We start from the raw sequence: 54,144 nt of genomic DNA, 5'->3' as shown, positions 1-54,144 counted from the left end.
CGTGCTCGCTCATTGGGATGCTCCGTCGGTTCGACCGCGACCCTCGCGGCCTTCGTGGCGACGAAAGCCGGCGGGCGGGCCGGACCTGCATCCGCAGCGAAGCCCGCATCGAGGCGCGAGAGCTGCAGCAGCTTTTCGGACAGTTGCGCCAGGCGCCTCAAGGAGAACTCGACCTCCCTCAGACGCCGGCCGGCCGGCTGGTCGCCGAGTTCGATCGCCAATTGCTGCGTCTGAGCCAAGGCTCCAGCGATCGGCGTTCGTAATTCGTGGGCGCTGCTGGCCGCAAACGCCCGCTCCGCATCCAGTGCCGCGCTAAGGCGCGTGAGCAGGCTTGCCACCGCCTCTGCGATGGGCGCGAGTTCCGCAGGCTGTCCGTCCGACGTCAAAGGCGACAAGTTCCGGCTGCCGCGCTGCGAAATGTCGTGCGTCAACCGCTCGACGGGACGCATCCCCAGCCGGATCGCGATCCAGATGCCGCCCCCGACCAGCGGTATTAGCCCGGCGAGCGGCCACAGGATTGTAGCCAGCGCTGCCCTCAAAGCCGCGCGGCGGTGCTCCGTGCGCTCGACAAGGACGATCGAGAATCCGGATCGGGGGTCCGTCTTCGAAAACAGGCGCTTGCCGTCGACATCCGAGAAGCCGGCCGAGACGAGGACCGGCGGCGAGATGTCCGGGGCGTCGTCCGTCCGCAGAACCATGGCGCCATGCTGATCGATCAGGTAGTAGGTGAAGTAGGCTTCGTCCTCGTCGCGATCGGAACCCCGCACGCGATCCAAGCCATATTTGTCACCCTCGCCGATTTCATGAACCGCCAGCGGCAGCAGACGAAGCGCACCCTGGCGCAAGGATTGGTCGAAAGCCTCGTTGATCTGAGCATACATGACCGTGCCGGCGAGGCCCGCGGCTCCGATCCAAAGCACGGCCATGGTCGCCGAAAGACCGGCGGCGAGGCGCCAGGCTATCGAAGGACGCGCCAATCTCAGCTTCCCGCCTTGTAGCCGAGGCCCCGGACGGTGCTCACGAACTCCCTGCCGAGCTTCTTGCGCAGACGGCTGACATAGACTTCGACGGCGTTGCTGTCGATTTCCGCGCCGAATTCATAGAGTGAATCCTCGATCTCGCTCTTCGTGACGACGGCGCCACGATGGCGGACGAGCCGTTCCAGCACCGCCCATTCCCGCGCGGTGATCCCGGCATCCTCGCCCGCCACCGTGACCAGCCTCAGGGCCAGGTCGATCGAGACAGGGCCGATGTCGATGGCGGGGTTCGGATCGCCGGTGTAGCGGCGCGTCACGGCGGAAATCCGCGCGATCATTTCGCTGAGGTCGAACGGCTTGACCAGATAGTCGTCCGCCCCCGCGTTCAGCCCCTCGATACGGACGGCGATCTGGTCCTGTGCCGTTGCGATGATGACGGGCACCGGGTTTCGCGCGGCGCGCAATTCGCGCAACAAGGCCAGACCGTCACCGTCGGTCAGCCCGAGGTCGAGGAGGATCAGCTCATACCCGACGGTGGCCAGGGCCAATCGCGCGTCGTCGATCCGCTGCACCCAGTCGACGCCGTGGCCGTTTGACGCGATGTGATCGCGGATGGCCGTGCCCAGCACCTGGTCGTCTTCGATCAGTAATATGCGCAAGGTCTCTCCCAAGAAATTGCCTTGAGCAAATACCATCCTATGCTGACGTGAAGCTGAAGGACTATATCAGCTCTCTCCAAAATGGTGTGGGTTTAGCAACGTCTATTGGCGCCGCAACAATAGCTCGAATCTTGCCATGGACGTCGAAGCGATAGCGCAATTCTTCGGGACGGCGAGCATCTGTGCGATTGGCAGTCGATGTGTACGTGTCACAAGACACATCGGATGCTGAGGTTCATCGCGGATGAACACTGTGCGCGGCCAAAGCGCGGTTCCTTAATCAGGATCAAAGATTCCCAACAAGCGTACCACCTAAGGTCAAAAACTCGAAGTCTGAGCGCTCCCGGGAGCCAAGGCTGCATCAGACGAAAAATGCCTGGCAATTCCGCCATCCCTGGATCGCCCTGTCGTCCGGGAGGAGACAATAGAATGAGCCATCCGATTGCACGCTTGGCCGCTCGCGTCGGCGCGGTCCTCCTTCTTGCGATCGGCCTCGCCGGCTGCGGTATCAACGCTGTGCCAACCCAGGATGAGCAGGTGAAAGCTGCTTGGAGCGAGGTGCTGAACCAGTATCAACGACGCGCCGATCTCGTTCCCAACCTGGTAGAAACGGTGAGGGGCTATGCTAAACAGGAGCAGACGGTGTTGACGCAGGTCACCGAGGCTCGTGCGCGCGCCACCCAAGTGACCTTGCCGGCGGACATCCTCACCAACCCGGACGCCTTCCGTCAGTTCGAACAAAACCAAGCATCTCTTGGCGGGGCCTTGGGACGCCTTTTGGCTATCAGCGAGCAATACCCCGATCTCAAGTCGAACCAAAATTTCCTAGCGCTTCAATCGCAGCTCGAGGGCACGGAGAACCGCATCGCCGTCGCGCGGCGCGACTATATCGGCACGGTGCAAACCTACAACACGACCTTGCGCACCATTCCCAGCCGATGGATCGCAGCTATCCTTTATCCGAACGCCAAGGTGAGAGAAACCTTTACGATCGATGAAAAGGCGCAAGAAGTGCCGCAAGTCAAACTATGATCCGCCCCCGCATGCATCCGCAGGTCGCATGGCAAGCACTTCTCGCAGGGCTGGTCTATGTATTGCTTGCCACCGCGCTCTACGCAGCGCCGGTTTTTCCACCCCTCACCGGTCGCGTCGTGGATGACGCAGGTATCCTTTCAGCTGAAACGCAGCAAAAGCTGACACAAATGCTGGCTCAGCATGAGGCGCAGACCGGGAACCAGATTGTCATTGCAACGATCAAATCACTTCAAGGCTATTCCATCGACGACTTTGGCTATCAGTTGGGCCGCGCCTGGGGGATCGGACAAAAGGGTCAGAACAACGGTGCATTGCTGTTGGTAGCGCCGAACGAACGCAATGTGCGGGTTGAAGTCGGCTACGGCCTGGAGGGTCGGCTCACCGATGCACAGAGCAGGCTGATCATCGAGAATCTCATCCTGCCCGAATTTCGGAAGGGCGATTTCAACACCGGCGTTCTTGTCGGGGCAACGACGCTTCTGCGTGTTCTGGGCGGCGATGCGTCTGCCCTGCCCCAGCAAACCGAGCAACGAAAGAGCCAAGACGAAGACGGTAGTGGAGGCGGAAGCGTCATCGCCATTATCGTCATCATGTTCATCTTCGGCCGTTTCTTCTGGCCTCTGCTGTTCCTTGGCGGATTCCGCGGACGGCACGGGGGGCCCGGGCGTGGCGGCTTCTCGCGCGGCGGGTTTTCCGGCGGCGGAGGCTCGTTTGGTGGCGGGGGAGCATCAGGACGCTGGTGATGAAGATGAAATGCATGTCCGACGACGACAGCCGACGCCTACACGAGCTTATGACGACCGTTGAACGGCGCACTGGCGCACACTTCGCGTTGGTGGTCACTCCGCTCAGCGATCGGTATTTGCTTTTTCCGCTGATATGGGCGGCTGCAGCCGCCCTTGCAGTCGGAGGCCTATTGGCGATCTTCTGGCCGCTATTGCCACTCCCCATCGGCTTTCTGATCCAGGCGGGGACGTTCGCGAGCTCGGCTCTGATCTTTGATTGGTTGCCTCTACGTTTGTTGCTCGTGCCTGGCCGGATCAAGCGCGAGCACTGTGTCGGCTTGGCCCGTCGTGAGTTTGCGGCACGGATCCTGGCCGACCACGAACATCGTCCCGGCATGCTGCTCTTCGTGTCCTTGGGCGAACGCCATGTTGAGATTTTGGCCGACAACGCCCTCCACACATGCGTCGGCGAAGCCGCCTGGAACAGGGCCATTGCCACCTTCATGACAGCGCCGAAGCCCGGCAATTCGATTGCGGATGGCCTCATCGGCAGTATAGAAGCCTGCGCCGCCACACTGGAAATGCACTATCCACGGGCGTAGATGGCGAGCCGCGAATGTTGAGTGAAATGCATGATCAAGCTCTGGAAGCACGCACGAACAGACATTGCTCGTAGCTTCATGTCGAGGCCCGCCGGTTTGAATGAGACCGACTTGGATCGCTAGATCAAAGATCCGACATCTTGGACCATGATTGCGCCTGTCACGGCCGGATACCGGCCCTATAGCGGGCGAGCAGAAGCGCGATGGCACAGGAGGCCAACCGCGCGGCCGTCGTGCCTGCACGGCTGGTCAGGATGATCGGGACACGCGCGCCCAGCACGATGCCGGCGACTTCGGCCTCGGCAAGATATTCAAGCTGCTTCGCCAGCATGTTTCCGGCCTCGAGGTCAGGCACAAGGAGGATGTCTGCTTGGCCCGCGACGGGAGTGATGATGCCCTTCGTCGTTGCCGCATCGATGGAAACGGCATTGTCGAACGCGAGCGGGCCGTCGAGGAGCGCGCCGGTGATCTGGCCGCGGTCCGCCATCTTGCAGAGAGCTGCGGCGTCGAGTGTCGATGGAATCTTCGACGACACCGTCTCGACGGCCGACAGGACGGCTACCTTCGGCGTCGCGAGTCCCAGGGCATGAGCCAAGTCGATCGCGTTCTGCACGATGTCGCGCTTGTCGTCGAGATTGGGATTGATATTGATCGCCGCGTCGGTGATGAAGAGCGGGCGTGGATAGCGTGGCGCGTCGATCGCGAACACATGGCTGACCCGCCGCGCGGTCCGCAGTCCATGATCGCGATCCACTACGGCGCCCATGAGTTCATCGGTGTGCAGCGCCCCCTTCATCAAGGCCCCGACCTTGCCGGCACGCGCCATCGCGACCGCCTGTGCCGCCGCAGCATCGCTGTGCTCCGTTGGGACGATTTCAAAGGGGGACAGATCGAGCGCAGCTTGCTGAGCAGCGGCCCGAATCTTTGCCTCAGGTCCGACCAGGATGGGGACGATCAGCTTCTGTTGAGCAGCCTCGATCGCGCCGAGTAGTGATGTCGTATCGACGGGATGCACCACAGCCGTGCGAATTGGCTCAAGACCTTGGACCAATTTCATGAGATGGCGATGCCAACGCCCTTTCTCGACGAACTCTACCTCTGGCAGAATCGTGCGCTGGCGAGAGATTTTCTCCGTTGGCGCGATCACATCTGCAATTCCACTGATGACGATCTCACCGAGCTGATTGACCGCCTTGCAGTCGAGAAGGACGCGATGCCCGTCTTCAATCTTTTCGGCGACCCGCACGGTCACCGTGATGGTGTCGCCGAGACCAACTGGGCGATGGAAACGAAGAGTCTGGCCAAAATAGACGGTGCCTGGGCCTGGCAGCTCGGTGCCGAGAATGGTCGAGATAAGGGCACCGCCCCACATGCCGTGTGCTACGATCTTGTGAAACAGATCGCTCTTGGCGAACGCTTCATCGACATGAGTGGGATTGACGTCCCCCGACATGACGGCAAAGAGCTCGACGTCCTTTCGGACGAGCGTATGGACGATGCTGGCGGTGTCACCGATCCGAATCTCGTCGAACGTCCGGTTTTCGATCGTGCCCGTTTGGTTCATTCCGGCCTCTGAGGTTCTCTACCCGTATTGGAACCAAGCCGAACGGTCCGGGACCTCTGCGCCCTAGCAGCCATGTCGGTGGTGCTGGGGATGGTTGTCGTCGCGCTGGTTATCGATCGCTTGGCCCGAAGCAGCCATCCCGGTCAGATACTTTTCGGGATCGGCCTCGAACGCCTCACGGTTTTCGCGGGACTCGAAATAGTAGGCGCGCTCCCGATAGACCGAAGATATCGACGAACTGCCGCTGACAGACTGCCGGCTTACGGGATCAAGAACCGACCGCGGACCGGCTCCAGCGTCGGATGGTGGGCCGTCTTGCCCGCTTCCGTGGCTGTGGCTTGCCGATCGGCCCATTCCGCGGCCGCCCATGCGGGTCATGAAGAAGAATGCGCCAATTGCAAGTGCGATCCAGATCCAGTTCTGGGAGATCCAATCCATGTCTGCCTCCTGTCGACTGAGGCACTGAGGAAAGCTGAAATCGCAGTGAGAGCTTTGCCGCAGGTTAAAGATCGCCACTTGCGCCGTGCGAAGCGCCGAAGGAAATCGCAGCGCGCGCCGTGAGGGATTGCAAGCCCGCGGTCTTGCGTTTGTCTTGGCGCTCCCGATCAGTGATGTAGTCTTGCATCATAGTGAGCCTGTTCGTATGGCCGGCGTCGACCCGTCCAGCGCCATCGGGCCCCGCAATCGGCCATATGCGCTGGCCCTGTACTATTGTGGAGTTGATATTCTTCCGAGTGGAAATGCATCCGTTCCATTTGAACGACTCGCTGCGGTTTCACCTCTCTGACCGGCGTAGTCACAAATGGCAGCGCCTCGTTCATCGACATGACCGACGCGCTCGATCGATCACTTCACAGTCGCTATTACTGATGCCGTTCTTCGAATTCCACCTTGATGTCCTGCGCCCGGTCCCGCAGGCGAATTGTCAGGCTGATCCGAAACGGTTCATTGCCCTGCATTTCAAAGTAGTTGCCGTAGCTTTCGGTGCCCGCGATCTCCATCGGATTGAGGTTCTTCTGGCTCCCAGCAAGTCCGATTTCGGAGACGCGGGCCGAGACGTCGGCGCCGGTGAGACGGCGTCCACTCCTGACGTCGAAGAGTGCAACAACGATATGGAATTGCCCGCGGGCCATCGGCTGCCCGCCATGCATGGAATTCTCCGTGTGGCCTTGCGGATGACCGCGGACTAATTCCGCCGGCAGGATTCCCATATAGATCTGGACCTCGCCGACGACTCTGCTGTCGCCGCTAGGGGCCGCCATTGCTGTGTGGACCAATCCGGAAAGCAGGATCAGACCCAGCGCCACCCCGACTCTCATTGCTCGCATGGTCATTTGCTCTCCCACCGCTGGCCAACGACCTAAGATGGTGCACGACGTGCCGGCGAGAGTTCGGTCCGTTCCGATCCCGCCAGGACATCAGCCCATCGCGGCGAAAAGGCTGATATCCGAGACGGATTCGTAGCGACGACCGGCAACAGAAAGCTTGATCTGCGTTAAAGAACGTGGGCGGTCGCGGCCGTAACGTTAAATCCTGTCTGGTTTTGGCAGAGACGTCTCAAGAGGACGTTTCAACCGTTGAAAGATCTGGCTAGACGATGACCAACAGGCGTGAGACGAATGCTCAGCATTCGGGCAGTGATCCGGAAGGAGAGGACGCCGCAAAACCAGCGGACGCGGCTGTACGACGAGCGCTTGTCGAGGCACGCGAGGAGTTTCTGGTCTTTTTGCATCATCGGGTGGGCAGCCGGGACGAGGCTGAAGAGTTGTTGCAGCAGTTCTCGCTCCGGGCGATCGAGCGCGCCTGGCAATTGCGGGACGTCCGCACGGTCCGCGGTTGGCTCGGGCGCATACTGGCGACGACACTCGTCGATCACCAGCGACGCGCCATCAGGCGGCGTCGCCGGGAGGTCGACATGGAGCAGTCGGACGTCGAGAACCTGGCGATCGAGCCGGATCGAGAAACCGATGAGGCCGTCTGCAGCTGCCTCCATAAATTGCTGCCGACGCTCAAGCCCGAATATGCCGATGTCGTCTGGCGCTCCGACATTCTTGGCGAGCCGCGGGATCGGATCGCCGCGAGCCTCGGCACCACGCTCAACAACATCGCGGTCCGGCTTCACCGCGGGCGCCAGGCGCTCCGCAAGAGGCTCGAGGAAATGTGCCTGACATGTCCGGTCCACGGCTTCCTCGATTGCCGGTGCGATGAGGCCGAGCGCATTCGCCGGCGAGCTCGGGGCCTCGCTGACGAGACCGAGACGCCGCCTGAGAACGGATAACACAATGAATGCAGATGACCTCACCAAGCGCGTGGCGATCATCACCGGCGGAACGCGAGGGATCGGCGCCGCGATTGCGCGTCGCTTCAAGAATGCGGGATACGCGGTTGCGGCCGTCTACCACGGAAACGCGACAGCGGCCGACGCGTTCTCGGGCGATACCGGTATCCCAGTCTACAAATGGGATGTTGCCGATTTTGACGCCTGCCAGGATGGCGTGGCCAGCGTGGCGAACGACCTCGGCGGACCGGTTGAGATCCTCGTCAACGATGCGGGCATCACCCGCGATGCCATGCTGCACAAGATGACATCTGCCCAGTGGGGCGAGGTCATCGCGACCGACCTCACCTCCTGCTTCAACATGTGCCGAGCAGTCATCGGCGCCATGCGTGATCACGGCTTCGGCCGGATCGTCAATATTTCCTCGATCAACGGTCAGAAGGGGCAGCTTGGTCAGACCAACTATGCAGCCGCGAAGGCTGGCATCCTTGGTTTCACCAAAGCGCTCGCGCTCGAGACGGCGTCGAGGGGCATCACCGTGAACGCGGTCGCGCCCGGCTACATCACGACGGACATGGTCGGTGCCATGTCTGAAGATGTTCTCGCAAGGATCGAGGGGCAAATCCCTGTCGGGCGGCTGGGCAATGCCGACGAGGTCGCACGCATCGTCCAGTTCCTGGTGAGCGAGGATGCGACGTTCATCACCGGCTCAACGGTCACCGCCAATGGCGGCCAGTACATGGCATAGGGCCACCCCCCGGGAAATCGAAAGGACATCCACATGGCACAGTCGAACGTCGTGCTCTGCACCCCGGTGCGGACAGCCATCGGCACGTATGGCGGAACGCTGAAAGACATAGGCGCCCCCGAGCTCGGGGCCGCCGTGATCAAGGAAATATTGATCCGCGCGAAGATCGCAGACGGTGCGATCGGCGCCGTGGTGATGGGGCAGGTCGTCCAGGCCGGCGCCAAGATGAACCCGGCGCGGCAGGCGGCGATCAAGGCCGGCGTTCCGGCCGGCGTTCCGGCGATGACCATCAACCGGGTGTGTGGTTCGGGTGCGCAGGCGATCGCGACCGCCGCGCAGGAGATCATGCTCGGCCTCGCCGAGAGCGCCATCGCCGGCGGCATGGAGAACATGGACCAATCGCCCTACCTGATGTCGGGCGGACGGTGGGGCTACCGCATGGGCGATGCCCAGATCTACGACAGCATGCTGCGCGATGGCCTCAACGATGCCTTTTCCGATCACCACTCGGGCTTGGTGACCGAGGACCTCGTCAGCAAGTTTCAGGTGACGCGCGAGGCGCAGGACCGCTGGGCGGAGCGGACGCAGCGGCGCTTTGGCGCGGCGCAGGCGGCCGGCAAGTTCAATGCCGAGATCGCGCCGATCGAAATCCCCGGTCGCAAGGGGCCGACGATCTTCGACAAGGATGAGCACAACCGCCCGGACGCAACGCTGGAGTCGCTGGCCAAGCTGAAGCCGGCTTTCCGCAAGGATGGAACCATTACCGCCGGCAATGCACCGGGCCTCAACAGCGGCGCCGCGGGCATGATCGTTGCGGATGCCCGCTGGGCCGAGAAGCACGGCCTGACGCCGATGGCTCGTCTTGTGGCCTTCGGGGTCGGCGCGGTCGAACCCGGCCTGTTCGGTCTCGGGCCGGTTCCCGCGGTTCGGCAGGCCTTGGATCGCGCTGGCTGGACGCTCGGCGACGTCGAGCGCGTGGAAATCAACGAGGCCTTCGCGGCGATCGTCTTGGCGCTCATCGGAGAGCTCGGGCTCCCGGAGGACATCGTCAATGTCGAGGGCGGCGCCATCGCACATGGCCATCCGATCGGTGCGACAGGAGCCGTGCTGACGACCCGCCTCCTTCACGCGATGCACCGGGACGGTCTCCGCCGCGGATTGGTGACACTGTGCATCGGCGGCGGTCAGGGGGTCGCTTTGGCGCTTGAGGCTCTCCACTGACCGCGAGAGCGTAAAAAGCGACCCATCGCAGCAAATCGAATGTCGCGTTCCTGAAACTGCAACCAAACAATCAAGGAGAGAACAATGGCCACGAAGAATGAGGCGCCAGTTGGTTTCGATCGCATGAACGCTGTATTCGCATGGTGGGGACTGTCGGGCGCCGACAGTACCGACAAGCTCGACGGCCAGTTCAAGCGGTTCCAGGCCTTCACGTCCGATCTGCAGAAGGCCTATGGCGAGACATACAGCGCTCAGATGAGCACTCTCCTTGGCGCCAATGAGCGGATCGGACGCTCGCTTCTGGAATTCGTGCAGTGCCGGCGACCGCAGGATGTGATCGCGGCAGAATCGAGCGTCATGGCGGCCATCCTGGAAGAGACGTCGTTGCAGACGAAGACTTGGCTCGATCTCTCGCAGAAGGTCCAAGACTACTGTGCGACCATGGCACGGGAGACCGCAGGCGAAATCCGTCAGCAGGCAAATGGAACCCCTGACACCGGAAGCAGCGTCAAGGCATCGTAGCCGCATATAGTGTTGACGAGCGTCCCGCGGGGTCTTGCCGAGACCGTGGCGTGCGGCTGGCACGGCAGCCGGATTTCTGGCCGCTGTTCAACTTCCTCGCCCTTAAGATCAGATGATGGAGATGGTGATGCCCGAAGCAAGATCGGATTCCGCGCTGGTTGACCAGCCGAAGGCGTCGCCGGGTCGGCAATTGGCTGTTCGGCGGGATATCGTAGCGGCGGCTACGGTGAAAAGCCTGGAACCGGCCGTCGCGGCGAATCCAGTCGGACTGCCGATCAACATCGGTGATCCCTTGGCCTATCAGAGGGATGTCTTCGAACGGTCGATTCTGTTTTGGGACACGCTGCGCCAGCGTGCCAACAACATGATCGCCCATGAGCGCGCCGGCAAGCCGCCGCTTCTCGACTTCGACTATGAGACGCTGGTCGATGCCCGCCGTTTCGAACGACCTGTCAACTACGCCCTCCTGCGGATCACCCGGATCGGGGACGATTGCATCGAGGATTGTATCGATCCGGCGAAGCCACCCGTCGTCATCCTCGACCCTCGAGCCGGCCATGGGCCCGGCATCGGCGGCTTCAAGCGCGACTCCGAGGTTGGGATCGCCATGCACGAGGGCTATCCGGTCTATTTCGTTTCCTTCTTTCCGGAACCCTGCGTGGGCCAGACCCTGGCGGATGTGCTGCATGCGCTCGGACGCTTCGTCGAGGACGTGGTCAAACGTCACCCCGGCAAGCCTCCGGTGCTCTATGGCAACTGTCAGGCCGGCTGGGCGATCACCCTGCTCTCGGCGGATTGCGAAGGCTTGGTCGGCCCCGCCGTGCTCAACGGCTCTCCGCTCTCCTATTGGGCGGGAGAATCGGGCGTCAATCCGATGCGGATCGCGGGCGGGCTGCTCGGCGGCGTCTGGGCCACCCACCTTCTCGCCGATCTCAACGACGGCCGCCTGGACGGTGCGTGGCTCGCCTTCAATTTCGAAAACCTTCAGCCCGAAGCCGTCTGGGAGAAATATGCCAACCTGTTCACGCATGTCGACACGGAACGGGAGCGCTTCCTCGAGTTCGAGCGGTGGTGGAATGGCTTCTATTTCCTCAGCCGGGAAGAGATCGTCGCCATCGTCGAGAACCTCTTCATCGGCAATCGCCTCGAGGAGGGCAAGATGCGGATCTGCGAGGGTTGCGTCGCCGACCTTCGGCGTATTCGCAATCCGCTGGTGATCTTCGCGTCCTACGGCGACAACATCACCCCGCCGCACCAGGCGCTCGGCTGGATCCCGGTGGTGTACAAGGATACGAGCGATCTCAAGGCCGCCGGTCAGCGCATTGTCTACCTGACGAACCCCCATGCGGGCCATCTCGGCATTTTCGTGTCAGCCAAGGTGGCGCGGTTCGAACATCGCGCGATCCTCGAAAGCCTCGGCGAAATCGAGACCCTCGCCCCCGGCCTCTACGAGATGAAGATCGACAATCCGACCGGCAATCCCGACTGCGATAAGCCGGAATACTCGGTCCGGTTCGAAGAGCGGCGTGTCGAGGATCTTCGGTTCGCGACGCCGCGCGCGGAGTTCGAGCAGGTTCGCCATCTTTCAGAGGTGAACGAGCAATTCTACAAGGCCATGGTCAGCCCCTTCGTTCGCGCGCTCTCCAATCCCTGGACTGCGGCGACGCTCGAATGGCTCCATCCGATGCGCACGAGCCGCTACCTGCTGTCGGAATCCTTCAGTCCGTGGATGCGTGGCGTCGCTGCGCTCGCGCGTCTGATCGAGCAGCGCCGCCAGCCGCTGCCGGAGGACGATGCCAATCTCCGTCGTGAGCGGGAGGCGATTGACCGTGTCTCCGAGGTGATCGAAAACGGCCGCAGGCAGCGCGACGCGACGGAGGAACGGGTCTTCCAGGCGCTTTACGATGATGTTCCCGCCTCGGCTCGGCCAGCAGCGCCACCGGCCGTATAGGCTTGACACCGTCGTCGTTCGCCATGGCAAGCCGGTGCAATTGAACGTTTCCGCGGGAGGAGACGGCGCTCTGTTCCGAGAAGGTCGCTTTCGCTGACTCAATAAGCGCGCGGACCTGTCGGCCGGACAGACGGTTCGGGTGGAGACCATGCCAGACAAGCCCGGCAAATTCGGCTTCGGCTGCCAGATGGGGATATTCACGGACAGGCTTGTCGTGGAGTGAGATCGCATCTTTGGGCGCAGACGCGACCCGTGACGCCGCAACGCAAAGGGGCCGCTGGTGACGGAAGATCAGCGGTTGTCTTTGCGCAACAATGGAGCCGAAGGAGCATGACGCGGCAGCTCGCAACAAGGCTGGATCGGACATTCCGCCCGCTCCATCCCATATTGTCCCGGTCGATCGTCCATCAGCGGATCCAGGACATCACGAGCTGAGGGTCAAGACCTGCAACGTCGACGAGTTTGTCCGGATCCAGGATCCGGAGCCGTCGATAATGGAATTCCAGGATCCTATCCTTTCGCAGATCCCTTAGCACCCGGTTGACATGAACGAAGGTCAGACCCGTCGCATCTCCGATATCTTCTTGGGTCAGCGGAAGATGCATCTCCTCGATATGACTGCCCGGCCATTGCGCGCGGTAGCGGACGAACAGCTTGAGCAGCAGGTGGGCAACGCGCTCACGGGCTGAATGCCGCCCAATGCTGGTAAGACGGTCATAAGCCAGGGTGCAATCGCGCGCGATCAGCCACGCAAGCCGCAGACCGAACTCCGGCTGCTGTTTGACGATCGGTGGAAGCGCCTTGCGCGGAATTGTGCTGACGACGATATCCGTCAAGGCTTGCGCGCCAAATGTCATCATCGCGCCGCCGCCGGGATGGAATCCAAGCACGGCGCCCGGCAATGCGAAGTGCAAAATCTGCCGTCGCCCATCTTCCAATAAATTATAGAGAATGACCCAACCTTCAAGGAGATTGTAGATCGAATCGCACGGCTCACCGAGGCTGAAGAGATCCTGGCCGGCCTTGAATTCCCGATCAGCAGATTTGTAACTCGCGATCACACAGGGCGATCCCGGCTGGCAATCGCCGCACAAACCCCGGTTAGCCCGCGCGAAGCAAGCCTCACAGCCCGGGGGTTGCTTCGTCGTGCCATTCCCAGGCATCGGCATACGGGCGTTCCTTTCCGCATCACTGATCGTGTTTGCGGTTCCCCAAGGAACTGGGGACCGGACCACCCCGGGTTGCAGACCGTCGTATCGGCCATGGGCGTGATCCCGCGACGCTCGGATAGTGCTCTCCAAATAAGACGCTTGGCTCGGAGTCATATTACAGTCCTCGATCTGGTCGGTTTCACCTGGAAGGTTGAATCCATCTGACCAGGTCGCCCGGCTCGGCCGGCCGCTTTGGCGGCGCGACGCCAGCGGGAATGGAACAATCAAGCCACGCTCCCGATCCGCGCAGGGCGTGGACCGTTGGCAGCTAGATCGCGCTCCGCTGGGCCGATCGACCCGCTAGGTCGAGCGCCGAGGAACTGGGGGGTCGAGTCCGGGGATGACCGAGCCTGGGTCGGCTTCTTCGGACCCCATCCCTACTGAAGAGCGCTCGAAGGCATGGGCCGCGAGGCTGCTAGGGAGGGGCGCCAAGCTCGTTGAGCAGGTGGCCGGGCAGGAGCAGGTACTCATCGGACAGCAGGGCTTGTCCGAATTTGGACACTCCGGGCAGTCGTCGCATTCGTCACTGTGGGGCCCAAGGCCAGAAGCGCTCACAACCACCATGGTCGCATCAGCAGTGATCGCTACTGTCCCGGCCATACTCCGCCCGCTCAGCGTCATGATGATCGCTGTGGCGAAGATCAGTATGGCGAGGAACCGCAGCATCCGCCTCTTTCCAAGAAGGCCAGAACCGGAGGCTATCACACCGCCCCGCAGCTACCAATTTGCCCGGCGGAAACCTATACGGGGAAAGGCCCGGCGAGATTGATTGAAATCAAATGCCGGGCGGGGCGCATCAACCGCCCGGAAACCTGCGCGCGGGGCAACTCTGCGGCCGCCCGTCGGATGCTCGGCAGATGATGTCATGCCGCGCTGCCCGCGCGAATGTTTGATCGAGTTTAAAGTCCGATATGTTAGCCGGTCCCATAATTGCCCGACTCTGCTGGTGTTCAAACGAGGAACCGATGGCTAGGTCCGCCTGCGTACCACCCCCGCCGGCAAATCGCATTGCGATCATCGTGATGAAATCCGACGCGGGCCCAGCACTCTGCCCCTTCTTCGGCAAGTGCGATGGAATATGGATCGTCGATACCGCCACGGGCGCGACAGAATTCCGCGCCAACCCGCAGCGCACGTCCGCAGCGGTATGCGATCTCATTGTCGCAGCCAGACCAGGTCGCTTGATCTGCGGCTTTATCGGCGAGCCAGAGAAACAGAGACTTTGTGCTGCTGGGATCGACGTGAGGCTCGGCTCGTGCGTGAGGACGATCCAGGAACTCGTGGCCTGCTTTTCCGCTCTCGTTGCAGCATGACGCCGGCTGCCACGGGCCGGGGCAGGCGAGGCATCTGATCGGTCCTGCTGCATCGATCCACACCCGGCGGATGTTTAACCGGGATCAAAGATTCAGAACAGATGGCCGGCCATGGTTCGAGCGCTGTCGTGTCGCTCGGAGGATGGCGTCTGGCCGATGCAAGCCTGCATCGTCTAGCGACCTCTGGACGGTTGCAGGGCGTGCCGGTGCGTCCTGGTCTGACGTGGGTGGAGTTTCCAATGGAACACGGCGGTCATGGTGGTGAGGGTGGCTTCTTTCGCTCCCGCGCAAATTGGGTCCTGATCGGTTTTCTCGCGATCGGCGGCTTCTATCTTCTGACCGAGCATCGCGCGCATCTCATCCCGTATTTGGGGTATTGGCCGTTCCTGCTGATCCTCGCCTGCCCATTGATGCATGTTTTCATGCATGGCGGCCACGGCGGACGGGGAGGAAGCAACGACAGCGGCAGCGGATCGGCGGATGCCGGCCAGAACCAGCCTCACAAACATTGAGCCGCGATCAACGGTCCGGAGGTCGACCATGCACGACGATGTTCCTGCCTATGGCCTCTGGTCACTGGTGATTATCAATTCGGCGATCTTCATCTTCTTCGCCTTCAGTTTTTTCAAGCCGCAGACAAAGCGCGACTGGCGGTCCTTCGGCGCCTTCAGCGCCTTTCTGGTCGCGCTTTTCACCGAGATGTATGGGTTCCCGCTGACGATCTATCTGCTCTCCGGCTGGCTACAGAGCCGCTTTCCAGGCGTCGATTGGTTCTCCCATGACGCCGGGCATCTTCTCGAGGAGATGTTCGGCTGGAGAGCCAATCCGCATTTCGGGCCATTTCACCTCCTGAGCTTCGCATTCATCGGTGGCGGCTTTATCCTGATCTCGGCCGGCTGGAAGGTGCTCTACGAGGCACAGCGCCATCAAACGCTCGCCACCACCGGCGCCTACGCTTATGTGCGGCATCCGCAATATGTCGGCTTCGTGCTGGTGATGTTCGGCTTCCTGCTGCAATGGCCGACCTTGCTGACCCTCGCGATGTTCCCGGTGCTGGTGTTCATGTACGTGCGTCTTGCCCGCGCCGAAGAACGCGAGTCTTTGGCGGAATTTGGCTCTGACTATGAACGCTATATGCGAGACGTGCCGGGCTTCATTCCACGGCTCGGCGGCCCGAAAAGTAGCCACGCCGGCCAAGGTTGAACAGCGAGTTTCGGGCCTCGCCGTAGCAGGCTCCGCCCTGTCATGACAACTCACAACGCGAAGGAATCGGCTCCGATGATCAAGATGCCCTCGATCTCCATCCTGTTTTTCAGCGCCATGCTCCTCGCAGGGTCACCCGCCTCGGCTAATGATGAGCACCATCCGGCCGGGGGCGCTGAAGCGCCCGCCACGCCTTTGAACGCGCCCGGATCACAAATTCCCATGGGTGGGATGATGTCGATGATGGGTACTGGCGGCATGCCCATGATGGGCATGATGACCGGGCACATTGAAGGCCGGCTGGCATTCTTGAAAACCGAAATCAAGATCACCGACGTTCAGGAATCCAAATGGAGCGTGTTCGCAGACGCCGTGCGAGCCAACGCGAAGGCGATGATGGGCATGCGTGAGGGCATGATGCAGGCACGTGACGGCGCTCTTCCAGTGCGTCTTGAGCGGATCGAGAAGGCCATGGCTCTGTGCCAGGAAGCGCTCCAAAAGATCAAAGTAGCGGTGGAGCCGCTCTACGCAAGCTTCAGCGAGGAGCAGAAGCGCACCGCCGATCAGTTGATGGTGAGCCCGATGGGCCTATTCTGAACGGACGGCGTCTGCTGAGAAGCAGAGCCATCGCGTCGCTTCAAGCTCGTCTCGGTGAGCGACGCGGGCCGCGCGGACCACGGCTACATATTTCATGGCGCGTCGTCGCCGAACCCGTCCTGCAGCCCGGTAAGGGTTGTCAGCGCTTGCCTGACCCGCTCTTCCTGACCAACTGCCGCGGTGCTGGCAGCCATCGCTTCGAAGTCGCGACGCTGAGCGCTTTCCGACGCGGCCAGTAGATCACTGATGTTGCAGTTCTCCCCAGGCGGAACCAATGGCTGGTCACCAAGCGAGAGCTGCTTGCGGGCCAGTCGTTCGACTGGCTTCACCCTCGTGATCACCAGCGGCGCCGGAAAGAAAGCGGGTTCCGCCGCGGCTTGCCGCTTGGCTGGGGCCTTCTTTCCTGGGGGTTGAGGATTTCGCCTTGGCGCCCGTTGCGCGGCGGCTTGGAGCGGTGGCCGGGCGACCGTGTCGTCTTCGGTGCTCTCGGCGGCCGGCGCCGGATTGATCGCGCCGCCCAATGCCTCATCCTTCCATTCGCGCAGGCTCGGCAACGCCGGCGGATTTCCCTTCGCCGCCTCGTAGGGCCGTCGATAGGGCTTGTCGAGATAGTGGCGGATCTTGGTAAGCTCGAACGAGCGCGAGTTCTTCACCATCAGGATCGACACGCGGTCGGACATCTCGCGCAATTCGAGCGGGCTGCGTAGCGGGCGCGGCGTGTAGTGCGGCGCCCAGGCGCGCGGCGCGAAGATCCCCTGCCCTGGCCGCATCACCGGCGTTTTGTAGACCTGCGTCGTCTCGCCGAGCATCTCGGACACGAAATCCGACGTCTCCAGATCGTTGATCTGGATGAACAGCTTGATCTGCGAACCGGACACGGTGGTGATGCGCGTGTTGCGGCCATAGAGCTCATCGAGCTGGGAGATGTCCTGCATCACGATCGCCATGCGGAAGCCATAGCCGGCGCTGATGGTAATCTTGGAAATCAGCGAGTCCATGCGCCCGACATGGTAGAATTCATCGAGCATGAGCAGCACCTGGTGCGGCTCATCCTCGCCCGGGATCCTCACCATCATCAGATCATGGATCTGCTGGAACAGGATGCGGATCAGCGGACGGAAGATGGCGAGCTCGGCGATGGTGCAGCCGATGAAGATGGTCATCGGCTGGCGGCGCAGCTCGCGAATGTCGAAGTCGGACGTCTCGGTCGCCGCCGAGATCAAGCCGTTGTTCCAGAGCGACATGGCCATGTTGACGTTGAACACGGCGCTGTTGCGGGTCTCCGGCTCGAGCGCGATGTACTGGTTGAAATTGTCGATCACCCAGGTCGGCAGATGCTGCCGCTCGGTCTTCACGATCGCCCGCAGCACCGACGAGATGTCCCGTCCCGTGGTCGTCATCCGGGCGACCGTGCGCATGTGCTGCGCCCCGGTGATCAGCGGCGACGAGAGCACATACCCGATCAGGGCGGATAGCAGCAGTCGCCCCGCCCCGGCCCAGGTGTCATCCGCTTTCTCGGGGATCACGAAGGAAGCGACGACCAGGCAATCGGTCGCCATGCGCTCGTCGCGGCGCACGAAGTCGAGCGGGTTGTAACGGTGCGTGTCATTGGAGCCCGGCGAGAACATGAAGACCTTGTTGCCCATGGCCTTGCGGTGGTTCGCCAGCGCGTCGAAATTCTCCCGCTTCGGATCGAAGAACACCGCCGAACCTTGCCAGAGATAGCCGTTCGGCAGCACGAACCCGGTCCCCTTGCCCGATCGCGAGGGCCCGACCACGAGGATGTGGGCTGGCTCATCCGAACGCACCGTGACACCACCGATCGTCCCCAGCACGATGCCCTGCTTGCCGGTCAGGCCCTGCTTCGCCGCCTCCATCAACGTACCGAAGCGCGCCGCCCCAAAGGGCATCTGGCGGCGATTGATGAAGGCGAACAGCCATCCTGCCAGACCAAGGGCAATGACCACCCCCGCCGCAATGCCGGCGCGGATCAGCGCCTCGATCTGTGTCGCCGGGTAAAGAAGACGGGCATGGAAATGCTGCCAGGCGACCAGGAAGAAGCCGGCCGAGCGGTCGGCATTCTGCAGCCGCAGCAATCCCCAGCGGCTGGCGCCCTCGCCCGGAAAGCGCGCCGGGGCCCAGCGCAGCCCGACGACGATCTCATAGGCCATGCTCCAGAGCAGCCAGAAGGCAATGGCGAGCAGGATCGCAATGCCGATCCTATAAACGACGACGCGGGCCATGGCCGGCCATCCTTCCTGTCCCCCCTGCCCTCTCCGCCCGCCACTCCGCCATCCGCGAAAAATACACGGCCGAGGTGCCGCGCCAGCCGCCGACCTTGGTCTGCTGGATGACGATCGGCAGGACGGATTTGATGTAGCCAACGATCTCGTCCCGCCGCAGACCGAGCCCGGCCTGCATCACCATCAGCGCGAGCTGCTCGAACGCGCCGGCCGGACTATCGGCATGGACCGTGGTGATGCTGCCGGGATGGCCGGTGTTGATGGCCCGCAGAAACGAATAGGCCTCCGCACCGCGAATCTCGCCGAGGAAGATACGGTCCGGACGCAGGCGCATCGAAGCCTGCAGCAGCGTCTCGACGGTGACGCGGGCTTCACCCTGATCGCCCTTCGAGGCGACCAGCGGCAGATAGTTCCTCTGGATCGGGTTCACCTCGCGGGTGTCCTCGATGGTGATGATGCGTTCCTCGACTGGGACCTCCTTCAAAATCGCGTTGAGGAATGTCGTCTTGCCGGAGGAGGTGCCACCCGAGAGCAGGATCGAATAGCGGTTCACGACGGCGAGGCGGATGAAGTTCTCGATGCGGCCGGCGTCGAGATGCGCGCAGAGCTGCCGGTCGACATCCGACAATTCGCCCTCAGTGACGGTCGCGACTTTCTCGAACGAGCCGAGCCGGCGATAATCATCGAGCCGCATCTCCTTGATGACCTGCTTGCGGATCGCGAAAGCCCCGCCCGCTGTCGTCGCCGGCGGCATCACGCCTTGAAAGCGTTCGCCCGTCGGCAGCGCCGCCGACAGCAGCGGATGCTCTTCGTTGACGCTCTGGCCGGAATGACCGGCAATGCGTTCGGCGAGGTGTCGGATTGCGAGCTCGGTGAGCTCAGGAACCGGATGACACTCCATCGCGGCCTGACCGAAGCGCTCGACCCAGACCTCACCGGGGCCATTGGCGCAGATCTCGACGACCTGGTCGTCGTCGAGCCAAGGCCGAATGGGCCCGAGCGCCCTATCGAGGAAGACTGTCAGGTTTCGCGCCGGCGCGTTCACGCTTGAGCTCCCTGAGCGCCTCCTTCACCGGATCGGGGTAAAGGGAGGAGAAATCCAGGTCCCGGCGCACGAAGACGATGATCCGCGTGCCCTGGTCGAGATAGATCGTCGGCGGGATGTTGATCGAGTTCTTCAGCGCCTCCTGGGCGATATTGGTTAGCGTCTGCGAGACATTCTGCGCGGCGATCTGGCGGGCCTGGAGCGACTGGCTGTTCTGGTTGGTGCCCGTTTGGGTCGTGGTGACGAGGCCCGTGACCGGATCCGTCGTCGTGATCGTGGTGCCATTATTATTGTTGTCGTACTGGCCATAGCCGCTCAGGAATTGCGAGACGCCGCCGACGACCGACAGCATGATCGCGGAGCCGAAGCGCTCGAGGTAGTGATTGTCGACGAAGCCGGCATTGCCGGCGCGGCCGAGATCGTCGGTGCCGTTCGAGCCGAGCTGGACCGACACCCCATCCGAGCGCAGCAGCCGCGTCCACACCACGAAGACGCGGGTCTGCCCCTGCGAGATTCCGGACTTGTATTCGCCAACGAGCCGGCTTCCTGCCGGGATGAGAATGCGGCGGCCGTCGAATGACCAGACATTCTCAGCCGTGACGGCGCGCACCATGCCCGGCAGGTCGCTCTGAACGGCGGTCTCAAGAATCCCGCGGATCATCGTGCCCTGTGCGACAAGCGCATCGATCCGATCGTTCTTCACCGCCTTCGCGATCTCGACGCCGGCGCTCGTGACCGACGCCAGGAAGCGGCGGTTGGGGTCCTCGTCCTGCCCGGCAGCCGCGCGCGCCGGATCGGCGGGACTGCCAGCTGCATCGCTCGGACTGGCGTTGTCGGCAATCACCTGCGGCGCGCGGAACCGTTCCCACTTCCGCCGCTCCTCTTCCTGGCGCAGCCGCTCGAGTTCGGCCAGCCGGCGCGCTTCATCATCGTTCGGTGCCGACAGGGCGAGCGGTGGCTCGGGTGGCGGCGGCGCCGGCAGTGCCAGGGGCGGCGCGATGGGCGGTGGTGGCAAGACCGGCTCGGGCGGCACAGGCGGCGCTTGCGGGATGAGAATAGTGCCCTGGTCGGTCTGGGTCCGTGGGGTTTGCAGCGATGGCGCCGGAAACTGCGTCGTCGTGAACTCTTCCTTGTCCGGCGCGGTCATGTTCCGTGGACCGCTGCCGAGCGAGGCGTAGATCATCCATCCCGCGATCAAGACGGCGCCGAGCGGCACGCCGAATTTCACCAAATTGCCGAGGGCAGTCGAACCCCGCGCTACCGCCGTCGCAGCGGAGGCTTCCAGTTCGAGCGAGCGATAATCCTGTGGCGAGGGCATGGCGCGTCAGCCTCCTGCGCTGGCTGACGGAAAACCTACGCGCTGCGGCGCATAGGGCTCGAGCCCATTCGGCTCGTGCACATTGGTCGCACGCCGATTGAAGATGCAGGTCGATTCCGTGCCATTGCGCAGCGTCCATTGCGGGCTGACCTTGTCGACGACGACGAACGGTCCCTCGGTCCGGAAATTGACCAGGCTCTCATTGCGCTCGGCATCGACGATGTAGATCGCCGGCGTTTCACCCTCGAAGCGGAACCAGGTCTTCACGCCGTCGTCGAACACGGCGACCGGCTTGTTGGTCGACGAGCCCTTGTAGCCATAGTCGCTGTTGGCGTTGGCGATGTTGAGATCGCGCAGGTTCGGATTGGCGGCGCGCTCCTTGGCGGCCGCGAGCAGCTTCGCGCTCGCCTCGTCGTCGGGAAACCGGAACCGAACCGCGTAGATCTGGTCATTCGGCGCGCGCGTGTTCGACCGCAGCAGGAAGCTGTAGATGCGCTTGTCGGTGACGACGTTGAGGTTCGACTGCGCATTCTTGTCGATCGGCTTGACGAAGATGATGTCGCCCTTGCGATTGGGCTCGACCTTCCAGGCAAGGGAATCGCCGAGCGCCAGCGTCTCGATCTTCTCGTCCGGCTGCAGCTGGATCATCGTCGACGTGCCGTAGGTGGCGTCGATCGCCGTGACGTTGTCGCGGTTATAGACGACGTCGCGGACGCGAGCATCGACCCGTCCCGCGCGCGGGATCGCTTCCGCGAACGCATGGCCGGACGCAAGCAAGACGCAGCCTGCAAGGATCAGGCGCCGCCTCATGATCTTTGCGCTCCGGCCGTGCCGGGAGAGGGAGCCGTCTCCTGGTCGCGTCGATATTCGAGCACCTGGAAGCCGAGCGGATTGTCGAAGCGATACTCGTTGCGCATCGGTGCGGAGGTGTAGCGGAAGCGCACGAGCGAGACCCAGTTGCGCGTCGTAATGCTGGTCGCCGTTTTCTCATCGGTGGAGAACCGCACCAGCGCGGTGCGGTTGTTCGGGAACGTCACCGACTTGACCGAGACCGAGACCTCGGTGTTGGAGCTGTAGATCTTGACGGGATTTTGCGGATTGGCCGGCGAATAGATCTCCGTGAGCTCACGCGCCGCGTCGCCGGTGGCGAGCAACTGTGCCAGGTCGAAATTGTCCTTCAGCGCCCTCGGATCGTAGGTCTCGCGCGCCTTGATGTAGCGAACCACATTGAAGGTGGTGACGGCCTCGTCCTGCGTCAGCGGCCCCTCGGCCATCGGGCGTTTGACCTCGACGAAGCCCGTCGTCCTGTCGACGACCACCATATAGGGCTCGTAGGTTTTCAGCGGCACCAGCAGCGCCAATGTACCGAGTGAGGCGACGGCAACGATGGTCATGACGCCGGCGACGATCCAGGCCAGCGCTCGCGAGTTCCGGTTACGCCGTGCGACGTCATATTCCCAGGTTGCGCCCTCAGCGTAATAGCGGGGGTCGATCTTAGCCGGGACATCGACCGCTCCAGCCTCTGTCACTGGGGTATCGCTCAAGGCCGGTTCCCTCCCCCACCTTGCGCCGGCGGCGAGCCGGGATGCTTGATCTGTTCAGCGAGCCTGCGGAACTCAGGCGATTGCGCCCACGACGCCGCGCGCAGCCCGACACGCGCACGCTGGCGCGCCGCCAGCTCCTCGCGCCGCGACGTTGAGCCCGGGTTCAACGGGTTGCGAAAGGCAAGACGGGCCCTGTTTGCCGCCATGCCGAGCCGATAGCCGCTGACCGTGCCGAGCACCGCACCGATCCGCGAACTCGAGATCGGCACGCCGCCGGCAATGGCCGCGGCCACGTTGTTGATCTGGGCCAGCAGCAGCACGCCGATGATGGCCAGCAGCACGACGGGGCCAATCGTCGCCCAGCTCGCGCTCTTGGTATTTGCGACGCCGTTCAGCGTGTCGATGGTCTGCTGGATCAGCGAGACGTAGAAGGCGAGGAATGCGTAGACGAGCACCTGCACCAGAAAATACTGGATGAGCGTACCGAGCCAGCCGCTGAAGAAGCGCGAGGTGACGCCAAACAGCAGCAGGATGATGAATACCGGCGCCAATGCCAGCAGCAGCCACATGAAGAGCTTCGACAGCACGATCAGGAAGATCGCGAAGCCGATCAGCAGCGCCATCACCACATAGAAGACGGCGGCGAAGATGTAGGGCCCCCAATTGGTGAGGCCCGCATTCTGCAGGAACGCTTCGGTGGCGCTGTTGGTGGTGTCCCACATGTTCTGCAGGGCCGACTGCACGCCGTTGACCGAGGTCAGGTTCTGCGCCGTGCCGGTGTTGTTGGCGGTGGTCACGGCGCTGAGCAGCGCGTTGCCGATCGCCGACGGCCCGTCATTCATGAACCGGTACGCCAGCGTCTGAAAATCGTTCCAACTGGTTGCGAGCGCATAGATCAGGAAGGCGCGAAGCAGCCTGAAGGCGTGGTCGGCCGGGCCGCCGGTTGCCGTGCCCTGCCAGATGCCGACGCCCCAGAAGATCACATAAAGCGTCAGGAGCAGCCCGGCGACGCTCGTCGCTCCGCCCGATGTCAGCGCGTTCGACAGCGCCTGGTAGGCGGTCGAGACGTAGTTCTGGCCGATCTGGTCGACCGATTGCAGCAGCGAGGTGATGCTGAACGTCGCCATCGCGCCCTCAGATCGGTTTCATCGGGCCGCAGGCGTCAAGCGACTCGAACGGCTGAGGTGATGGCGTCGGCGTAGACGCCGCGTAGCCGAGCGGCGCGCCGCCTTCGTCCGGCGAACACGGCGCCTTGAGTGGCTTGTAGGCACAGCCCGCGAGGGCAAGCGCGAGACCGCAAAGGGCGGCGAGTGCTGCCGAGGTGCGGATCATTTCTTCGGCTCGGCGGGCGAGGTGAAGGTCATGGCGCGCGCCAGGCCTTCGGTATCCGGCTTGCTCTCCGTCTGCGCAGCGGGTGCCGGTGGCGCGGGCATGCGGATGATGATCACGCTGGCGGCGACGATGAGGATGATCGCAGCGGCGACGGCGATGGTGATCTTGTTCAAGCGTCCTCCAAAGTCACTGCTGGGTGAATTTCATGGCGCGCGCGACGGCGGACTCCGCCGCGATGCGATCGAGATTCGCCTGGTTGGCAGCGGCCGCCGCATTGTTCACGACGCCGTTGAGCTCATTGATGGTCTGTCCGGTCTGGATCTGCACCTGCGTGTTCTGGTCGACGCTGCCCTTCAGGTCCTGGGCCTGGCCGATCTGCTGGCCGCCCTGGGTAAATGCGGAGGAGCGCTGCTGGACGGCTCCCTGCGTCGAGTCGATCAGGCCGGACAGGGTCGCCGCGACATTGACGGAGTTCTTGTAGGCGGTGTCGACCGGGTGCGTCTGGCCGCCGGTCATCCCGGTGATGGTCTGGACGAGCTGCAGGCCGTTGATCAGCGTCGAGACGATGTTCTGCGATCCCGAGCCCAAGCCTGCGAAGGACAACGAGCCGCCCGAAATCACCGAGCCCAGTGACGGGGCCTGCGCCATGGAGAAACCACCACCCAGGGCCATCTGCGCCAGGCTGCCCTGCGCCTGTGAGGTGCGATCCCCGGTCACCGCGGCAAGCGTCTTCTGCGTGAATTGCAGGATCTGCTGGTCGGCGTCGAGGATCTGCCGGGTGCTGGTCGCGATCTCCTGTGCTTTCGTTAGATTCGCATTGTCGATCACCGGCACCTGCGCGCGCGCTGCGGACGTGGCAATGACCAGGCCCACGGCGAGACCGAGCGCCAGTTTCAGAACAGATCGCATGGCAGCCTCCTATTGGCCGTTGGCTTGAATGCTCTCGATCGCGGCGGCGACGTCAGCGCCGGACAAGGGCGGCTGGGCGGAGGGCGCGGTCGCGGCAGTCCGCGCCTCGTCCTGAGCCGCCGAGAGGTAGAACAGGACGTTGCCGTCGCTATCCATGTGGCGGGCCGCGACGCATCCTGGGTCCACGGGCGATCCCGGCGGCGTGGTCGAGCATGACCCCGCCGTGCGGCAGGGATCGGCCACGGTCCCCGATCCGACCATGCCGACCGTGCAGGCCGGCATGGTCGGGGTGCCGGACGACGACGTTGTCGCCGAGCGCATCCCAATGGTGGCGCGGCTGATGTCGCTGTTCTGCGCCAGATTGAGCGCGTTCAGGGCCGTCACCCAGATATTCGCCGAGCCCATCACGCCGTTCCAGGCGAGGTTGTTCTGCAGACGCGCGGCACTGTTCATATCGATGGCCGCCATCACCGTCGTCGCGGTGCCAACCTGCGAACCGGCGTTGCGAAACGCAGATTGTGCGGCGCCGAGTGTCGAGCGGCTGGCATCGAGGCCGGCGACGACGTCGCCCGTCGACTTGAACAAGGTCTGGCTGTTGAGCGCGGCGCCGCGGGCCTCCGCGGTCGGGACCGCCGGCATTTCCGGTGCATAGACCTGGATGGTGCGGCTGCCGGCGCCCGATTGCGGCTGCACCGTCGGATCGGTGACGCTGGCCTTCTTGCCCGTCGTGACGGCGCATTTCACGCCCTGATTGGCGTTCTGCCGTTGCGTGGAGATCGGTACCAGTTTGATGGTCGCGCCTGCGGTCTCCGAATGCTGCGTTAGCTGCGCGGCGTCGGTGGTCGGGATGGCGGCAAAGGCCGCGCCTGCGCCGATCCACGACCAGGCAATCACCGTCAGCGCGAGCCGCTTCATGCCTCAGCCCTTCCCATGAATATCGGCAGCCAGACGGCTGGATCGTCACCGACGCGGGCCCGCAGCGCGTCGAGCTCGGCCACGGTCTCGGTGCGGCCCGACAGCACCTTGATGATGTCCGGCATGCCGGCGAGATTGAGTTTGGCGATGACGCTGTCGCGGCCGTGCTTGATCAGGAAGGAACGGCTCTCCGGCACCGTGCTGCGGATCCAGGTCACTTCGCGCTCCGAGAGCCGGAAGGCGCGGGTGTAGCTTTCGTCATCCGCCTTCGGATTCGGGAAGAAGACATTGGTCGCGGTCTGCTCGATCAGCGTGCTCGCCGAGTTGGAGCGCACGATGTCGGCGGCCGATTGCGTCCCGAAGCCGATGATGCCGTTCTGCTTGCGGATCGTCTTCAGCTTGTCCTTGATGAAGAAGGCGAAGACCGGGTCGTCGAGCAGCCGCCAGCCCTCGTCGAGGAAGATCATCACCGGATCGCCCGTCAACAGCTCCTCGGTGCGGTGGAAGATGTACATCAGCGCCGCGGTGCGGATGACGGGATCGTCCAGCACCCGTGTCATGTCGAACCCGAAGATGCTCGAGACCGAGAACTGATCGGCCTCATTATTGAACAGCCAACCGCGCTGGTCCGGCCGCATCCAGCTCTCCAACCGAGCGAGGAGATCGCCCTCGCCGGCCCGGATGCGCCCGCGCAACAGCGTCGAGAAGGCCTTTAGCGTCCGCCCGTCCGGCCCGGCGCTCAGCGCTGAAGCGATGGCGTTGCGGATGACCTGCTCCTCGGAGGCGCTGAGCTCGCCGCCATGGCCTGGCCGCAACATGAAGCCGAGGAGCTGGAACAGGAATTCGCGGTTCGGCGCTGTGTCGGGCAGGGACAGCGGATTGAACCCCGTCGGCTCGCCTGGGACCAGAACCTCATATTGGCCACCCATGGCGCGGATGAAGATCTCGGCGCCGCGATCCTTGTCGACGAACAGCAGCTTCGGTCGCGGCGTGACGCGCTGCGACTGCGCCGAGATGAAGGACAGGAAGACCGTCTTGCCGCTGCCCGAGGGCCCGACGACGGTGAAGTTGCCGAGGTCGCGAACATGGTGATTGTAGTAATAGGCAGTCTGCGAAGTGGTTTCGAACACCGAGATCGCCGGACCCCAATGGTTCCCGTCCAACCGCCCACTCGGGTAATTATGCAATGACGTGAAGCCGGCGAAGTTCTTTGAGGAGATCACCGACTTGCGCGCGATGTAGGGGAAATTCCCAGGCAGCTGGGCCCAGAAGGCCGGCTCGCAATTGAGATCCTCGCGCGTCCAGATCACCGAGCGATCGGTCAGCGCCGCGCCGACCGCGGTCACGGTGGCGGCAACCTCGGCAACCGTGCGACCGAGGCACATCACCGACATGTGGTGCTCACCGTAGATCGCCTCGGACGCAAGGAGTTCGTCACGCGCTTCGTCAAGATGCTCGGCGATGATGGAGCCGGCCTCGTCCGACATGTCGACCTGCCGGGCGACGCGGTCGATCTGCTTGGCCGCCTCGGGGCGGTCGACGATGGCGAAACTCTGCGTCGCGATGAACTCGTGCGGGACACGCAACAGATTGTCGAAGGAGCCCGGTCCGGTCTGCGCCGGATACTCGCGGATCGACACCATGGCGCCGAAGCGGGTGTCCTCGGGCCCGGCGCCACGGATTTCGATGGCGTTCTTGCCGAAGAAGATCCGCTTCATCGACAGCGCATCGGCGAGCGCCATGCGTGGCAAATGCATTGGGCGGGGGATGCCACCATTGACGAGCTGAACGAGGAATTCCAGCGGTTCCGAGTGCCAGACCCCATCCCGGCGTACGACGCCGAGCTGGCGCGCTCCATAGGCGGCGAGATTCTCGCGCACCGCGGTCGAGGCGTCGTGCAACTCGCTCAAGGCCGTCTGCGACGCCACGGATTCGCCGGCGGCGTCCTTGCGTCCAAGCAGCTTCGTCAGCATCGCGTCGAACGTGCCGGCCTGGCCCTGCAGCGGCCGACGCACGATGGTCAGATAGAGATCATTGACGAACATCCGCCGCTGCGACAGCGCCGCGTCATAGCGCTCGTCGATCTCGCGGCACAGCGCATTGTCGAAGCTCGACGCGATCCGCGGCTGCACCTCGCGGCGGATGATATGGCTGACGAGCGCGAAGCGGGAATTGGCCAGCGTGCGGACGAGGTCGTTGCGCGCCAACAGGCGGGAGTTGATCTCGCTAATGTCGGCGGTCTCGAAGGAATAGCCCTCGCATTTCAGGATCGTCATCACCAGACCGTCGCGGGTCTTGATGACGTGATCGTCGACATGGCGGGTATAGGGGATGTGGCTGGCCACCGGACGCTCGCGGCGCGACACCGCACCGTAGGTCAGTTCATCGAGGAGTGCCTTTGCCACCATCTCCTCGCCTCACGCGCGATAGCTGTCGGCGGCCCAGAAGGCGCGCGAGCGGGGTGGGCATCTTGTCGATTTGACGAACAGGATTTCGAAGATGCGATCATCGCGCAGCGTCAATATGTAGCCGAACAGATGCAGCGGGATTGCGACCAGCAGCAGGAACAAATTGTGGGAGATCAGAAAGCAGACCGACGAGACCACGCCGTTGAACATGAAATACATGTACGGCACGCCCATCAGCGTCGGCGCGCGTGTGAGTGCTTTGACCAGCGGGCTGATATGCGGCTCTTCGAGGTGCTGGCTGTTCATTGACCGACCGCCGACTGGAAGAATTGAACGATCTGCGCCGAACCGAACACCAGCACGATGCCGAAGATCACACTGCCGGCGATGCCCCAGGTCAGCCGGCCCGACCAGGCGAAGAAGCCGCAGGCGATGACGGCAAGCGTCGCCAGCGCGGTGGCGATCGGGCCGGTCAGCGCCTGCACGAGGGTGGTCAGCGTCGACTGCACCGGCTGCAGTGTGCCGCCCGACTGTGCGGCGGCGCCGGCGGTCATCAGGAGCAACATGGCTCCGGTGAGGTAAGGAACGCGTCTCGACGGCTGCTTCATCTACGGTCTCCTCAGTCGACATGCATCACGAAGCCGTCGCTCCATTGTGTCTTGGCGCGTGGCTTCGCAGGCTCCGAGGCTGCCGCTGGTGAAGCGCCGCCGGAGAGAGGTTGGATGATGTCGGCAGCGGCCGACGCGACCCGCGCGGCGCCGACTGTCGCGGCCGCGGCGGGGTCTGGCCATGTATAGAAGTCGTTCATGACGTCGGCGACGAAACGCACGGTCTCGGGATAAGGCGGAACACCGCGGCTTTTTTGCACGGCGGCCTCACCGGCGTTGTAGGCGGCGAGAATGAAGAACGGATTCCGGTAGCGCTCGTGCAGCGCGCGCAGAAAGCGGACGCCGCCGCGTACATTGCCTACCGGGTCGCACAGATCGACATCGAAACGCTGCGCCGTCTCGGGCATCAACTGCATCAGGCCATACGCGCCCTTTTCCGATAGCGCCGTCGACAGATAGCGGCTCTCGATCTTGGCGACCGACAAGACGAAGTCCGGATAGAACTTCTCCTCTGTGGCGATCCTCACGATCAGCGCCCTCGCGGCATCGGATGCGAGGTCCGTGGCGGGCGCACAGGGAGATGCCGCGCCCTTCTGACCCTGGAGTATCTCGACCGGTTGCGCCGGCGCTTCGATCGGGACGACGCGGCCGGAACTGTCGACGGTGGCGAGCGTCGTAGGCGCTCCGCTCTGCGCGCTGGCCCCTGCCATCCCGGTCGTCAGGAGCGTTCCGATCGTCAAGCCGCGAATCCACATGCCCTGCCCTCAAATCAATTCGCCATGGACAATATATTGAATGTTGATACGATGGCAACACGACTGGCGACGGGTTTTCCTAGAGGACCGAAAAGGAGGGCGGATGAAGCGGCCTCAGTGGTTGGCGATGGCGATAATCGTCACCGGCGGCGCGCTTGGGCCCGGCGGAGCCGGGGCGCAGGATGCCTCATTTGGCTGCAAGGTACTCCTTTGCGCCGCTGCCACGGCGCCCAGCTGGTCGGGCATCCCCTATTGCGTGCCGGTCATGCAGCAGCTCTTCCGGTCGCTCGCGCGCGGCGGGTCCTGGCCGACCTGCCCGGAAGGCAATGCCGGGCGCCTTGGCTTTGAGCCCTATTTCGCCTGCCCGACCGGCACGACGCCCATGCAACGAACCGGCGGCGATACCGACGCGCTCGTGCCGGCGCCGAACGGTGATCTTTGCGCCGACACCTCCAAACCGCGGCGCGATTGCCATAGTGGTGACGATGGATCGTGTGAGACCACCTATCCCACGACACCACGGCAGGCTCGCACCGAGCCCAATTATGTCGACATCTCCACGGCGAACGGCGCGCAGCGCTTTTATTTCTCGCTGAGGGGATACTGAGATGCGCCGCGTCCGCGTCGCGCTCCTCGTGCTGGCGGCCGCGGTATCGCCCGTGGCGGCGCAGTCCGCCGCGCCGGGCTGGTTTGCCGTCCCAGGCAACGCTGTCTACCAGACCGGCGACAGCTGGACGGACGGCGGCGTGATCTATCGCCTTTATGGGGTTCAGTCCTGCCTGCGCGGCACCATCGTCACCAATGCGCATGGCGTGAAGCGTGACTGCGGCGAGGCCTCGCTCGCGATGCTGATCGCGCTGACGCGGGACCTGAAGCCACAATGCTACCAGGCGGCTGCCCTGCCGGAGGCGCGCACGGTCTTCGTGTTCTGCATCGCGCAACCATTGAGCGGAGCAGGCGCCGGCTCACGGATCGATCTCGGCACCGCGCTGATTTCGACCGGCTACGGCTTCGCGGCGCTGACACCCGACGGCAAGCCGGTCCACCCGCCCTACTTCGTCGCGCAGCTCGTGGCGCAACGCGGACACGCCGGGCTGTGGGCCTTCGCCGACCTGCCCGAACCGAACGCCATCATCCTGCGCGCGCTCCGGGCGGATCGATCGGCTACGACGCCGTCGCAGCCAACAGCCTCGAGCGCCCCGGACACGCCAGGGATCGCGCCGCCATGACCAACGCCACCACCAGCCGAGGGAGCCTTGCCCATGAGAACCACCAACCTGTTCATCCTTCGCGGCCATGTCGGACAGGCACCGAAGGCCTTTGGCAAGACCGCCAAGGTCAATGTCGCGACCGATCGCGTCTGGACCGACAGCAAGGGCGAGCGAAAGGAAGAGACCGACTGGGTGACGATCAGCCTGCTGAACGAAAAGGTCGCCCAATGGGCGCTGACCCATGTCGTCAAAGGCGACGCCGTCTACGCGGAGTGCCGCATCGCCGACGGCTCATATAAGGATAAGGCCGGTGAGACAGTCTACACCACCGACGTCATCGCCAATGCCTTCCACAAGCTCGACCTGGGCAACCGTGATGACGCGGGGGCGTAACCGCGGCGCCAGAACGGGGACCATCGTCATGGTCGCCACGCTTGCCGCGACCACATTGGCCGGCGCGCAATCGCCGGAAAGATCCGGCCTTTACTCGCCAGGTAGCGCGCTGCAATCGCCACCGCTGCGCGTCGAGGTTCTCGACGGGACGCGCTTTCGCGATATCGAGACGCAGGCTGTCTATTGGCTCTACGGCATCGACACCTGTGCGCCAGGGCAAGCCGCTCATCTCGGCCGTCAGCCCTGGCCGTGCGGCACCGTGGCGGCGGCTTGGCTGGTCTCGGCAACGCTCAACAAATGGGTTGCCTGCAACATTCTTCGCGATGAGCAGGGCGAGCACCTCGCGCGCTGCGCCTCGGCGGATCACGCCGATATCGGCGCCGACATGATCCGCGACGGCATTGCGATGACCCTGCCGCCAAGCGAGCAGGATTCCGCGATCCGCGCCTATGTGTCGGCCGAGAGGGACGCGCGCAAAGCCTATCGGGGTATCTGGGCCAGCACGTTCCAGATGCCCTGGGAGTACCGGACCAGCGATCGGCGGCGTGCGATCGCGAAGACAGGCGCCGAGGCTGCTCCATGAACATCACGGTGTATCTCGCGCCCGGGCTTCTGGCGCTCGCCCTGGCGGCTTGCGCCGCCCCGACGTCGCCGGTTGTCGAGGCGTTGCCTCTGCCATCGCGCGACACGCTCTACGAGCCAGACCGCGTTCAGCCCGGGCGCCTCGAATACGCTCCCGATCGGACGACGTTCGCCCCGATCCTGACCGAACGCTTCTCCTATCCGACGCAGGCCCAGGCCAACGACGCCTATCGCCGGCTGCTTGGCGACGACCCGATCCCGCCGTCGCGCGCGACCTCTGTCTGGCTCTTCGGCTGCAAGCCCGGAGCGCTCGATGCCCAGACCGCGCGCGTCAGCCGCTACCGGGGACCCGTCGTGCATTGCGCCACAGATTTTCTCGATGCCGGGGGCAGACGTCTCAGGCGCGAGACCGCGAACTTCTATCATTACCGCTCTGTCTGGAACATGCAGCCGGTCGATCCGCCGCGAACCCTTGTCCCCTGGCGCGGCGGTGAGCGCTCGCCGAAAGACGCGTGGCGCTGGGTCCCGGGCCGCGATCGATACGAATAGCGCGGCGGGGGCTTTCCACGGGTGCGACATTGGTTCATTATACTAGATGTTGTTGAAGGAATGCGCACCTGCTTTCCACGGCATATCGCGCGACGAATGCCAGCGATCGCCGCTGCATGGATGTCTCTTGTGATCCCGGCACTCGTTCATGCTCAGGCGCTCACCACAGATCCAGGAGCGTGGCGTCCGATGTCCTATGCCGATCTCCAGCACGCGACGGCGGACACCGCCACCTATGCCGACATCTGGAAGGACGCCATCGAGGACAACAACCGCGCCTATCTCGCGCGCGGCGACACGCGCTACGCAAGCGCCAACGCCCCGGCGACCGAGGCGCATTTCGTTATCTGGAGCTCCAGGAAGTCAGTCGTGCTCAGCATCCTGAACACCGCGACCGGCTGCACGCTGAAAGAGGTCCAGGCGTCGGCGCGTGCCACGATAAAACTCTGTCCGCTGCGGATCGCCATCTATGAAGGCATTCAGGTTCGCACCCTCGACGGGGGAAGCGCCTGCTTCCTCGAGCTCGCGCCGGCCGCGGCGGGCGCACCCGTGGACCCCGCCCGAACCGTCGCCTACGCTGCCTATGATGTCGCGACGAAGACCGTGAAGACTGGCCTGGTCATCGACCATCAGGCCGTCGACGGCTGCTCGAACAACATCCCGCTGGGCGCGCCATGATCAAACGGCTGCGCGCCCGCCATCATCCCATGTCCGCTGACGGCGCGGTCAAGGCGACCCCTTGCGGGGCGCGGCTTGCGCCGCGGCCCGGACCGCCCCTGCGGCCATGCCATGCTGGCCGGCCATCTCAGCATCAGGAGGCTTCGATGCGTTCCTTTCTCGTCATCGCACTTGTCGGGCTTACCACCCTCTCAACGGCCGCCGTTGCGCAGGACCAGGGCTCCGGGGCCTGGCAGCCGATGACGTTCCACAATTTCCAGACGCCATCGAAAACCGACACCCTGCAGACGCTCGTCTGGCCGGACGTGATCCGCGAAGCGAATGCCTACGTCACCACCGAGCTCAAGCGACCGCTCAATGGCAAGAATGCCCTGGTGACGGCCCTGTCCTCGACCTATCGCGACGGGTCCCGCACGATCATTGTCAGCACCGCGCTCTCGCGCGATTGCGACAGCGGCGCGAACGACGCCGGCGCCGAGATCGAGCCATCGACCTGCCCGCTGCGCATCGTCACCATCGAGGACGGCAAGGTTCTCGCCATCAAGACGGCAACGGGCTGCTACGCGGATCACGCCGATCCGGACATCCCGGCGAAGAACCGCAATGACAATTCCTACACGCGCTTCGATCCGGCAGCCGGCACCATCGCCTTCCGGACCAATGTCGGCGGTCGCGACGTGCCCGGCTGCGCGCGGACCTATTCGATCAGGTGATTCCCTGCACCAGGAGGCGACCATGGGTAGACAGCTTGCCAGATTGATCACGACGCTCGCATTCGTTCCGATGTTGCTCGCGGCGGTGACAGGCCATGCGCTGGCGCAGAAAGGCCAATATTGCGAGCGCACCAATTATTCAGCCCAGGAGATCACCGACGCGGTGAGAAACTCCTCCCTGCGCGACGATCTCAAGGGGACGTCATGCTCGCTGGGTGGTCTCGGGCGTTTCGAATCCGGCGGCAACAAGGGCGTCTACAATGGCAGTTGCTGCACCGGAATCTTCCAGCTCAACAACGCCAATGTCCAGAAATATGCCGGCACGGATCGCGCCGGATACGGGTGCATGTCGCTGCAGGATCAGGTCGATGCCTGGGCCAGGCTGACGAATGCGGGCTACAACGCGCCGGCCGTGAAACAGCTGGCCTCGATGTCGACCTTCGACGGCCAGAAGGTGGACGCCAGTTTCATCGCGGCGTGTATCCAGCTTGGCACCGGCAACTGCCAGAAGATGGTAAATTCCGGGTCATGCTCAGGCTTCTCCGACATCAACGGGACGACGATCTGCGGTATGGCAAGCAACGCCCGCGCCATGGCTGATCCCAACTGCAAGGATGGACAGGCTGTCTGCGGACCGTCGGGACCTGGAGACTTCCCGACGTTGACGGGCTTCGCCGCCAACCCACCGACGGCAACCACCGCATCGATCATCGTCGCGCCGACCGACGTTTGATCGTCCGACTGGCTCAGTTCAGGTCGGGCGGATCCGGCAGAATATTTTTCCGGAATGCCGCGAGCTGCTCTTCAGTCGCGTCACACAGATCACCGCCACGATAGTGTGCGTAAACCAATGCCCAAAACACCACCTCGTCCGCCCTGCCGGCAAAGAGGGCCTTCTGCAACGTCCGTCCGATCAGCGCGACGGCGCGGGGCGGCTCGTAGCGAGAATGCAGTTCACTCGCGATGAGCTTCGTATCGGCGGTTCGGATCACGGCGCACCTCCTGATCTAAGAGAGTTGGGTTATGCCGCCGAAGGCAGTGATCCGGGGTCAGGGAGAACCGAGCCTTCGCAATGCCGCGCCTGCTGGATCGTCGTGAGGGTTTCCCGGTTGAATGACATGCGCAGCGCCACGACCTCGTCGCGGCCGATGCGCTTGGGAAAGCCGAGAGGGCGCACGAAGAACCGCAGCTGCATCGCGATCACCATCAGCCGCCAATCGATTGCCACGGTGACGGTATCCACGCGATGCGCCATGCCCCATTCGACCACGCCTTGCGCCAGCTCGAGGAATGGTCCGTTTGCGCTGGGGCGGAGCTCGCGATGACGGGGTGCCACGCAAAAGCGTGTCCATTCGAAGACGCGTGGCCCCCGCGGCGGCTTGCTCCGGCAAAGATCGGTCAGGACGTCGCTCAGCAAATGCGGGCGTGTCGTCGGAAGCAGTCTTTGGTAACCGACGATCTCATCGTCACGCAGGCAGACCTGATGAATCGCATGCGCGTCGTCGAAGCGGTCCCGTTCGAGCCCGTCCGGTTGGCGCAGGTCGCTCCAGCCTTTCTCTTCGACGAAGATGGCATGCCGGAAGCGGAAGACGCGCTCCATCAGATCGCCATGCTGCGCGATCTCGGAGCCAGGGATGAGCAAAAGCATGAGAAATTCCTCGGCTTGTTGGGTAACGAGCCGAGGAGTTCATGAATCAAGCGCGGCGGGTATGGTTAGAAATCACCATTGCGCACTGGCGCCGCGATCATTCGTGACGGCTATCGGGCAATCGAGTCGTGCCGTTCCCACCGTGGAGTGCGGGCGCGATCCGAAGCTGATAGCCGCGCCGAAGCTTGCGATCCAGCCACGTTCCAAGCGCCATGCGCGCATCTTCGCGCTGCGCGTAGAGTTCAGTGCGGCGTTGCCCAAAGCTCCCGATCCGCCCCCATTCGCGCACCATCGCCGTCTCCCCGAATAACGTCGGCTCGATCGACAGCACATAGTAACGCGCCATGTTCTGCGACGCGTCGATACGGTCGAGCACGAGAACCTGAAGCATTGATGGCGAGGGCCGATGATCGTCTAGCATGATGCACAGTCCCACGCGCGTGCGCGCATGGTCCAACGCAATGATTGAATCAGTTGCCCGTGATCGATTCGTTTTGGTGATGACGGTCGGCTCGGATCAGCCGACGTGACGGCCAGCAGGCTGCGGAGGCAGGGTACGGCCCGCTTCTGACAGAGTTCTGCGACCCCGGCACCCGGGGCTTCCACGGTGAGCCACCCCGCTCTCAATCAGCGCAATTCCTTGGTCTCGGCCATGGCCTTCTGCGATCAACCCGCCAGGGGTCCGCTATGCGCGCATGCGGCCTCTGCGGCTTCGCCTGCGAGGTGATCGCGGCCGTAATCCGGACGCTTCGGGCGCCTGTCGAGCGGGGATGGTCCCCGCCGCAAGACGGGAGCTGATACGATGTCGCAGAACCTCACCCTTGCTCAAGACCACGCCTGGAACCTCGCCAAGACCCTGATGGTCTGCATCACGCTCTTCGAGTCCGACGGCGGCTATGGCGTTCTCCCCTCGGACGAATTCGACGGCGACCCTGCCTCGGTCATTCACGAATATGATCCCTATGCGCGATGAGGCGCTCTCGACGCGGGGCCCCGGCGGGGTCCCCGCGGTCAGGGAATCTCGCTATCCGGTGGCAGCTCCGCCAATCCCTTGATCGCCTCTTTCAGGCGATGGCTACGATACGCGCTGTCGGCAAACCAGAGCTCGATCTCGGCAGGGTCGAGCGTATCGGCATAAGCCGATGTCGGCACTGGACATCCGGACTCCCGGATGGCGCGTATGTTGTGCTGGTAGCGCCGGATCCGCTCCTCCATCGGCAGCTCGGGTCCATGCTTCAGCAATTTGTCCTTCGGCCAGGTCGGCATGGCAGAGCTCCAAACATCCACTCCAGTCAGCGCAACTCGTCGGCCATCTCCGGATGGCGATCGAGCAGCTTGATCAGCTGGCTGGTCGGGCCGCTCGGCTCGACCAGCCCGCGCTCGTATTTGTCGAAGGCGTTCTCGCCGACCTTGAGCAACGCGCCAGCGTCACGCTGGGAGAGGTTCAGCTTGGTGCGCACACGCCGGATCGTCGCCGGCGACGGCGTGCCGTCAACCTGTTCCTTCAGCGTCCGCAGCGCCACGTCAACCACCGCCATGTCCTTGCCGACATGGATGCCGTCGCCCTCGCCGGCCGGATAATAGCCGGGCAGCTCGACCATGAGGCTCACGCCCTTATAGGCCACCACGAACGGCCGCACGCTGCGCGTCAGGATCTCGCCAGTTTCCGGCGCCGTCATGGTGTCGGGAAGCACCGTCTCTTTCATCGCCATGGTCATTTCTCCTTGAACGACATGACCGTGAACTCGGTGATGACGTCCGCCTGGAACTTCACATAGAGCGTCAATCCCCGCGCCGGCACATGATAGACGTCCTGCCAGACGCGATGATCGGCGAACGTTGTCATCGACTTGAAGAACATGCGCCGCTCGATGCCGATAATCGTCTCGACGATGCCACCACGATCGAATCCGAGCGCCGTCGCATCCCGCAGCGCCGATGTCGTCATCGCCAAGCGGTCGACCGACCCCAGTGCCAGTTTGATGGCCTCGAGATCATAGGTCGGCCGCCGCTTCTCCATGGTCGAAATATGCCACCATAAAGGTGGCAGTTCAAGGGCGCGTCCGATGGGGGTCGGACCCCGCTCTATGCCGCCGGCTGCACCGTCTCCACGCAGCCCCGTCCCGGGTCTGCGCCTGCGGTAACGATCGGTCGCGCGGCAGAGGCCAAGCCGCGGATCGCCGGGAAAGGATGGGCGCGGGAGGCAGGCCCTCCAGGAGAGCGAGAGGGTGGCCGGTCCGGCCGTGACGGGTCGAGGGACCAGCGAGAGTGGCTCGCGGCCGGCCCGTCGCGGAGACCCGCCATGGACCATGCAGCCACCCGCCGGCGCCCTGCCCCGAACCGGGCGTCACTCTACCAGGACATCACCGACCGCATCATCGCCGAATTGGAGGCCGGCCGCGTCCCCTGGGTCCAGCCCTGGTCCGCCGCCGCCGCCCCGCTGGCCATGCCGCGAAACGCCACGACGGGGCGAAAATACTCCGGTATCAACATCCTCATTCTCTGGCACACCGTCATCGAGCACGGCTTCAGCACCCAGCACTGGCTCACCTTCCGCCAGGCGCTCGGGCTCGGCGGCAGCGTGCGCAAGGGCGAGCATGGCACCACCGTCGTCTATGCCAGCCGCTTCACGCCGGGCGAGGACAATGCGCGCGACAGCCGGGACCGTGACGGGCGCGGCGGCATCCCCTTCCTGAAGCGCTTCACCGTCTTCAACGCCGACCAGTGCGACGGTCTCCCCGACACGCTGACGGCGCCGGTGCCCGCTGTTCCCGACGCCGTCGTGCCGCCGGCGATCGACGCCCTCATCAAGGCCAGCGGCGCCGATTTTCGTCTCGGCGGCGACCAGGCCTTTTACGACACCCGGCACGACTACATCCAAGTGCCACGTCCCGGCGCCTTCCACATCCCGATCAATTTCGCCCGCACCGCCGCCCATGAGCTGTCGCATTGGACGGGGGCACGGACGCGTCTCGGACGCGACCAGAGCGGGCAATTCGGCTCTAAGCCCTACTTCGTCGAGGAATGCGTGGCCGAGCTCTCGGCCGCCTTCGTCTGCGCGTCGATCGGCATCGTCCCGACCGTGCGCCATGCCGACTATCTCGGCGCCTGGTTGGACGTCGTTCGCGAGGACAATCGTGCCATCGTCCGCGCTGCCAGCGCCGCCTCCAAGGCAGCCGACTATCTACTGACCCTGCTTCCGGACGCTGATGGATTGGCAGACGAGGACGCGGACGGCGACAAGCAGGAGGCGGCGTGATGCGCGGCCCCCTGCCCGGACCCAAACCGACTGAGCCGTTCCGTGTCCTCAGCCTCGGCGCCGGCGTACAGTCGACCACCCTCGCCCTGATGGCCGCGCATGGTGAGCTGGGGCCCCGTCCCCACTGCGCCATCTTCGCGGACACCGGCTGGGAGCCACGCGCGGTCTACGATCATCTCGCCTGGCTCCGTTCGGAGGCGGTCCTGCCATTTCCGGTGCATGTGGTGGCGGCTGGCAATCTCCGCGACGATCTCCTGGACGGCGCCTGCGGCCTGCGGTGGGCTTCGATCCCCGCTTTCACCCGCACCGTGACGCCCGCGGGCTCCCCGATCGCCGTCTATGGCGAAGATGAGGATGGCGAAGACGTCCAGATCGGCGAGCGGGTCCTCGCGACCGATCTCGTCGACGTCGGCATGATCCGCCGCCAATGCACGTCAGAGTACAAGATCGTGCCCATCCGCAGGAAGGTCCGGGAGCTCGCAGGTCTCACCGGCCGACACTCGCCGAACCACGCTGTCGTCGAACAGTGGATCGGCATCTCGCTAGACGAAGTGGTCCGGATGAAGCCGAGCCGGGAAGCCTGGCAGGTCAATCGCTGGCCCCTGATCGAACAACGGATGGGCCGTTGGGATTGCCTGCGCTGGCTCGATCGGCACGGATATCCTCGACCGCCGAAGAGCAGCTGCATCGGGTGTCCGTTCCACAGCGACGCCATGTGGCGCGCTCTTCGCGACCACGACGCGGAAGGGTGGCGTGACGCGGTCACCGTCGACCGCGCGATTCGAACAGGCATGCGGGGCATGCGCGCCGAGCTCTACCTCCATCGTTCGGCCGTTCCGCTGGAGCAGGCGGATCTGTCGACCGCCGCCGACCGCGGTCAGCAGGATCTCTTCGCGAACGAATGCGAAGGCCTGTGCGGCGTCTGAGCCGATGATCTCAACTCCGCTTCAATGCGACGAAGCTAAATCACAGCAGGCCGATAATTCTTCCGCCGGCAACGCAATAACATGGCCGGCGGGAACAAATCCAAGTTCGTCACAGAGATCACGGAACGCGATCCGACGTGATTCTTTCTCGGCTTCGGCAGCGACACAGACTTGCACACGCTCGTTCTCGCACAGATCTGAAGGGCTGCAGATTGCGCAGTTCATCCGGTGCAGCGTGCGCTCCCACGCGACCAGCGCCATCAGATAGGCGCGGTGCGCGGCGACGGCGCGCTCCTCCAGGGAACCTGGCTCGGGTGCGGCAACCTTCGCCATATTTCAGGTCTCCCACTCCCAGGGCATGTGTCTGCGGTCCGCCCCCGCAAACATGCCCTCGACCACCCATGATCGGGGAGTTGGAAAACCGAGAGTACCCGGTCCCTACGACCTTTAGCACCCGGGGGCGCCTGGACATACGTCGCAGGCTCCCCGACCGCATGGTCAAGGAATCCGGCGCCGTAACGGCCGGCGCCAAACCGGTACTCTTGGGGTTTCCACGCCCCAGGGCGGCGCGTACCGCCCCGCAGTCTTCATACCGAGTCGGGGCGCTCGGTTCCAGATCGTTGTTCGGCCGTCAACATTTCCGTCGCGGGCGCCGGCCGGGCTGCGGCCGTTCGTGCCCGAGCCGAGAGCGAGAGAGGGGCCGGGTCACTTCGTGACGGATCAGGAGGCGGGGAGAGAGGCTCCCGGCCGGTCCGCCACGGAGAACGAACATGGCACCTGCCATCCAGAAGATCGTCCTGAACGGCGCCCGGGACATCGCCTTCAACAAGCTGATCCTGTCCCAGGCGAATGTTCGCCGGATCAAGGCCGGCGTGAGCGTCGAGGAACTGGCGGAGGATATCGCCCGCCGCAAGCTGTTGCAGAGCCTGAATGTCCGCCCCGTGCTCGACGAGGAGGGAACCGAGACCGGCATGTACGAGGTTCCCGCCGGCGGCCGCCGCTATCGTGCCCTCGAACTCCTCGTGAAGCAGAAGCGCCTCGCCAAGACTGCGTTGGTGCCCTGCGTCGTCGGGGACGCCTCGTCCGGCACCTCGGCGGAGGAGGATTCGCTTGCCGAGAACGTCCAGCGCCAGGCGCTCCACCCGCTCGACCAGTTCCGCAGCTTCAAGGCCCTGATCGACAAGGGCCTTAGCGAGGAGGAGATCGCCGCACGCTTCTTCGTGCCGGTCAATGTCGTCAAGCAGCGGCTGCGGCTCACGACCGTCTCGGAAAAGCTGCTCGAGGTCTATGCGGCCGAGGATATGACGCTGGAGCAGCTCACCGCGTTCAGCGTCTCCTCGGACCATGCCCGCCAGGAGCAGGTCTGGGACAGCCTGTCCCGTTCCTACAACAAGGAGGCCTATTACATCCGCAGGCTTCTCACCGAGAGCGCGGTGCGCGTCAGCGACCGTCGCGCTCAGTTCGTCGGCCTCGACGCCTATGAAGCCGCCGGCGGCGTGGTGATGCGTGATCTCTTCACCGACGATCATGGCGGCTGGCTGCAGGATCCGGCGCTTCTCGACCGGCTGGTCGACGACAAGCTCAAGGTGGAGGCGCAGGCCATCGCGAGCGAGGGTTGGAAATGGGTCTCGGCGGCACTCGACTTCAAGTACGGCTACGCGAACGGCCTGCGCCGTCTGGTTGGCGAACCGATCGACATGTCGACGGAGGAGCTTGCGGGCTACGAGGCGCTCAAGGCCGAGTTCGATGCGCTGAACGAGCAGTATGACAGCGCCGACGAGCTTCCCGACGAGGTCGACGAGCGCTTCGGCGAGTTGGAGACGGCGATCGCCGCCTTTGAGCTTCGCCCGCTTCGCTACGATACGGCCGAGATCGCGCGCGCCGGCGTGTTCGTCAGCATCGATGAGGATGGTGCGCTCGAGATCGAGCGTGGCTTCGTCAGGCCGGACGACGAGGTAGCCCCTGACGCCGATGCCGGCTCGGAGATCGGGGGCGACAACCCCGGTGCGGGCGTTCGTGCATCTACCTCGCAGGCGGCGATCACCGTCGGCGGCGAGCCCGCAGGCGAGAGCGGTGGCGCGGAGTCGGAACCGGAGGAGGACGCCCTCCGTCCGCTTTCCGAGCGTCTGATCATCGAGCTGACGGCGCATCGCACGCTGGCCCTGCGCGAGGCGGTCGGGGCGAACTTCGACACGGCCTTCCTCGCGGTGCTGCACGTGCTCGTGCTGAACGCCTTCTACCGCTATGCGTCGGACACCTGCGTCGAGATCACCGCCAAGAGCACCGGCTTCACGGCTCAGGCACCGGGCCTGAAGGACACGCCGTCCGCCAAGGCGATCGGCGAGCGGCACGAAGAATGGCAGAAGCACCTGCCGGAGAAGTCGGCAGACCTGTGGAATGCCCTGGTCGCTTTCGACGGCGACAGCCGCCAGGCGCTCTTCGCGTACTGCGCGTCGCTCTCGGTGAACGCCGTGCATGAGCCCTGGAACCGCAACAAGGACCGGCAGGCTCACGCCGATCATCTGGCGCGCGCCGTGACGCTGGACATGGCGGCAGTCGGCTGGGTTCCCACCGTCGAGAACTATCTCGGCCGCGTGCCCAAGGTCCGGATCCTCGAGGCGGTTCGCGAGGCGAAGGGCGAGCAGTCCGCCCAGCTCATCGACCACCTGAAGAAGGCCGACATGGCGGCGGAAGCCCAGCGCCTGCTCGCCGATTCCAGCTGGCTTCCCGAGCCGCTGCGCACGCGCGAGATGTCCGACGAGGAACTCGACGCATCGGCCGGCGACGCGGGCGACGAGGACCTGCCTGAATTCCTCGCCGGTGACATCGATGCCGACGAAGGCGCGGATGGCGATCCCGACGGCGAGCTCGAACACCTCGACGCGGCCGAGTGATCCGCTGACACGCCGGGGCGGCATCGGTCGCCCCGGCACTTTCTCACCCATCATCCCGCAGACGAGCCCGGCCCCGCGCCGGGCTTCGTCGTTTCTGGAGCCTCAGCATGTCCGCGAAAGCGATCTACGACACCGCCCCGCTTGGCGCCATCATCCGGTTCTCCGACGGCCGCCCGCGGCCACCCGCGCGTTTCACCAGGAAGCTCACAGCGTGGGAGCGGTCAAACGGCATCGGCCGGCTCATCCGCAAATCGCCGCCCTTCGTCACCGGCCGGCTTGCCAGTCCCGCCACCATTACCTTGCATGAGGGCGACATCAGCAGCGCCAATGTCGTGCTCGTCATCGTCCACCGTACCTATGGTGTCGACAGCGCCTTGCAGTTCGAGGTGATCGACGTTCCCAAGCCCGATAGCTGGCGCATCGTGCGGCCCTATGGCGAAGCCGTCGAGCTTCTCCATCTCGCCAATGACCGCGCCGCGGCCGACGCCTGGCTCAGGCAGAACCGCCACCCCCAGGCCCGCATCGAGCGGGTCGACGACCTCGGCGATGCATCCGCCGACGCCGACGCATCGGGGTCTCCGGCGCGGGAGGCCGTGTGATGGACTGGTACGCCGACTGCTCCTATCACGCTGAACGTAAGCGCCGGTTCCACGCGACGGCCCGAGCGCGCCTGCGCCAGCTCGTCGCTGAATTGCGGCTTCCTGCCGGCCGCTTCGATCTCCGCTCGAACCAGGGCGGCATCGCCGTCTCGGGCGAAATCACTCTCCATGGCGAGCAGATCTATGTGCAGGTCTGCCAGCCGGCGACGCTGTTCGACGCGCTCGCGGCCGCCGGCATCACCAGTGTCGCCGTCAATTTCGACGGCTATGGCGATAGTGGGCAGATCGAGAGCATCGACGCCCTCGCGGGAGCCGAGGCCGTCTCGCTTCCGGACACCCTGGTCGAAATAGCCGGGCTTGCGTGGGGTGAGCCGGAAGCCAGGACGCAGTTGCTGTCGCTGCGGGCCGCCATCGAGGAACTCGCCTACGACTTCCTCGGCCAGACCCATGGCGGATGGCCGGACGGCGACGGCGCCTATGGCGATTTCACATTCGACGTCGAACAGCGGTCGATCAGCCTCGACTACAACGAGCGCTACAGCGCCACCGAAAACTACGTCCACGAGTTCTGAGGAGGCGACGATGGCACATCCCTATCACCACGCCCTGTCCTCGGTGAAGAAATGGGGCGGAACGGTCGAGGACTATCTCGCAATTCATAGCTGGTTCGATGCATCGAAGCAGATCACCGCGGACTTTCGCCACCGCGCCTTGCGGCACCACGCCGAGGGCATCTTCATGGCGGAGACCATTTTCGGCACCACGATCACGCTCTCGACCGGCCGTGTGATCCCGACCCGCTGGGTCGGCGAACAGCACGTTCAGGAGGATCTCGGCTTCATCCCGTCCTTCGCCGATTGGGTTCGGACCATCCGCCCGGAGCCCTGGATGGGGCGCGCGCAGCGCCTTGAACTCCAGGTCGATCCCGCCCTGGCGGCAGCGAGCACGGAGGCGGCCTGATCATGTACGGCACTTATCTTCGGCTCGACATCACCGTTCATGCGAGCTGGCAAGCCGTCGTCCGCGCCGCGTCTCGCAAGCTCGCGCGACAAGCCCGGCACGATCCCGCCAAGCGTGCCCAGCGCAAGCAGTTCTATCGCGTGATGCTCGAACATCACCGCAACGCTCAGGAGCTCGTCCGCACATTCCGCCTGTGACGCGCTCGTCGTCCACCATCGCGATCCGTCGCATCCGCCGATGCGAACACGTCGTCCGTCCTTGCCGCTTCCCGGCCCTCGCGCCGGGCTTTTCATTTCAGGAGCAGACCTAATGGCTGACTATCACTCTCCCACGGTGATCCAACCGACCATCCCCAGTGCCGACATGACGGCGCTCGAGCGCTTGATCCTCGGCCACATCTTCGACACCGAGGCGGACGGAGACGGTCTGTACCTCTTCGCCGAGATCGGTCCGAGCGACAGCTTCGAGCTCCCGGTTCGAGACCTTCGGCGTGCGATCGCCGCCTCGGCCGACACCGAGAGTACCGTGAACGCCTATATCTCTGAAAGGATCGCGGCGCTCACCGATGACGACACCCATGTCGAGATCGACCTCAGCGGGATGTCGTGGGAATTCATCCTGCAGGACATCGTCCGGCGCTCGCCGACGCTCGACCATGTCACCGCCATCTCCGCCTTCACCTGCACCCGGATGCGTCCGGACGGTTTCGATGGCATGGCCGTCGTCATCACGGCTGACGCCATCCGTGGCAAATCCACCAACGACATCGTCGAGGACTTCCTTGGAGACGATGCGCATGATGCCCTCTATGCCGGCACGCATGTTCTTCTTCGTGTCCGCGAGCACGCGGTCAAGGAGCAGATTGCCGAGGCGATCGGGGCCGACCCCGATCTCACCTCGATCAACCCGGACGCGGTGACCGAGAGCGACATTCGCTCCGCCTGTCTCGATGTCGTCGCTTGCAGCGATCTGTCGGAAGAACAAGGCGCCGCCGAGTTTCGCGCGGCGGTCGCGGCCATTCGTGCCGCCGAGAGGCGCGATCAGGCGCCCGGCTGACCTCCCCTTCCCTGCTCACGCCTCCGTTTGCGCCCGGCCACTGTGCCGGGCTTTTGATTCAGGAGACCTGCCATGGCTATACCCGACCATGCACGCGCGAACTTCCAGACGCTCCTGCGGGCCGCCCGCGACGGAAACCTCGCTTTGCTGGAATGTGCTGACGCGGTGACCGGTGCGCCGCGATACGTGATCTGTGCCGTCGGTCGCGACGGCGCCGACTTCACGATGACCCCCTTTGGTCGTCTCGCCGATGCGGACCCCTACGACGCCTATCTGCCGCCTCTCGAACCGCCGGCGACATCGCCGTCGACCTGACGCGCCCGCAACAGGTCCTGTCTGGACGCCGCACTTTGCGGGTCAACGGACACGCCGTTTCCGCCCCGACCATGAGGTCGAGCGTGACCTGCAAAGCCTGGCTGCGTCCCGCCGACATGCCGTTGCAGCGCGGATCAGGAGGTGACGGCGATGTGCAAGGTTCTCAACAAGCACAAGGTCGGCGTCCCGCACGGCGCCATCTATATCGGCCGCGGGACAAAGTGGGGCAATCCATTCAGGATTGGCCCCGATGGCGATCGTGCGACCGTCATCGCGAAACATGAGCGCTGGCTGCATGACCAGCATCATCTTCTTCGAGCTCTCGACGAGCTTCGCGGTCACGATCTCGTCTGCTTCTGCGCGCCGGCAGCGTGCCATGGCGACCTCCTGCTGCGGCTCGCCAGCGCGACGCGCGAGGAGCGCATCGCCTGGTGGCGCCAGGCGGCCTAACGCCGCCGATTCATCATGTACCCATGGAGGCGTCCCCGCTGTTCCGGCGCGATCCGGCATAGTTCCGGTTACGGCATACCGTCTGTCCTGGCGGTCATCTTGCCCATGCCCCGTGTATGAGCCGTGGCCATCCCTTCCATTGCCACCTTGGTAGCGGTCTCGCCGGCTGTGTCGGTCAACCCGCGAGGGGTTCCCCTCGTCTACTCGGTGACCGCGCCGTCCAGCCCTCTCCTATGGCGTCATCGGGAATGACCCCGACCAATTTCAGAAAGACTGGATCATGAGCAGGACGACCATGCAGACGCCGCCGTACCATCCCTACGATATCGCAGTGTGGCCGGATGGGGCGTGGGCGACGCTCGGAGAGGTGTGGCGCGGCGAGTTCAGCCACCGATCCGACGACTTCGAAATTGTCCGTCTCGAAGATGTCGCGAGGCTGAAAGAGCTTGGCCTGGCTGATGACTTCGATGTTTCCTGACCCGCCGCGCGCTGGCCGCCGCCAAGTGCCGCGGCCAGGCGTGCCGACCCGAGAGTGAGAGAAAGGCCGGAACGGGGGGATCCGGCCGGGACTGAGAGAGAGCGACCGGCGGATTGCCCGTCCCAGCTCTCCCGGATCGTCCCACATGAACGGCCTTTCCCCCTCGTCTGCAGCAGGTGCCGCTGTATCTCCGGCTCCCGCCTCGTCCGCCCCATTGACTGCAGCCCAAATTCTTGCGGCCGCCGAGTTCCTTCTGCCAGAGCTCGCACGCGGGCGCCGCATCACCACCCCCATTCTCCGCAGTGCGATGGAGGCGGCCACCGGCGGCTCGGATTCGGATGGCAGGTGGCTCTGGCGCGACGCCTATGAGGCCTGCGAGGCCGCGCAGGTCCTGTTCCTGCGCAAGTATGGCCCGGCCATGCGCCGGCAGGCGGCAAAGCCCGCGGCGCTTCTCGCGATGCTCTCGCGCGTCGCGGCGCTGCTGCCGACCCAGACCCGTCGCTCCGAGGAAAGCCAGAGCTTTCAGCAGTTCTCGACGCCGATCGACCTCGGCTTCGTCGCGGCTGTTGCCGCTGGCGTCACGGACGGGGACGTCGTGCTCGAACCCTCGGCCGGCACCGGGCTCCTCGCCATTCTTGCGGAGCAGCCTGGCGTGAGCATGATGCTCAACGAGCTTGCCGCGACGCGCGCGGATCTGCTCGGGATGCTGTTTCCTTCGGTCACGGTCACGCACCACGATGCGGCCCAGATCGATGATCGGCTCGACGAGGGCAGTGGCCCCACCGTCGTCCTGATGAACCCGCCATTCTCCGTTGCCGCTCATGTCGATGGGACAGTGCGGGACGCCGCGTTCCAGCATCTCGTGTCTGCCTTCGCGAGGTTGAGGGACGGCGGCCGACTGGTCGCGATCACCGGAGCGAGCATGGCGCCGGATGCGCCACGGTGGCGCGACGGCTTCATCCGCCTCCAGGAACGTGGGCGCGTCGTGTTCTCCGCAGCCATTGACGGCCGCGTCTACGCGCCTCACGGCACGACGATCGAGACGAGGCTGACGGTCATCGACAAGGTGCCAGCCGAGGATGCGAGCGCGTTTCCGGTCTCGCCCGGTGCCGCGTCCGACGTCGGCATGCTGCTGGACTGGATCGCCGAGCGGCTGCCGAAGCGCGCGCCCATTGGGATGGCGGCGGCTCGCTCGTCCTCCCCGTCGATCGTCAGGCAGCCGCGCCAGATCCCATCGACCGCGTCGCGTCCACTTCGTTCGACCATGCTGCCGGCGCCTGACGAGCCGGTTGTCGAGCTCGCATACGAGACCGTGGATTGGGCGCCGACCGAGCGCGGCAGCCTCTCGGACGCGATCTATGAGGGCTACGCGCTGCAATCGATCCGGATTCCGGACGCGATGCCGCATCCGACCCTTCTGGTGCAATCGGCGGCAATGGCCTCGGTCGCGCCGCCCAAGCCGGCCTGTCGCCCGCGGCTCCCCGCGAAAGTGATCACCGAGGGCCTGCTCTCCGACGCGCAGCTGGAGAGCGTGATCTATGCCGGCGAGGCCCATGCGGGTCATCTCGCGGGGTCCTGGACGGTCGATGCGACCTATGACGTGGTCGCCGCGGCGCCAGACGATGCCGAGAACGCGGTTCGTTTCAGGCGCGGCTGGTTCCTCGGCGACGGGACGGGGGCCGGTAAGGGCCGCCAGGTCGCCGGCGTCCTGCTCGACAATTGGCTGCACGGCCGTCGGCGCGCCGTCTGGGTCTCGAAGTCGGACAAGCTGCTGGAAGATGCGCAGCGCGACTGGTCGGCCCTCGGCCAGGAACGTCTCCTGGTCACGCCACTGTCGCGGTTTCGCCAGGGCTCGGCGATCCGCCTCGACGAAGGCATCCTGTTCACCACCTACGCCACGATCCGCTCGCAGGAGCGCGAGGGTAAGGTCAGCCGCGTCCAGCAGATCGTCGACTGGCTCGGCAAGGACTTCGATGGCGTGATCGTGTTCGACGAGGCCCACGCCATGGCCAACGCCGCCGGCGGCAAGACCGAGCGCGGCGACCAGGCGGCCTCGCAGCAGGGCAAGGCCGGACTGCGGCTGCAGCACGCGTTGCCGGACGCCCGCATCCTCTACGTCTCGGCGACGGGCGCGACGACCGTCGAGAACCTGGCCTACGCCCAGCGCCTCGGCCTGTGGGGCGGCACCGACTTCCCCTTCGCCAATCGCGCGGAATTCGTCGCCGCCATCGAAGACGGTGGCGTCGCCGCGATGGAGGTGCTGGCGCGCGACCTGAAGGCGCTCGGGCTCTACGCCGCGCGGTCGCTCTCCTATGAGGGCGTCGAATATGAGCTCGTCGAGCATCAGCTCACCCCCGATCAGATCCGCATCTACGATGCTTATGCCGGCGCCTTCCAGATCATCCACAACAACCTGCGCGCGGCGATGGAAGCCTCGAACATCCGCTCGAGCAAGGGCACGCTCAATGGCCAGGCGATGTCGGCCGCGCTCTCGGCGTTTGAAAGTTCGAAGCAGCGCTTCTTTAGCCACCTCATTACCGCGATGAAAACCCCGAGCCTGATCGCTGCCGTCGATCAGGATCTCGCCGCTGGCCACGCGGCGGTTATTCAGATCGTGTCGACCGGCGAGGCTCTGCTCGAGCGACGGCTCGCCGAGATCCCGACCGAGGACTGGGGCGATATCCAGGTCGACGTGACGCCGAGGGAATACGTGCTGGACTATCTCCAGCATTCCTTTCCGACGCAGCTTTTTCAGCCTTTCACGGACAGCGAGGGCAATCTGTCGTCGCGGCCGGTCTTCGAGGATGGCCATCCGGTGCAATGCCGCGAGGCCGTGGCGCGCCGCGACCGGATGATCGAGCATCTCGCGGGGCTCGATCCCGTCCAGAGCGCACTCGATCAGATCATCCAGCGCTTCGGGACGGATATTGTCGCAGAGGTCACCGGCCGGTCCCGCCGTATCGTGCGCAAGGCCGGCAAGGACGGCCTCGATCGCCTTGCCGTCGAAAATCGCCCGGGCTCCGCAAACCTCGCCGAGACGCAGGCGTTCATGGACGACGACAAGCGCATCCTCGTCTTCTCCGATGCGGGCGGCACCGGCCGCAGCTACCACGCCGAACTCTCGGCGCGGAACCGGCGCCTGCGCGTCCACTACCTCCTCGAGGCCGGGTGGAAAGCCGACACGGCCATCCAGGGCCTCGGGCGGACGAACCGCACCAATCAGGCGCAGCCGCCTCTCTTCCGTCCGGTTGCGACCAATGTGAAGGCGGAAAAGCGCTTCCTGTCGACGATCGCGCGCCGGCTCGACACGCTCGGCGCCATCACCAAGGGCCAGCGCCAGACCGGCGGCCAGGGCCTGTTCCGCGCCGATGACAATCTCGAATCGGCTTACGCGAAAGCGGCGCTGCGGCAATTCTATCTGCGCCTCCTCACTGGCAAGATCGACGGGTGCTCGCTGCAGCAGTTCGAGAGCGCCACGGGCCTTTCGCTGACCGATAGCGACGGATCGATCCGGGAGGAGCTGCCGGCGATCACCACCTTCCTGAACCGTTTGCTCGCTCTGACCATCGGCACGCAAAACCTGCTCTTCGATGTCTTCGAGACCATCCTGGTGGCGAAGATCGAGGGGGCCATTGCCTCGGGTCACTACGACGCCGGCGTCGAGACCGTGCGGGCCGACAGCATGGTCGTCGCCAAGCGCCGCACCGTCTACGTCCATGACGCCTCCGGCGCCGAAACCCGCGTCTTCACGATCGCGCGGAAGGATCGCAACGAGCCGATGTCGCTCGACGAGGCGTTGCAGCGCGTTGCCGAGCGTGATGCCAGGCTGCTGATCAATGCCAAGTCGAACCGCGCCGCCGTCCAGGTTTCCGCTGCGAGCCTGATGCTCGACGACGGCGAGGTGGAGCGCCGCGTCCGCCTGCTGCGGCCGACGGAGCGGCATGCGATCGGCCTCGACGCGCTGTCGCAGACGCATTGGGAGGAAGCGGATCGCGAGAGCTTCGTTGCGGCCTGGTCTGCCGAGATCGCGGACCTGCCGGAGTTCACGACGTCGACGTTTCATGTCGTCACCGGCCTTCTGCTCCCGATCTGGAAGCGAATCCCCGACGAGACCTGCAAGGTCTACCGCCTGCAGACCGATGACGGCGAGCGCGTCATCGGCCGGCTGATTTCGCCGGCGGCACTATCGACGCTCTATCGCAATCTTGGCCAGGATGGCGCGCCGACGCTCACCACAGGGGAAGCATGGGAGGCGGTCTCGGCCGGCCGCGCCGTCCTGCAACTTGCCGACGGGCTCCAGCTTCGCCGGGTGCGCGTGATGAACGATCATCGCATCGAGCTCACCGGGTTCACTGAGGGCATGCGGGACCGGCTCCGCGCGATGGGCCTTTTCAGCGAGATCATCGCCTGGAAGCTGCGCTTCTTCGTCCCGGTCGGCGTGTCGGGCTTCGATGTCGTTGGCCGGCTGCTGGATCGCCACCCGTTCACGACGGTCATCGACCGCGCGGCCGCTTGATCGGAGGCCGTCACGATGTCCTCCGCCAACTCGACCTCCGAGCTGGCACGCCGCCTCGCGCATCACGCCGAAGCGGTGTGCCGGCATTATCTCCGTGCCGGTCACAAGGAAGGTCGCTATTGGCTTGTCGGCGACACGCTCGGCACGCCGGGGCGATCCCTCTATGTCAGGCTCAGCGGCCCCGACTACGGCAAGGGTGCTGCCGGCAAGTGGACCGATGGCGCAACCGGTGAGCATGGCGACCTGCTGGATCTGATCGCACTCAACCGTGGCCTCACCGACATCCGCGACGCCAAGGATGAAGCGCGGGCTTTCCTCAGCCTGCCCCTGCCGGAGCCTCCTCCCCTATCTGGATCACGATTTTCGTCGAAGCCGCGCAATACCGCCGAGGCGGCACGGCGTCTGTTCGCCATGGCGCGCCCGATCGCCGACACGTGGGCCGATGGTTACCTGAAGCACCGTAGCATCGCCTCAGCGATCGTCGATGACCGGTTCCTTCGTTTCCATCCGCATTGCTATTATCGCGACCATGATGATGCACCGACACGCACGTTCCCGGCTCTGATCGCAGCCGTCACCGACGATCGCGGACGCATCACCGGCGTGCATCGCACCTGGCTTCATCCCTACGACATTGGCGAGAAAGCGCCGGTCGCGTCGCAGCGGCGGGCGATGGGAGACCTTCTCGGCAACGGCGTTCGCTTCGGCATGCGCTCCGACGAATCCAACCCGGTGATGGCGGCCGGCGAAGGCGTCGAGACCATGATGTCGCTGCGCATGGTCATGCCCAGGATGCCGATGATCGCTGGCCTGTCGGCCAACCACCTTGCCGCGATCCAGCTCCCGCCTTCGCTGGGGCGTCTCTACGTCGCTGTCGATGCTGATCCTGCCGGACGCAGTGGGATGGAACGGTTGAGCCGGCGTGCGCGGCAGCTCGGGATCGAGGTTCTGACGCTGTCGCCGAGGCTGGGCGATTTCAACGAAGACCTTCGACGGCTCGGCAGCCCCAGTCTCACTGAGGATCTGGGGTCTCAACTCGTCCCGCAGGACGGAGCGCGGTTCCTGCTCGCGGCGTGACGGAATGCGCCGGGAGGGGAAGAGGTGCGCGGCATCGGGGAGCCGGTCGTGCTGATCGCAGGAGATTGTCCCTTGGCGAGAGAGGGCCGCATCCATGGCCTTCTAGAGGGCGAGTGGGCGTCAGAGCGGCCGGGCCGGCAAGTGCGGTCGGCAACTGTTTTCCGCCGGCAGGCAAGCCTGCCTTTGCATCGCGAATCAAAACAGCCGCCGCCCTGCCCTCCTCCGCGATGCTCCGGCCGCCGCGCTGCGCTTGGCGGTGCAAGCCCGACCCCTCCGCCGCCTGATCGCCACGAAAGCCGCGATGGGCGCGGCCGCCGCCCCACGGAGGACATCCCCATGGCGATCGACCAGCACCCCGACGACGAGCCGATCCACGCTTCGTCCGCGACATCCCAGGTCATCCACGAACTGCAGCTCTACGGCCACCGTCCGCACCAGGACGAGCCCGATCCGAGACCCCTCCCCGACGAGCCCGTGGTCCGGGGCGCCCTCGCCGACATCTTCGATGCCCTCATCGCGACCCTGGCCGACACCCGGCTCGAGCCCGACCTCGAGGACCTGCTCTGGTCGACCGTCAACCTGTTCCACCGCGCGGCGGGCCGCATCCAGCGCGAGCTCGACCGCAATGAGGACGACCAGCGCAAGAGCCAGCAGGAACAGGACGGCTCGGAGGTGCGCTCCGTCGAACTCGAGCGCCTCATCGCCCAGGGCACGACCATGATCGAGCGCCGCGAGACCATGGAGTTCTTCCGTGAGCACGCGGCCGACCTCTTCGAGGCCCATGTCGGATCGGTGTGGCATCCGCGGACCGGTTCGAAGGTCAACCATCGCAACCTGACCGCCGCAGTCATAGACAGCCGGGACTTCCTCGCCGCCAAGCGCCGGATCGAGATCGAGCCTCTGATGCCGGCCGGCGTGAAGGTCGCCTTCGCCGGCGGCCTCGACTGCAACGACTACCAGGCGATCTGGGACGTGCTCGACAAGGTACATGCCAAACATACCGACTTGGTGCTGCTCCATGGCGGATCGACGAAGGGCGCGGAGTTCATCGCCTCAAGGTGGGCGGATGCGCGCAAGGTACCGCAAGTGTCCTTCAAGCCCGACTGGACGCGGCACGCCAAGGCGGCGCCTTTCAAGCGCAACGACGAATTGCTCAGGGCGCTGCCGATCGGCGTCGTTGTCTTCCCAGGCTCCGGGATCACCGACAACTTGGCCGACAAGGCGAAGGCGATGGGCATCCCGGTCTGGCGGTTCGGGGGCGGCGCGTGAGCGTCGGTTCCCTTGAAATCATGGGAAACATGGATATGATGGAAATCATGGATATTTTCGGGGAGCATTCACATGCGCGCCTTCACCACCAATGACCTCAACAAGCAGGTCGGCGAAGTCACCGATGCGGCGACGAAGTCGCCGATCGTCATCACGCGGCATCGCAAGCCCCGCTTCGTCATGATGAGCTACGAGCACTACCAGAAGATCAGGGGCGAAGGCGACCCCCGCCGCGCATACGCCGCCGGTGAAACGCCGGACGACGTCGCCTCGTTGTTCTCGGCTGAGGTCGACCGTCTGGCGACGGGCGAAGGCTACGACGATGACCGGTGACCTGCGTCCCGGCACGATCGTCCAGTATCCGTACCTCTGGAAGTGGCAGCAGGAACGCGGCGAGACGGAAGGTCGAAAGGATCGACCCGTCTGCGTTATCCTCGCAGTGCGCGGATCTGACGGTCTGACCCATCTTGCGCTCCTGGCGATTTCAAGCCGCCAACCGGGCTCCGAGCAGGTCGCGATCGAGGTTCCCGAAATCGAATGCCGGCGCGGCGGGCTCAGCGATCTCAAGCGGGCCTGGATCAGCGTCAGCGAGTACAATTATGATATCGCCGAGCGGTCCTTCTATCTCGATGCGGGCGAGCCCGCACTCGGACGTTTCAGTCGTTCCTTCATGATGAAACTTGCGAGCGCGGTGTCTCCCCTCTTCCGGGCCGGACAGGTGCGCATAGATCGCATCGACTAGGGGTGTTACGGACTTGCCGGAAGGCTTCTGTGCCGACCGCGGAGCGCGTCGGCCTCTTCGCTCACGGCGGTTGCTGAGCGCCGGCCCCGCTTGCCGATGGTGCCCGGCAGCGGTTCTGGCGGGCCGATGTTGCCCAAGATGGGAAT

At 64.4% G+C, this 54,144-nt stretch carries 65 protein-coding genes (2 of these 65 cut by a window edge); 37 read left to right on the top strand and 28 right to left on the bottom strand.

Annotated elements, in window-relative coordinates; translation table 11 throughout:
• Positions 1-13 carry the beginning of a DUF2493 domain-containing protein gene (locus V5F68_RS25160; RefSeq protein WP_394015599.1) on the bottom strand. It extends 923 nt beyond the left edge of the window, so only the first 13 of its 936 coding nucleotides appear in the window; its start codon is at positions 11-13; its stop codon lies beyond the left edge, outside the window.
• Positions 1-977, bottom strand: partial view of a histidine kinase dimerization/phospho-acceptor domain-containing protein gene (locus V5F68_RS25155; RefSeq protein WP_394015600.1) — the 5' portion only. It extends 88 nt beyond the left edge of the window; the window shows 977 of its 1,065 coding nt (coding positions 1-977); the start codon lies at positions 975-977; its stop codon lies beyond the left edge, outside the window. The genes V5F68_RS25160 and V5F68_RS25155 overlap by 101 nt, the downstream gene beginning before the upstream one ends.
• A 2-nt stretch (positions 978-979) precedes the next feature.
• Complete coding sequence (locus V5F68_RS25150; RefSeq protein ID WP_394015656.1) at positions 980-1,636, bottom strand: response regulator transcription factor; 657 nt, start codon at positions 1,634-1,636, stop codon at positions 980-982.
• 429 nt (positions 1,637-2,065) lie between these two features.
• On the opposite strand from V5F68_RS25150, the gene V5F68_RS25145 reads away from it, so the two are divergent.
• Genes V5F68_RS25145 through V5F68_RS25135 form a run of 3 tightly spaced genes read left to right on the top strand, consistent with a single transcriptional unit; the run spans position 2,066 to position 3,998 of the window.
• The gene (locus V5F68_RS25145; protein WP_394015601.1) at positions 2,066-2,668 is read left to right on the top strand and encodes a LemA family protein; all 603 of its coding nucleotides are present in this window, start codon (positions 2,066-2,068) and stop codon (positions 2,666-2,668) included.
• A gap of 11 nt (positions 2,669-2,679) precedes the next feature.
• Complete coding sequence (locus tag V5F68_RS25140) at positions 2,680-3,414, top strand: TPM domain-containing protein (RefSeq protein ID WP_394015602.1); 735 nt, start codon at positions 2,680-2,682, stop codon at positions 3,412-3,414.
• Between the two features lie 14 nt (positions 3,415-3,428).
• Entirely contained in the window at positions 3,429-3,998 is a 570-nt protein-coding gene (locus tag V5F68_RS25135; RefSeq protein ID WP_394015603.1) for a hypothetical protein, read from the top strand.
• Between the two features lie 160 nt (positions 3,999-4,158).
• Here V5F68_RS25135 and V5F68_RS25130 read toward each other — a convergent pair whose 3' ends face one another.
• From V5F68_RS25130 to V5F68_RS25120, 3 genes are all read right to left on the bottom strand, one after another.
• On the bottom strand, positions 4,159-5,562 hold the full coding sequence (locus V5F68_RS25130; protein ID WP_394015604.1) for a bifunctional enoyl-CoA hydratase/phosphate acetyltransferase: 1,404 nt from the start codon (positions 5,560-5,562) through the stop codon (positions 4,159-4,161).
• A 63-nt stretch (positions 5,563-5,625) separates the two neighbouring features.
• On the bottom strand, positions 5,626-6,000 hold the full coding sequence (locus V5F68_RS25125) for a hypothetical protein (RefSeq protein WP_394015605.1): 375 nt from the start codon (positions 5,998-6,000) through the stop codon (positions 5,626-5,628).
• Positions 6,001-6,425: 425 nt separating this feature from the next.
• On the bottom strand, positions 6,426-6,896 hold the full coding sequence (locus tag V5F68_RS25120; RefSeq protein WP_394015606.1) for a hypothetical protein: 471 nt from the start codon (positions 6,894-6,896) through the stop codon (positions 6,426-6,428).
• 263 nt (positions 6,897-7,159) lie between these two features.
• On the opposite strand from V5F68_RS25120, the gene V5F68_RS25115 reads away from it, so the two are divergent.
• The 5 genes from V5F68_RS25115 to V5F68_RS25095 all read left to right on the top strand — a co-directional run bounded on the left by V5F68_RS25115 (position 7,160) and on the right by V5F68_RS25095 (position 12,282).
• On the top strand, positions 7,160-7,840 hold the full coding sequence (locus tag V5F68_RS25115) for an RNA polymerase sigma factor (RefSeq protein WP_394015607.1): 681 nt from the start codon (positions 7,160-7,162) through the stop codon (positions 7,838-7,840).
• Positions 7,841-7,844: 4 nt separating this feature from the next.
• Positions 7,845-8,588 carry an acetoacetyl-CoA reductase gene (phbB, locus tag V5F68_RS25110; protein ID WP_394015608.1) on the top strand — a complete coding sequence of 248 codons (744 nt, stop codon included), beginning with the start codon at positions 7,845-7,847 and terminating at the stop codon, positions 8,586-8,588.
• A 33-nt stretch (positions 8,589-8,621) separates the two neighbouring features.
• Entirely contained in the window at positions 8,622-9,809 is a 1,188-nt protein-coding gene (locus V5F68_RS25105; RefSeq protein WP_394015609.1) for a thiolase family protein, read from the top strand.
• An 84-nt stretch (positions 9,810-9,893) separates the two neighbouring features.
• Positions 9,894-10,331 (top strand): hypothetical protein, encoded by a 438-nt coding sequence (locus V5F68_RS25100; RefSeq protein ID WP_394015610.1) that lies wholly within the window; start codon positions 9,894-9,896, stop codon positions 10,329-10,331.
• 127 nt (positions 10,332-10,458) lie between these two features.
• Positions 10,459-12,282, top strand: a complete 1,824-nt coding sequence (locus tag V5F68_RS25095; protein WP_394100497.1) for a DUF3141 domain-containing protein — start codon at positions 10,459-10,461, stop codon at positions 12,280-12,282.
• 407 nt (positions 12,283-12,689) lie between these two features.
• Here the strand turns inward: V5F68_RS25095 and V5F68_RS25090 are convergent, their stop codons facing one another.
• Positions 12,690-13,343 carry a Crp/Fnr family transcriptional regulator gene (locus V5F68_RS25090; RefSeq protein ID WP_271188570.1) on the bottom strand — a complete coding sequence of 218 codons (654 nt, stop codon included), beginning with the start codon at positions 13,341-13,343 and terminating at the stop codon, positions 12,690-12,692.
• Positions 13,344-14,515: 1,172 nt separating this feature from the next.
• Here V5F68_RS25090 and V5F68_RS25085 point away from each other — a divergent pair.
• From V5F68_RS25085 to V5F68_RS25070, 4 genes are all read left to right on the top strand, one after another.
• Positions 14,516-14,806, top strand: coding sequence for a NifB/NifX family molybdenum-iron cluster-binding protein (locus tag V5F68_RS25085; RefSeq protein ID WP_213375278.1), 291 nt, complete (start codon positions 14,516-14,518; stop codon positions 14,804-14,806).
• 239 nt (positions 14,807-15,045) lie between these two features.
• Positions 15,046-15,318 carry a DUF2933 domain-containing protein gene (locus V5F68_RS25080; protein WP_394015612.1) on the top strand — a complete coding sequence of 91 codons (273 nt, stop codon included), beginning with the start codon at positions 15,046-15,048 and terminating at the stop codon, positions 15,316-15,318.
• A 28-nt stretch (positions 15,319-15,346) separates the two neighbouring features.
• Positions 15,347-16,009 (top strand): methyltransferase family protein, encoded by a 663-nt coding sequence (locus V5F68_RS25075; RefSeq protein WP_394015613.1) that lies wholly within the window; start codon positions 15,347-15,349, stop codon positions 16,007-16,009.
• 75 nt (positions 16,010-16,084) lie between these two features.
• Positions 16,085-16,606: a Spy/CpxP family protein refolding chaperone gene (locus V5F68_RS25070; RefSeq protein WP_394015614.1), complete on the top strand. Its 522-nt coding sequence runs from the start codon at positions 16,085-16,087 to the stop codon at positions 16,604-16,606.
• Positions 16,607-16,698: 92 nt separating this feature from the next.
• Here V5F68_RS25070 and V5F68_RS25065 read toward each other — a convergent pair whose 3' ends face one another.
• The 14 genes from V5F68_RS25065 to V5F68_RS25000 are packed head-to-tail and all read right to left on the bottom strand — an operon-like array spanning position 16,699 to position 29,668.
• The gene (locus V5F68_RS25065) at positions 16,699-18,849 is read right to left on the bottom strand and encodes a type IV secretory system conjugative DNA transfer family protein (protein ID WP_213375274.1); all 2,151 of its coding nucleotides are present in this window, start codon (positions 18,847-18,849) and stop codon (positions 16,699-16,701) included.
• On the bottom strand, positions 18,827-19,894 hold the full coding sequence (gene virB11 / locus V5F68_RS25060; protein WP_394015615.1) for a P-type DNA transfer ATPase VirB11: 1,068 nt from the start codon (positions 19,892-19,894) through the stop codon (positions 18,827-18,829). The genes V5F68_RS25065 and virB11 overlap by 23 nt, the downstream gene beginning before the upstream one ends.
• Positions 19,854-21,212 (bottom strand): type IV secretion system protein VirB10, encoded by a 1,359-nt coding sequence (virB10, locus tag V5F68_RS25055; RefSeq protein WP_394015616.1) that lies wholly within the window; start codon positions 21,210-21,212, stop codon positions 19,854-19,856. The genes virB11 and virB10 overlap by 41 nt, the downstream gene beginning before the upstream one ends.
• Before the next feature lie 6 nt (positions 21,213-21,218).
• Positions 21,219-22,022 (bottom strand): P-type conjugative transfer protein VirB9, encoded by an 804-nt coding sequence (virB9, locus tag V5F68_RS25050; RefSeq protein WP_394015617.1) that lies wholly within the window; start codon positions 22,020-22,022, stop codon positions 21,219-21,221.
• The gene (locus tag V5F68_RS25045) at positions 22,019-22,756 is read right to left on the bottom strand and encodes a VirB8 family type IV secretion system protein (RefSeq protein ID WP_394015618.1); all 738 of its coding nucleotides are present in this window, start codon (positions 22,754-22,756) and stop codon (positions 22,019-22,021) included. Before V5F68_RS25045 ends, virB9 begins: the two co-directional genes overlap by 4 nt.
• Positions 22,753-23,883, bottom strand: a complete 1,131-nt coding sequence (locus V5F68_RS25040) for a TrbL/VirB6 family protein (RefSeq protein ID WP_394015619.1) — start codon at positions 23,881-23,883, stop codon at positions 22,753-22,755. The genes V5F68_RS25045 and V5F68_RS25040 overlap by 4 nt, the downstream gene beginning before the upstream one ends.
• A gap of 7 nt (positions 23,884-23,890) precedes the next feature.
• Positions 23,891-24,088, bottom strand: coding sequence for a hypothetical protein (locus V5F68_RS25035; protein WP_394015620.1), 198 nt, complete (start codon positions 24,086-24,088; stop codon positions 23,891-23,893).
• Complete coding sequence (locus V5F68_RS25030) at positions 24,085-24,261, bottom strand: hypothetical protein (protein WP_394015621.1); 177 nt, start codon at positions 24,259-24,261, stop codon at positions 24,085-24,087. The genes V5F68_RS25035 and V5F68_RS25030 overlap by 4 nt, the downstream gene beginning before the upstream one ends.
• 13 nt (positions 24,262-24,274) lie before the next feature.
• Positions 24,275-24,997, bottom strand: coding sequence for a type IV secretion system protein (locus V5F68_RS25025; RefSeq protein ID WP_394015622.1), 723 nt, complete (start codon positions 24,995-24,997; stop codon positions 24,275-24,277).
• A gap of 9 nt (positions 24,998-25,006) precedes the next feature.
• Complete coding sequence (locus V5F68_RS25020) at positions 25,007-25,912, bottom strand: hypothetical protein (protein ID WP_394015623.1); 906 nt, start codon at positions 25,910-25,912, stop codon at positions 25,007-25,009.
• Positions 25,909-28,320 carry a VirB4 family type IV secretion/conjugal transfer ATPase gene (locus V5F68_RS25015; RefSeq protein WP_394015624.1) on the bottom strand — a complete coding sequence of 804 codons (2,412 nt, stop codon included), beginning with the start codon at positions 28,318-28,320 and terminating at the stop codon, positions 25,909-25,911. The genes V5F68_RS25020 and V5F68_RS25015 overlap by 4 nt, the downstream gene beginning before the upstream one ends.
• A gap of 9 nt (positions 28,321-28,329) precedes the next feature.
• Positions 28,330-28,626: a VirB3 family type IV secretion system protein gene (locus V5F68_RS25010; RefSeq protein WP_213375252.1), complete on the bottom strand. Its 297-nt coding sequence runs from the start codon at positions 28,624-28,626 to the stop codon at positions 28,330-28,332.
• On the bottom strand, positions 28,623-28,928 hold the full coding sequence (locus tag V5F68_RS25005; protein WP_213375250.1) for a TrbC/VirB2 family type IV secretion system protein: 306 nt from the start codon (positions 28,926-28,928) through the stop codon (positions 28,623-28,625). The genes V5F68_RS25010 and V5F68_RS25005 overlap by 4 nt, the downstream gene beginning before the upstream one ends.
• An 11-nt stretch (positions 28,929-28,939) precedes the next feature.
• Complete coding sequence (locus V5F68_RS25000) at positions 28,940-29,668, bottom strand: lytic transglycosylase domain-containing protein (protein WP_394015625.1); 729 nt, start codon at positions 29,666-29,668, stop codon at positions 28,940-28,942.
• A gap of 118 nt (positions 29,669-29,786) precedes the next feature.
• Between V5F68_RS25000 and V5F68_RS24995 the strand changes: the two genes are divergently transcribed.
• From V5F68_RS24995 to V5F68_RS24960, 8 genes are all read left to right on the top strand, one after another.
• Positions 29,787-30,290, top strand: coding sequence for a hypothetical protein (locus V5F68_RS24995; RefSeq protein ID WP_394015626.1), 504 nt, complete (start codon positions 29,787-29,789; stop codon positions 30,288-30,290).
• A gap of 1 nt (position 30,291) precedes the next feature.
• Positions 30,292-30,912, top strand: coding sequence for a thermonuclease family protein (locus V5F68_RS24990; RefSeq protein ID WP_246544815.1), 621 nt, complete (start codon positions 30,292-30,294; stop codon positions 30,910-30,912).
• 33 nt (positions 30,913-30,945) lie between these two features.
• A complete protein-coding gene (locus V5F68_RS24985) occupies positions 30,946-31,287 on the top strand; it encodes a single-stranded DNA-binding protein (RefSeq protein WP_213375244.1) in 342 nt (113 codons plus the stop codon).
• 28 nt (positions 31,288-31,315) lie between these two features.
• On the top strand, positions 31,316-31,870 hold the full coding sequence (locus tag V5F68_RS24980; RefSeq protein ID WP_394015627.1) for a thermonuclease family protein: 555 nt from the start codon (positions 31,316-31,318) through the stop codon (positions 31,868-31,870).
• Positions 31,867-32,418 (top strand): hypothetical protein, encoded by a 552-nt coding sequence (locus V5F68_RS24975; protein ID WP_394015628.1) that lies wholly within the window; start codon positions 31,867-31,869, stop codon positions 32,416-32,418. Before V5F68_RS24980 ends, V5F68_RS24975 begins: the two co-directional genes overlap by 4 nt.
• A gap of 189 nt (positions 32,419-32,607) precedes the next feature.
• On the top strand, positions 32,608-33,096 hold the full coding sequence (locus V5F68_RS24970; RefSeq protein ID WP_394015629.1) for a hypothetical protein: 489 nt from the start codon (positions 32,608-32,610) through the stop codon (positions 33,094-33,096).
• Between the two features lie 146 nt (positions 33,097-33,242).
• The gene (locus V5F68_RS24965) at positions 33,243-33,809 is read left to right on the top strand and encodes a hypothetical protein (protein ID WP_394015630.1); all 567 of its coding nucleotides are present in this window, start codon (positions 33,243-33,245) and stop codon (positions 33,807-33,809) included.
• A gap of 22 nt (positions 33,810-33,831) precedes the next feature.
• The gene (locus V5F68_RS24960) at positions 33,832-34,542 is read left to right on the top strand and encodes a hypothetical protein (RefSeq protein WP_394015631.1); all 711 of its coding nucleotides are present in this window, start codon (positions 33,832-33,834) and stop codon (positions 34,540-34,542) included.
• A gap of 13 nt (positions 34,543-34,555) precedes the next feature.
• Here the strand turns inward: V5F68_RS24960 and V5F68_RS24955 are convergent, their stop codons facing one another.
• The 3 genes from V5F68_RS24955 to V5F68_RS24945 all read right to left on the bottom strand — a co-directional run bounded on the left by V5F68_RS24955 (position 34,556) and on the right by V5F68_RS24945 (position 35,878).
• Complete coding sequence (locus V5F68_RS24955) at positions 34,556-34,801, bottom strand: hypothetical protein (RefSeq protein ID WP_394015632.1); 246 nt, start codon at positions 34,799-34,801, stop codon at positions 34,556-34,558.
• A gap of 29 nt (positions 34,802-34,830) precedes the next feature.
• Positions 34,831-35,457, bottom strand: a complete 627-nt coding sequence (locus V5F68_RS24950; RefSeq protein ID WP_394015633.1) for an acyl-homoserine-lactone synthase — start codon at positions 35,455-35,457, stop codon at positions 34,831-34,833.
• Positions 35,458-35,554: 97 nt separating this feature from the next.
• Positions 35,555-35,878: a WGR domain-containing protein gene (locus tag V5F68_RS24945; protein ID WP_246544811.1), complete on the bottom strand. Its 324-nt coding sequence runs from the start codon at positions 35,876-35,878 to the stop codon at positions 35,555-35,557.
• Positions 35,879-36,259: 381 nt separating this feature from the next.
• Between V5F68_RS24945 and V5F68_RS24940 the strand changes: the two genes are divergently transcribed.
• Positions 36,260-36,430 carry a hypothetical protein gene (locus V5F68_RS24940; RefSeq protein WP_213375234.1) on the top strand — a complete coding sequence of 57 codons (171 nt, stop codon included), beginning with the start codon at positions 36,260-36,262 and terminating at the stop codon, positions 36,428-36,430.
• Between the two features lie 38 nt (positions 36,431-36,468).
• Here the strand turns inward: V5F68_RS24940 and V5F68_RS24935 are convergent, their stop codons facing one another.
• Genes V5F68_RS24935 through V5F68_RS24925 form a run of 3 tightly spaced genes read right to left on the bottom strand, consistent with a single transcriptional unit; the run spans position 36,469 to position 37,477 of the window.
• Positions 36,469-36,723, bottom strand: coding sequence for a hypothetical protein (locus V5F68_RS24935; protein ID WP_213375232.1), 255 nt, complete (start codon positions 36,721-36,723; stop codon positions 36,469-36,471).
• A 26-nt stretch (positions 36,724-36,749) separates the two neighbouring features.
• On the bottom strand, positions 36,750-37,169 hold the full coding sequence (locus V5F68_RS24930) for a type II toxin-antitoxin system MqsA family antitoxin (RefSeq protein ID WP_213375230.1): 420 nt from the start codon (positions 37,167-37,169) through the stop codon (positions 36,750-36,752).
• A gap of 2 nt (positions 37,170-37,171) precedes the next feature.
• Positions 37,172-37,477, bottom strand: a complete 306-nt coding sequence (locus V5F68_RS24925; RefSeq protein ID WP_213375363.1) for a type II toxin-antitoxin system MqsR family toxin — start codon at positions 37,475-37,477, stop codon at positions 37,172-37,174.
• 282 nt (positions 37,478-37,759) lie between these two features.
• On the opposite strand from V5F68_RS24925, the gene V5F68_RS24920 reads away from it, so the two are divergent.
• Entirely contained in the window at positions 37,760-38,716 is a 957-nt protein-coding gene (locus V5F68_RS24920) for an ArdC family protein (RefSeq protein ID WP_394015634.1), read from the top strand.
• On the top strand, positions 38,716-39,642 hold the full coding sequence (locus V5F68_RS24915; protein ID WP_394015635.1) for a hypothetical protein: 927 nt from the start codon (positions 38,716-38,718) through the stop codon (positions 39,640-39,642). Before V5F68_RS24920 ends, V5F68_RS24915 begins: the two co-directional genes overlap by 1 nt.
• A gap of 21 nt (positions 39,643-39,663) precedes the next feature.
• Here the strand turns inward: V5F68_RS24915 and V5F68_RS24910 are convergent, their stop codons facing one another.
• A complete protein-coding gene (locus tag V5F68_RS24910) occupies positions 39,664-39,975 on the bottom strand; it encodes a transcriptional repressor TraM (RefSeq protein WP_394015636.1) in 312 nt (103 codons plus the stop codon).
• A gap of 437 nt (positions 39,976-40,412) precedes the next feature.
• On the opposite strand from V5F68_RS24910, the gene V5F68_RS24905 reads away from it, so the two are divergent.
• The 14 genes from V5F68_RS24905 (at position 40,413) to V5F68_RS24840 (ending at position 53,998) form a co-directional block, all read left to right on the top strand.
• Positions 40,413-42,536, top strand: coding sequence for a ParB/RepB/Spo0J family partition protein (locus V5F68_RS24905; protein WP_394015637.1), 2,124 nt, complete (start codon positions 40,413-40,415; stop codon positions 42,534-42,536).
• 107 nt (positions 42,537-42,643) lie between these two features.
• Positions 42,644-43,135 (top strand): UCP036055 family protein, encoded by a 492-nt coding sequence (locus V5F68_RS24900; protein WP_394015638.1) that lies wholly within the window; start codon positions 42,644-42,646, stop codon positions 43,133-43,135.
• Positions 43,135-43,707 (top strand): DUF6878 family protein, encoded by a 573-nt coding sequence (locus V5F68_RS24895; protein WP_394015639.1) that lies wholly within the window; start codon positions 43,135-43,137, stop codon positions 43,705-43,707. Before V5F68_RS24900 ends, V5F68_RS24895 begins: the two co-directional genes overlap by 1 nt.
• Positions 43,708-43,717: 10 nt before the next feature.
• Entirely contained in the window at positions 43,718-44,095 is a 378-nt protein-coding gene (locus V5F68_RS24890; RefSeq protein WP_213375361.1) for a DUF6915 family protein, read from the top strand.
• 2 nt (positions 44,096-44,097) lie between these two features.
• Entirely contained in the window at positions 44,098-44,292 is a 195-nt protein-coding gene (locus V5F68_RS24885; RefSeq protein WP_213375218.1) for a hypothetical protein, read from the top strand.
• A gap of 112 nt (positions 44,293-44,404) precedes the next feature.
• Positions 44,405-45,151 (top strand): hypothetical protein, encoded by a 747-nt coding sequence (locus V5F68_RS24880; protein WP_394015640.1) that lies wholly within the window; start codon positions 44,405-44,407, stop codon positions 45,149-45,151.
• 72 nt (positions 45,152-45,223) lie between these two features.
• A complete protein-coding gene (locus V5F68_RS24875; protein ID WP_394015641.1) occupies positions 45,224-45,466 on the top strand; it encodes a DUF6117 family protein in 243 nt (80 codons plus the stop codon).
• 150 nt (positions 45,467-45,616) lie between these two features.
• Complete coding sequence (locus tag V5F68_RS24870; RefSeq protein ID WP_394015642.1) at positions 45,617-45,916, top strand: DUF4326 domain-containing protein; 300 nt, start codon at positions 45,617-45,619, stop codon at positions 45,914-45,916.
• Between the two features lie 280 nt (positions 45,917-46,196).
• Complete coding sequence (locus V5F68_RS24865; RefSeq protein WP_394015643.1) at positions 46,197-46,394, top strand: hypothetical protein; 198 nt, start codon at positions 46,197-46,199, stop codon at positions 46,392-46,394.
• A 145-nt stretch (positions 46,395-46,539) separates the two neighbouring features.
• Positions 46,540-50,910: a strawberry notch-like NTP hydrolase domain-containing protein gene (locus tag V5F68_RS24860; protein WP_394015644.1), complete on the top strand. Its 4,371-nt coding sequence runs from the start codon at positions 46,540-46,542 to the stop codon at positions 50,908-50,910.
• A 15-nt stretch (positions 50,911-50,925) separates the two neighbouring features.
• Entirely contained in the window at positions 50,926-51,987 is a 1,062-nt protein-coding gene (locus V5F68_RS24855) for a DUF7146 domain-containing protein (RefSeq protein ID WP_394015645.1), read from the top strand.
• A 336-nt stretch (positions 51,988-52,323) separates the two neighbouring features.
• Entirely contained in the window at positions 52,324-53,256 is a 933-nt protein-coding gene (locus V5F68_RS24850; RefSeq protein ID WP_394015646.1) for a DUF2493 domain-containing protein, read from the top strand.
• A 72-nt stretch (positions 53,257-53,328) separates the two neighbouring features.
• Positions 53,329-53,589, top strand: coding sequence for a type II toxin-antitoxin system Phd/YefM family antitoxin (locus V5F68_RS24845; RefSeq protein WP_394015647.1), 261 nt, complete (start codon positions 53,329-53,331; stop codon positions 53,587-53,589).
• A complete protein-coding gene (locus tag V5F68_RS24840; protein WP_394015648.1) occupies positions 53,579-53,998 on the top strand; it encodes a hypothetical protein in 420 nt (139 codons plus the stop codon). The genes V5F68_RS24845 and V5F68_RS24840 overlap by 11 nt, the downstream gene beginning before the upstream one ends.
• Positions 53,999-54,144 lie beyond the last annotated feature (146 nt).

The organism is Roseixanthobacter pseudopolyaromaticivorans (assembly GCF_043195145.2).
In the GTDB taxonomy this organism is placed as follows: Bacteria; Pseudomonadota; Alphaproteobacteria; order Rhizobiales; family Xanthobacteraceae; genus NCEH01.
Note: the sequence above shows the minus strand (reverse complement) of the source record. Positions and strands in the feature narration are given on the sequence as shown.

Coding starts and splice junctions, on each gene's coding strand:
- V5F68_RS25145 (WP_394015601.1), top strand. CDS start 2,066: ATGAGCCATCCGATTGCACGCTTGGCCGCTCGCGTCGGCGCGGTCCTC.
- V5F68_RS25140 (WP_394015602.1), top strand. CDS start 2,680: ATGCATCCGCAGGTCGCATGGCAAGCACTTCTCGCAGGGCTGGTCTAT.
- V5F68_RS25135 (WP_394015603.1), top strand. CDS start 3,429: ATGTCCGACGACGACAGCCGACGCCTACACGAGCTTATGACGACCGTT.
- V5F68_RS25130 (WP_394015604.1), bottom strand. CDS start 5,562: ATGAACCAAACGGGCACGATCGAAAACCGGACGTTCGACGAGATTCGG.
- V5F68_RS25125 (WP_394015605.1), bottom strand. CDS start 6,000: ATGGATTGGATCTCCCAGAACTGGATCTGGATCGCACTTGCAATTGGC.
- V5F68_RS25120 (WP_394015606.1), bottom strand. CDS start 6,896: ATGACCATGCGAGCAATGAGAGTCGGGGTGGCGCTGGGTCTGATCCTG.
- V5F68_RS25115 (WP_394015607.1), top strand. CDS start 7,160: ATGACCAACAGGCGTGAGACGAATGCTCAGCATTCGGGCAGTGATCCG.
- phbB (WP_394015608.1), top strand. CDS start 7,845: ATGAATGCAGATGACCTCACCAAGCGCGTGGCGATCATCACCGGCGGA.
- V5F68_RS25105 (WP_394015609.1), top strand. CDS start 8,622: ATGGCACAGTCGAACGTCGTGCTCTGCACCCCGGTGCGGACAGCCATC.
- V5F68_RS25100 (WP_394015610.1), top strand. CDS start 9,894: ATGGCCACGAAGAATGAGGCGCCAGTTGGTTTCGATCGCATGAACGCT.
- V5F68_RS25095 (WP_394100497.1), top strand. CDS start 10,459: ATGCCCGAAGCAAGATCGGATTCCGCGCTGGTTGACCAGCCGAAGGCG.
- V5F68_RS25085 (WP_213375278.1), top strand. CDS start 14,516: ATGAAATCCGACGCGGGCCCAGCACTCTGCCCCTTCTTCGGCAAGTGC.
- V5F68_RS25080 (WP_394015612.1), top strand. CDS start 15,046: ATGGAACACGGCGGTCATGGTGGTGAGGGTGGCTTCTTTCGCTCCCGC.
- V5F68_RS25075 (WP_394015613.1), top strand. CDS start 15,347: ATGCACGACGATGTTCCTGCCTATGGCCTCTGGTCACTGGTGATTATC.
- V5F68_RS25070 (WP_394015614.1), top strand. CDS start 16,085: ATGATCAAGATGCCCTCGATCTCCATCCTGTTTTTCAGCGCCATGCTC.
- V5F68_RS25065 (WP_213375274.1), bottom strand. CDS start 18,849: ATGGCCCGCGTCGTCGTTTATAGGATCGGCATTGCGATCCTGCTCGCC.
- virB10 (WP_394015616.1), bottom strand. CDS start 21,212: ATGCCCTCGCCACAGGATTATCGCTCGCTCGAACTGGAAGCCTCCGCT.
- virB9 (WP_394015617.1), bottom strand. CDS start 22,022: ATGAGGCGGCGCCTGATCCTTGCAGGCTGCGTCTTGCTTGCGTCCGGC.
- V5F68_RS25040 (WP_394015619.1), bottom strand. CDS start 23,883: ATGGCGACGTTCAGCATCACCTCGCTGCTGCAATCGGTCGACCAGATC.
- V5F68_RS25035 (WP_394015620.1), bottom strand. CDS start 24,088: ATGATCCGCACCTCGGCAGCACTCGCCGCCCTTTGCGGTCTCGCGCTT.
- V5F68_RS25025 (WP_394015622.1), bottom strand. CDS start 24,997: ATGCGATCTGTTCTGAAACTGGCGCTCGGTCTCGCCGTGGGCCTGGTC.
- V5F68_RS25020 (WP_394015623.1), bottom strand. CDS start 25,912: ATGAAGCGGCTCGCGCTGACGGTGATTGCCTGGTCGTGGATCGGCGCA.
- V5F68_RS25015 (WP_394015624.1), bottom strand. CDS start 28,320: ATGGTGGCAAAGGCACTCCTCGATGAACTGACCTACGGTGCGGTGTCG.
- V5F68_RS25010 (WP_213375252.1), bottom strand. CDS start 28,626: ATGAACAGCCAGCACCTCGAAGAGCCGCATATCAGCCCGCTGGTCAAA.
- V5F68_RS25005 (WP_213375250.1), bottom strand. CDS start 28,928: ATGAAGCAGCCGTCGAGACGCGTTCCTTACCTCACCGGAGCCATGTTG.
- V5F68_RS24995 (WP_394015626.1), top strand. CDS start 29,787: ATGAAGCGGCCTCAGTGGTTGGCGATGGCGATAATCGTCACCGGCGGC.
- V5F68_RS24990 (WP_246544815.1), top strand. CDS start 30,292: ATGCGCCGCGTCCGCGTCGCGCTCCTCGTGCTGGCGGCCGCGGTATCG.
- V5F68_RS24985 (WP_213375244.1), top strand. CDS start 30,946: ATGAGAACCACCAACCTGTTCATCCTTCGCGGCCATGTCGGACAGGCA.
- V5F68_RS24980 (WP_394015627.1), top strand. CDS start 31,316: ATGGTCGCCACGCTTGCCGCGACCACATTGGCCGGCGCGCAATCGCCG.
- V5F68_RS24975 (WP_394015628.1), top strand. CDS start 31,867: ATGAACATCACGGTGTATCTCGCGCCCGGGCTTCTGGCGCTCGCCCTG.
- V5F68_RS24970 (WP_394015629.1), top strand. CDS start 32,608: ATGTCCTATGCCGATCTCCAGCACGCGACGGCGGACACCGCCACCTAT.
- V5F68_RS24965 (WP_394015630.1), top strand. CDS start 33,243: ATGCGTTCCTTTCTCGTCATCGCACTTGTCGGGCTTACCACCCTCTCA.
- V5F68_RS24960 (WP_394015631.1), top strand. CDS start 33,832: ATGGGTAGACAGCTTGCCAGATTGATCACGACGCTCGCATTCGTTCCG.
- V5F68_RS24950 (WP_394015633.1), bottom strand. CDS start 35,457: ATGCTTTTGCTCATCCCTGGCTCCGAGATCGCGCAGCATGGCGATCTG.
- V5F68_RS24945 (WP_246544811.1), bottom strand. CDS start 35,878: ATGCTAGACGATCATCGGCCCTCGCCATCAATGCTTCAGGTTCTCGTG.
- V5F68_RS24940 (WP_213375234.1), top strand. CDS start 36,260: ATGTCGCAGAACCTCACCCTTGCTCAAGACCACGCCTGGAACCTCGCC.
- V5F68_RS24935 (WP_213375232.1), bottom strand. CDS start 36,723: ATGCCGACCTGGCCGAAGGACAAATTGCTGAAGCATGGACCCGAGCTG.
- V5F68_RS24930 (WP_213375230.1), bottom strand. CDS start 37,169: ATGGCGATGAAAGAGACGGTGCTTCCCGACACCATGACGGCGCCGGAA.
- V5F68_RS24925 (WP_213375363.1), bottom strand. CDS start 37,477: ATGGAGAAGCGGCGGCCGACCTATGATCTCGAGGCCATCAAACTGGCA.
- V5F68_RS24920 (WP_394015634.1), top strand. CDS start 37,760: ATGGACCATGCAGCCACCCGCCGGCGCCCTGCCCCGAACCGGGCGTCA.
- V5F68_RS24915 (WP_394015635.1), top strand. CDS start 38,716: ATGCGCGGCCCCCTGCCCGGACCCAAACCGACTGAGCCGTTCCGTGTC.
- V5F68_RS24910 (WP_394015636.1), bottom strand. CDS start 39,975: ATGGCGAAGGTTGCCGCACCCGAGCCAGGTTCCCTGGAGGAGCGCGCC.
- V5F68_RS24905 (WP_394015637.1), top strand. CDS start 40,413: ATGGCACCTGCCATCCAGAAGATCGTCCTGAACGGCGCCCGGGACATC.
- V5F68_RS24900 (WP_394015638.1), top strand. CDS start 42,644: ATGTCCGCGAAAGCGATCTACGACACCGCCCCGCTTGGCGCCATCATC.
- V5F68_RS24895 (WP_394015639.1), top strand. CDS start 43,135: ATGGACTGGTACGCCGACTGCTCCTATCACGCTGAACGTAAGCGCCGG.
- V5F68_RS24890 (WP_213375361.1), top strand. CDS start 43,718: ATGGCACATCCCTATCACCACGCCCTGTCCTCGGTGAAGAAATGGGGC.
- V5F68_RS24885 (WP_213375218.1), top strand. CDS start 44,098: ATGTACGGCACTTATCTTCGGCTCGACATCACCGTTCATGCGAGCTGG.
- V5F68_RS24880 (WP_394015640.1), top strand. CDS start 44,405: ATGGCTGACTATCACTCTCCCACGGTGATCCAACCGACCATCCCCAGT.
- V5F68_RS24875 (WP_394015641.1), top strand. CDS start 45,224: ATGGCTATACCCGACCATGCACGCGCGAACTTCCAGACGCTCCTGCGG.
- V5F68_RS24870 (WP_394015642.1), top strand. CDS start 45,617: ATGTGCAAGGTTCTCAACAAGCACAAGGTCGGCGTCCCGCACGGCGCC.
- V5F68_RS24865 (WP_394015643.1), top strand. CDS start 46,197: ATGAGCAGGACGACCATGCAGACGCCGCCGTACCATCCCTACGATATC.
- V5F68_RS24860 (WP_394015644.1), top strand. CDS start 46,540: ATGAACGGCCTTTCCCCCTCGTCTGCAGCAGGTGCCGCTGTATCTCCG.
- V5F68_RS24855 (WP_394015645.1), top strand. CDS start 50,926: ATGTCCTCCGCCAACTCGACCTCCGAGCTGGCACGCCGCCTCGCGCAT.
- V5F68_RS24850 (WP_394015646.1), top strand. CDS start 52,324: ATGGCGATCGACCAGCACCCCGACGACGAGCCGATCCACGCTTCGTCC.
- V5F68_RS24845 (WP_394015647.1), top strand. CDS start 53,329: ATGCGCGCCTTCACCACCAATGACCTCAACAAGCAGGTCGGCGAAGTC.
- V5F68_RS24840 (WP_394015648.1), top strand. CDS start 53,579: ATGACCGGTGACCTGCGTCCCGGCACGATCGTCCAGTATCCGTACCTC.